This is a genomic window from Spongiactinospora rosea, assembly GCF_003315795.1.
Lineage (GTDB): Bacteria > Actinomycetota > Actinomycetes > Streptosporangiales > Streptosporangiaceae > Spongiactinospora > Spongiactinospora rosea.
Map to the genome: position 1 here is coordinate 1 of NZ_QMEY01000042.1, position 43,651 is coordinate 43,651.

42 protein-coding genes, 1 tRNA gene and 2 pseudogenes are annotated in these 43,651 nt (G+C 69.0%); 25 read left to right on the forward strand and 20 right to left on the reverse strand.

Going from position 1 to position 43,651, the window contains the following annotated elements; translation table 11 throughout:
• Positions 1–176 (reverse strand): transposase (locus tag DP939_RS43185; RefSeq protein ID WP_147268381.1); only part of this gene is annotated, 176 nt, incomplete at its 3' end.
• Positions 177–223: 47 nt separating this feature from the next.
• Here DP939_RS43185 and DP939_RS43190 point away from each other — a divergent pair.
• On the forward strand, positions 224–862 hold the full coding sequence (locus DP939_RS43190) for a cation:proton antiporter domain-containing protein (RefSeq protein ID WP_225878906.1): 639 nt from the start codon (positions 224–226) through the stop codon (positions 860–862).
• A gap of 47 nt (positions 863–909) precedes the next feature.
• Here the strand turns inward: DP939_RS43190 and DP939_RS43195 are convergent, their stop codons facing one another.
• Positions 910–2,235 carry a glycosyltransferase gene (locus DP939_RS43195; RefSeq protein ID WP_113986656.1) on the reverse strand — a complete coding sequence of 442 codons (1,326 nt, stop codon included), beginning with the start codon at positions 2,233–2,235 and terminating at the stop codon, positions 910–912.
• A 164-nt stretch (positions 2,236–2,399) separates the two neighbouring features.
• On the opposite strand from DP939_RS43195, the gene DP939_RS43200 reads away from it, so the two are divergent.
• From DP939_RS43200 to DP939_RS43210, 3 genes are all read left to right on the forward strand, one after another.
• Complete coding sequence (locus tag DP939_RS43200; protein WP_225878907.1) at positions 2,400–2,915, forward strand: GbsR/MarR family transcriptional regulator; 516 nt, start codon at positions 2,400–2,402, stop codon at positions 2,913–2,915.
• 271 nt (positions 2,916–3,186) lie between these two features.
• The gene (locus DP939_RS43205) at positions 3,187–4,245 is read left to right on the forward strand and encodes an ABC transporter ATP-binding protein (RefSeq protein ID WP_199565803.1); all 1,059 of its coding nucleotides are present in this window, start codon (positions 3,187–3,189) and stop codon (positions 4,243–4,245) included.
• Positions 4,238–5,020 (forward strand): ABC transporter permease, encoded by a 783-nt coding sequence (locus DP939_RS43210; protein WP_113986657.1) that lies wholly within the window; start codon positions 4,238–4,240, stop codon positions 5,018–5,020. The genes DP939_RS43205 and DP939_RS43210 overlap by 8 nt, the downstream gene beginning before the upstream one ends.
• A gap of 139 nt (positions 5,021–5,159) precedes the next feature.
• Here the strand turns inward: DP939_RS43210 and DP939_RS43215 are convergent, their stop codons facing one another.
• Positions 5,160–5,846 carry a DUF998 domain-containing protein gene (locus DP939_RS43215; protein WP_158578991.1) on the reverse strand — a complete coding sequence of 229 codons (687 nt, stop codon included), beginning with the start codon at positions 5,844–5,846 and terminating at the stop codon, positions 5,160–5,162.
• Between the two features lie 70 nt (positions 5,847–5,916).
• On the opposite strand from DP939_RS43215, the gene DP939_RS43220 reads away from it, so the two are divergent.
• The 3 genes from DP939_RS43220 (at position 5,917) to DP939_RS49555 (ending at position 7,660) form a co-directional block, all read left to right on the forward strand.
• Positions 5,917–6,354 (forward strand): GbsR/MarR family transcriptional regulator, encoded by a 438-nt coding sequence (locus tag DP939_RS43220; protein ID WP_113986659.1) that lies wholly within the window; start codon positions 5,917–5,919, stop codon positions 6,352–6,354.
• Positions 6,351–6,941, forward strand: coding sequence for an FAD-dependent monooxygenase (locus DP939_RS48430; RefSeq protein WP_225878908.1), 591 nt, complete (start codon positions 6,351–6,353; stop codon positions 6,939–6,941). The genes DP939_RS43220 and DP939_RS48430 overlap by 4 nt, the downstream gene beginning before the upstream one ends.
• 272 nt (positions 6,942–7,213) lie before the next feature.
• Entirely contained in the window at positions 7,214–7,660 is a 447-nt protein-coding gene (locus DP939_RS49555; RefSeq protein WP_404828639.1) for a hypothetical protein, read from the forward strand.
• Between the two features lie 227 nt (positions 7,661–7,887).
• On the opposite strand, the gene DP939_RS43230 is transcribed toward DP939_RS49555, so the two are convergent.
• The 4 genes from DP939_RS43230 to DP939_RS43245 form a co-directional block, all read right to left on the reverse strand.
• Positions 7,888–8,280, reverse strand: coding sequence for a peptidase inhibitor family I36 protein (locus tag DP939_RS43230; RefSeq protein ID WP_113986660.1), 393 nt, complete (start codon positions 8,278–8,280; stop codon positions 7,888–7,890).
• A gap of 451 nt (positions 8,281–8,731) precedes the next feature.
• Positions 8,732–10,441, reverse strand: a complete 1,710-nt coding sequence (locus tag DP939_RS43235; protein WP_147268382.1) for a hypothetical protein — start codon at positions 10,439–10,441, stop codon at positions 8,732–8,734.
• 20 nt (positions 10,442–10,461) lie between these two features.
• Positions 10,462–11,418: a protein phosphatase 2C domain-containing protein gene (locus tag DP939_RS43240; protein WP_147268383.1), complete on the reverse strand. Its 957-nt coding sequence runs from the start codon at positions 11,416–11,418 to the stop codon at positions 10,462–10,464.
• Positions 11,419–11,429: 11 nt separating this feature from the next.
• Complete coding sequence (locus tag DP939_RS43245) at positions 11,430–12,110, reverse strand: vWA domain-containing protein (protein WP_113986663.1); 681 nt, start codon at positions 12,108–12,110, stop codon at positions 11,430–11,432.
• A 415-nt stretch (positions 12,111–12,525) separates the two neighbouring features.
• Between DP939_RS43245 and DP939_RS47410 the strand changes: the two genes are divergently transcribed.
• On the forward strand, positions 12,526–14,406 hold the full coding sequence (locus DP939_RS47410) for a DNA/RNA non-specific endonuclease (RefSeq protein WP_199565805.1): 1,881 nt from the start codon (positions 12,526–12,528) through the stop codon (positions 14,404–14,406).
• Between the two features lie 129 nt (positions 14,407–14,535).
• Here the strand turns inward: DP939_RS47410 and DP939_RS49560 are convergent.
• Positions 14,536–14,733 (reverse strand): annotated as a pseudogene (locus tag DP939_RS49560) (transposase); the annotation flags it as partial.
• Positions 14,734–15,960: 1,227 nt separating this feature from the next.
• On the opposite strand from DP939_RS49560, the gene DP939_RS43260 reads away from it, so the two are divergent.
• The 4 genes from DP939_RS43260 to DP939_RS43275 all read left to right on the forward strand — a co-directional run bounded on the left by DP939_RS43260 (position 15,961) and on the right by DP939_RS43275 (position 20,465).
• Positions 15,961–16,290 (forward strand): hypothetical protein, encoded by a 330-nt coding sequence (locus DP939_RS43260; protein WP_147268385.1) that lies wholly within the window; start codon positions 15,961–15,963, stop codon positions 16,288–16,290.
• Between the two features lie 134 nt (positions 16,291–16,424).
• On the forward strand, positions 16,425–19,820 hold the full coding sequence (locus tag DP939_RS43265; protein WP_158578992.1) for a hypothetical protein: 3,396 nt from the start codon (positions 16,425–16,427) through the stop codon (positions 19,818–19,820).
• A 76-nt stretch (positions 19,821–19,896) separates the two neighbouring features.
• Positions 19,897–20,247 (forward strand): glycosyltransferase, encoded by a 351-nt coding sequence (locus DP939_RS49565; RefSeq protein WP_404828640.1) that lies wholly within the window; start codon positions 19,897–19,899, stop codon positions 20,245–20,247.
• 38 nt (positions 20,248–20,285) lie between these two features.
• Positions 20,286–20,465 carry a hypothetical protein gene (locus DP939_RS43275; RefSeq protein ID WP_113986668.1) on the forward strand — a complete coding sequence of 60 codons (180 nt, stop codon included), beginning with the start codon at positions 20,286–20,288 and terminating at the stop codon, positions 20,463–20,465.
• A gap of 114 nt (positions 20,466–20,579) precedes the next feature.
• Here DP939_RS43275 and DP939_RS43280 read toward each other — a convergent pair whose 3' ends face one another.
• Complete coding sequence (locus DP939_RS43280) at positions 20,580–21,875, reverse strand: DUF6236 family protein (protein WP_113986669.1); 1,296 nt, start codon at positions 21,873–21,875, stop codon at positions 20,580–20,582.
• A 29-nt stretch (positions 21,876–21,904) separates the two neighbouring features.
• On the opposite strand from DP939_RS43280, the gene DP939_RS43285 reads away from it, so the two are divergent.
• The 4 genes and pseudogenes from DP939_RS43285 (at position 21,905) to DP939_RS43300 (ending at position 26,737) form a co-directional block, all read left to right on the forward strand.
• Complete coding sequence (locus DP939_RS43285; protein ID WP_147268386.1) at positions 21,905–22,348, forward strand: WD40 repeat domain-containing protein; 444 nt, start codon at positions 21,905–21,907, stop codon at positions 22,346–22,348.
• 254 nt (positions 22,349–22,602) lie between these two features.
• The gene (locus DP939_RS43290) at positions 22,603–25,467 is read left to right on the forward strand and encodes a hypothetical protein (protein ID WP_147268387.1); all 2,865 of its coding nucleotides are present in this window, start codon (positions 22,603–22,605) and stop codon (positions 25,465–25,467) included.
• Positions 25,468–25,830: 363 nt separating this feature from the next.
• A pseudogene (locus tag DP939_RS43295) lies at positions 25,831–26,073 on the forward strand (transposase family protein); the annotation flags it as partial.
• Between the two features lie 112 nt (positions 26,074–26,185).
• Positions 26,186–26,737 (forward strand): hypothetical protein, encoded by a 552-nt coding sequence (locus DP939_RS43300; RefSeq protein WP_113986673.1) that lies wholly within the window; start codon positions 26,186–26,188, stop codon positions 26,735–26,737.
• 91 nt (positions 26,738–26,828) lie between these two features.
• Here DP939_RS43300 and DP939_RS43305 read toward each other — a convergent pair whose 3' ends face one another.
• Both DP939_RS43305 and DP939_RS45775 read right to left on the reverse strand, forming a co-directional pair.
• Entirely contained in the window at positions 26,829–27,236 is a 408-nt protein-coding gene (locus DP939_RS43305) for an Imm10 family immunity protein (RefSeq protein ID WP_113986692.1), read from the reverse strand.
• A gap of 158 nt (positions 27,237–27,394) precedes the next feature.
• Complete coding sequence (locus DP939_RS45775) at positions 27,395–27,787, reverse strand: hypothetical protein (protein ID WP_147268388.1); 393 nt, start codon at positions 27,785–27,787, stop codon at positions 27,395–27,397.
• Between the two features lie 203 nt (positions 27,788–27,990).
• Here DP939_RS45775 and DP939_RS43310 point away from each other — a divergent pair, with 203 nt between their 5' ends.
• Entirely contained in the window at positions 27,991–28,512 is a 522-nt protein-coding gene (locus DP939_RS43310) for a hypothetical protein (RefSeq protein WP_113986674.1), read from the forward strand.
• 277 nt (positions 28,513–28,789) lie between these two features.
• Here the strand turns inward: DP939_RS43310 and DP939_RS43315 are convergent, their stop codons facing one another.
• Positions 28,790–29,098 carry a helix-turn-helix domain-containing protein gene (locus tag DP939_RS43315; protein ID WP_113986675.1) on the reverse strand — a complete coding sequence of 103 codons (309 nt, stop codon included), beginning with the start codon at positions 29,096–29,098 and terminating at the stop codon, positions 28,790–28,792.
• 72 nt (positions 29,099–29,170) lie between these two features.
• On the opposite strand from DP939_RS43315, the gene DP939_RS43320 reads away from it, so the two are divergent.
• A complete protein-coding gene (locus tag DP939_RS43320) occupies positions 29,171–30,094 on the forward strand; it encodes a hypothetical protein (protein ID WP_199565806.1) in 924 nt (307 codons plus the stop codon).
• 101 nt (positions 30,095–30,195) lie between these two features.
• Complete coding sequence (locus DP939_RS43325; RefSeq protein WP_113986677.1) at positions 30,196–31,884, forward strand: hypothetical protein; 1,689 nt, start codon at positions 30,196–30,198, stop codon at positions 31,882–31,884.
• A gap of 246 nt (positions 31,885–32,130) precedes the next feature.
• Here DP939_RS43325 and DP939_RS43330 read toward each other — a convergent pair.
• The 7 genes from DP939_RS43330 to galU form a co-directional block, all read right to left on the reverse strand.
• A tRNA-Ala gene (locus tag DP939_RS43330) sits at positions 32,131–32,204 on the reverse strand.
• A 72-nt stretch (positions 32,205–32,276) separates the two neighbouring features.
• The gene (gene sepX, locus DP939_RS43335; RefSeq protein ID WP_147268389.1) at positions 32,277–32,912 is read right to left on the reverse strand and encodes a divisome protein SepX/GlpR; all 636 of its coding nucleotides are present in this window, start codon (positions 32,910–32,912) and stop codon (positions 32,277–32,279) included.
• 124 nt (positions 32,913–33,036) lie between these two features.
• On the reverse strand, positions 33,037–33,681 hold the full coding sequence (locus DP939_RS43340; RefSeq protein ID WP_113986679.1) for a GNAT family N-acetyltransferase: 645 nt from the start codon (positions 33,679–33,681) through the stop codon (positions 33,037–33,039).
• A gap of 41 nt (positions 33,682–33,722) precedes the next feature.
• A complete protein-coding gene (locus tag DP939_RS43345) occupies positions 33,723–34,223 on the reverse strand; it encodes a MogA/MoaB family molybdenum cofactor biosynthesis protein (RefSeq protein WP_199565807.1) in 501 nt (166 codons plus the stop codon).
• On the reverse strand, positions 34,220–34,690 hold the full coding sequence (moaC, locus tag DP939_RS43350) for a cyclic pyranopterin monophosphate synthase MoaC (RefSeq protein WP_113986693.1): 471 nt from the start codon (positions 34,688–34,690) through the stop codon (positions 34,220–34,222). Before moaC ends, DP939_RS43345 begins: the two co-directional genes overlap by 4 nt.
• 5 nt (positions 34,691–34,695) lie before the next feature.
• On the reverse strand, positions 34,696–35,904 hold the full coding sequence (gene glp / locus DP939_RS43355) for a molybdotransferase-like divisome protein Glp (protein ID WP_113986681.1): 1,209 nt from the start codon (positions 35,902–35,904) through the stop codon (positions 34,696–34,698).
• A gap of 25 nt (positions 35,905–35,929) precedes the next feature.
• Positions 35,930–36,916: a UTP--glucose-1-phosphate uridylyltransferase GalU gene (gene galU, locus DP939_RS43360; RefSeq protein WP_113986682.1), complete on the reverse strand. Its 987-nt coding sequence runs from the start codon at positions 36,914–36,916 to the stop codon at positions 35,930–35,932.
• A 37-nt stretch (positions 36,917–36,953) separates the two neighbouring features.
• Here galU and DP939_RS43365 point away from each other — a divergent pair, with 37 nt between their 5' ends.
• From DP939_RS43365 to mscL, 6 genes are all read left to right on the forward strand, one after another.
• Positions 36,954–37,511: a 5-formyltetrahydrofolate cyclo-ligase gene (locus DP939_RS43365; protein WP_225878910.1), complete on the forward strand. Its 558-nt coding sequence runs from the start codon at positions 36,954–36,956 to the stop codon at positions 37,509–37,511.
• A gap of 67 nt (positions 37,512–37,578) precedes the next feature.
• A complete protein-coding gene (locus DP939_RS43370; RefSeq protein WP_113986684.1) occupies positions 37,579–39,087 on the forward strand; it encodes a potassium/proton antiporter in 1,509 nt (502 codons plus the stop codon).
• A 114-nt stretch (positions 39,088–39,201) separates the two neighbouring features.
• Positions 39,202–39,567 carry an FmdB family zinc ribbon protein gene (locus DP939_RS43375; protein ID WP_404828638.1) on the forward strand — a complete coding sequence of 122 codons (366 nt, stop codon included), beginning with the start codon at positions 39,202–39,204 and terminating at the stop codon, positions 39,565–39,567.
• 444 nt (positions 39,568–40,011) lie between these two features.
• Positions 40,012–40,824: an S-methyl-5'-thioadenosine phosphorylase gene (locus DP939_RS43380; RefSeq protein WP_113986685.1), complete on the forward strand. Its 813-nt coding sequence runs from the start codon at positions 40,012–40,014 to the stop codon at positions 40,822–40,824.
• A gap of 40 nt (positions 40,825–40,864) precedes the next feature.
• Positions 40,865–41,509, forward strand: coding sequence for a Flp pilus assembly protein CpaB (cpaB, locus tag DP939_RS43385; protein ID WP_113986686.1), 645 nt, complete (start codon positions 40,865–40,867; stop codon positions 41,507–41,509).
• Positions 41,510–41,580: 71 nt separating this feature from the next.
• Positions 41,581–41,982 carry a large conductance mechanosensitive channel protein MscL gene (gene mscL, locus DP939_RS43390; protein WP_113986687.1) on the forward strand — a complete coding sequence of 134 codons (402 nt, stop codon included), beginning with the start codon at positions 41,581–41,583 and terminating at the stop codon, positions 41,980–41,982.
• 17 nt (positions 41,983–41,999) lie between these two features.
• On the opposite strand, the gene DP939_RS43395 is transcribed toward mscL, so the two are convergent.
• Positions 42,000–43,181 (reverse strand): D-alanyl-D-alanine carboxypeptidase family protein, encoded by a 1,182-nt coding sequence (locus tag DP939_RS43395; RefSeq protein ID WP_113986688.1) that lies wholly within the window; start codon positions 43,179–43,181, stop codon positions 42,000–42,002.
• Positions 43,182–43,651 lie beyond the last annotated feature (470 nt).

Consider the following 43,651-nt stretch of genomic DNA (forward strand, 5'->3'; position numbering starts at 1 on the left):
GGCGGTCTACCCGGTGCCTCACCGCGCTGAGCACGCGCTCGTACCACCCACTCGCGCAGGCTGCCCCTACTCACTGCCAGGTCGGCGGCGATGCCCTTGTAGGTCGCCCCGGGTGTGGACTCGTACAAGGCCACGGCATCGGCCCTGAACTCGTCGCTGTAGTCCTTCAACGCCATCGGCGGTCTTCTCGCTTCCTCTGGATCAAGCAAGATCCAGTATCAGCGTGTCCACCACTTGGGGGGAGTTCCCGACGCGCTGGTTTGCCGCCTCCACGCAGTATGAGCCGCTCAACGCGCTGGCGATCGGCCTGTTGGTGCTGGCCCTGGGTAAGGTAACCCACGGCAATCTGTTCCTGGCCGCGTTCGCCGCGGGCATCACGGTGGCCACTTTCGGCCCGCGGCAGCGTGAATCCTTCGAGCATTTCGGCGAGTTGCTCGCCGAGCTGTTCAAGCTGGGCGCGCTGCTGGTCTTCGGCGCGCTCATCACGCCCGCCCTGCTCGGTTCGGTCGGCTGGACCGGCTGGCTGTTCGCCCTGCTGGCGCTGGTGCTGGCCCGGCCGGTGGCGATCTGGATCAGCTTCCTCGGCTCCGGCCTGAGCGTGCGCGAGCAGGCCGCGGTGGCCTGGTTCGGCCCGAAGGGTTTCGCCTCGGTGGTCTACGCCCTGATCGTGCTCGGCTCCGGCATCGCCGCCGCCGAGCAGATCTTCCATCTGGTCGCGGTCACCATCGCGCTGTCGATCGTGCTGCATTCCTCCACCGACGTGGTGGTGGCCCGCGGCTTCGACGATGAGCGGGATGTGCCCGCGTGGTTTGGCATCGCCCGCCGCATCCGGGGCCACAAAGACGGGCAGGCTCCCACCTGAGATGCCTCGTGTGAGGGGCAGGCGGGCGATCGGCTTCCGGCTGGCTCTCAACCGGCGCGCAGCGCGCTCTCCAAGATCTTCACCGCCTGGTCGGCGCCGCGTTCGCCGCGGATCACCTGGCCCTGGTGCTGTGCGGCTTTGATCAGCGAGGGGTCGGCTACGGCACGCCCGATCGCCGCGGCGAGCCCGTCGGCGCTCAGCCGCTGCTGCGGCCGAGGCTCGGGAGCGACGCCGGCGGCCGCCATGCGGGCCGCCCAGAACGGCTGGTCGGCGACGAAGGGGCAGAGCACCTGCGGCCGCCCGGAGGCCAGCGCGGCGGCGGTGGTGCCGCTGCCGCCGTGGTGCACGATGGCGGCCATCTGCGGAAACAGCCAGTCATGCGGGGCCTGTTCCAGGACGAACACCTCCTCGCGCACGCCGCCGGGCGGGTGGTGGGGCAGGTCGTCGACTTGCAGGCCGCCCCAGCCGGAGGCGAGCACCGCCCGCACCCCGGCCCGGCCGATGGCTTCGGTGACGACGTGGCCGATCCGGGCCGGGTCGGTGCCGGCCATGCTGCCGAAGCCGACGTAGACCGGTGGCGGCCCGCCGGCCAGGAAGCCAGTCAGCGCCGCCGGAGGCTGCCAGGTGGGCGGCGCGGGCAGGAACCAGAAGCCGGTGGTGTGCACGTGCGCCGGGTAGTCGAGCGGCTCCGGTAGCAGGTGGCGGCTGAAGGCCTGCAGCACGGTGGCCGCTCGGCCGTCGGGGCGGCGCAGGATGTCGTGGCGGCCGCGCCGGCGCGGCAGGTTCAGCCGCTCCTTGCGCAGCCGGTCGGCGATGCCGCCGAAGGAACGCAGCAGCAGCTTGATCGGCAGATACGAGGCCCGGTTCAACGCCCTCGGCAGCCGGAGGGGAAGCACGGGGTTGCGGAAGGCCGCGGTGGGCACCCAGACGGGCTGCAGCGCGGCCGGGACCGCGGGCACGCCGAGGAACTCGGCGAAGTGCTGGGCGGGGATACCGGGCGCGTGCACCACCACATCCACCCCCGCGCCCGGTCCTGTGGTGGATGCGGCGAGCGTTTCGGCGACGGCTGCCATGTCGTCCAAGACGTGCGCCATGAGCGGCTTGCTGGCGCGCATGACCCGCAGGGCGACCTGCATGCCGCGCGGGCCGCGGTAGTTGGTCTCGATCGCCTGGCGGATCTGCGGGTCGTCGATCAGCGTGTTCGGGCCGTCGTGCACCGGGGCGAAGGCGATGCCGTACGGCTCGGCGAGCGAGGCCATCGCCGCCGGGGCGGCCAGCACCGCCTCATGGCCGGCGCGTTGCAGCGCGAGCGCCAGCGCGGCGAACGGCTGCACGTCACCGCGGGTGCCGTGAGTGTAGATGAGGACCTTCATCGGCGTACCTTCCCTTCAGGAGAGGAGGTTGATTGCGTTCGCCGACCAGGCTTCCCGGCACACCGTCGACCCCGAGAACGAGTCGAATACCTGCAATATAGCCAAAGTTCTGAAATTTCTGAAGAGTCGATAGTGTGGCTATGATGAGCTCAGGAGGTGGGCCGGTGAGCCAGCAGGACACCCCGCAGCAGGCCGCGGCGGAGCGGTGGGAGGCCGCCGAACGGCTGGCGCTGGTGCTGACCGAGGGCGGCCTGCAGCGCATGTCGGCCCGCACGCTGGCGGTCTTCCTGTTCACTGACTCCGAAGCGGTCACCATGGGCGACATCGCCGAGCGGCTCGCCGTCAGCGCGGGCTCGGTATCCGGCGCGGTCAGGGCCCTGGCCTCGACCGGGCTGATCGAGCGGCTGCCCGCGCCGGGCAGCCGCCGCGAGCACTACCGGCTGCGCCAGGACGCCTGGCCCACCCTGTTCTCCACGCAGAACACCGTCGTGCGGGTCATGCTGCAGGCCGCCGAGACCGGCATCGCCGCCACCGCATCCGGCGATCCGGCCCACGCCCGGCTGACCCAGATGCGCGACTTCTATCAGTTCCTGCTCGGCGAGCTGCCCGGCCTGCTGGAGCGCTGGAAGCAAGCGCAAGCGCCGCACCAGCCACCACGCCGTGCCGAGCGGGCGCAGTAACCAACCGGGGCGCGCACGACGAGCGCCGCTGGACCGCCTCCGCGACGCCAGCGATTTTCGGCCCGCCCTGGCGCGCTGGCCGGTGCGTGCCGGTCGGCGTACGCTGAGGCCAGGTGAGCCGGGAAGCCTGGTCGGCACGACCCTTTGGCATCGAGCGAAGGATGTGCCCGTGCGGCCCCGATCTGCGCATTCCCCCGGCGGTCCGGCTGAGCCTGCCGCTGCCGGATCCCTTTCCCTGCCCGGCCCTGCTGGCGTATCTGCCGCACCGGCTGTGCAGCCGGCCATCGAGATCACCCACGTCAGCAAGCGCTACGGCCAGGTGCGGGCGGTCGAGGCGGTCACCTTGGCTGTGCAGCCGGGACAGATCTATGCCCTGCTCGGGCTCAACGGCGCCGGCAAGACCACCCTGATCCGGATGCTGCTGGGCATGATCGCCCCCACCGCCGGGACGGTGCGCGTGCTGGGCGCCGACGTCACCGGCGGCGACCGCTGCGCCTGGGCGAAGGTGGGCTATCTGGTAGAGGCGGCCACCGCCTATCCGGAGCTGACGGTGCGCGAGAATCTGGAGGTGGTCCGCCGCCTGCGCCGCCTGCCCGGGACCGGCGGCAGAGGCACCGGCGGGGGCGACGGCCGGGTCGATGACATCATCGAGCGCCTGGCCCTGACCCCCTACGCCGATCGCCGCGCTCGTGCCCTGTCGCTGGGCAACCTGCAGCGCCTGGCGCTGGCCAAGGCCTTGCTGGACGCTCCCGCCCTGCTCGTCCTGGACGAACCGGTCAACGGTCTGGACCCCGCCGGTGTCGCCGAGATCCGCACCCTGCTCACCGAACTGGCCCGCCAGCACGGCACCACCGTGTTCCTGTCCAGCCATCTGCTGGCCGAGGTCGCCCGGCTGGCGGGCCGGATCGGCATCCTGCACCACGGCCGCCTCCTCGGCGAGCACGACGCCGCCCAGCTGGAGGGCCTGCGCCGCCGCCGGCTGCGGCTGAGCACACGCGACGATGACGCTGCGGCGGCGGTGCTGCGCGCGCACGGCTACCACCCCGAACCCGCCGCCCCCGGCACCACCGGCGTGGTGGGCACCAGCGGGGGTGGGCTGCTGCTGGCCGACGAGCGTGCCCTGGCCGGGCCGGAGCAGGTCGCCACCGTGCTGGTGCACAGCGGCACGCCGCCCACCTGGCTGCTCCTGGAGGAGGAAGACCTGGAGGCCTACTTCCTGCGCACGATCGGCCAGGGCACCTCCGTCTCGCAGTCTGCCCCACCGCCTTTCCAGGCCGAACGGGCCGGCCAGGATGGTCACGCCCGTGCGGGGGAGGCCCAGGATGCCTGAGGCGCTGTGGGCCGAACTGCTCAAGGCACGGCGCAGCCGCCTGCCCGCCATTACCGCGCTGGCCTTCGCCATCGCCGCGCTGGTGTGCGGCATGTTCATGTTCATCCTCACCGACCCGCCCCGCGCCCGCGCGCTCGGGCTGCTCGGCGGCAAGGCCCAGCTGTCGGGCGCCAGCGCCGACTGGCCCGGCTTCCTGGCCCTGCTCGCCCAGGCCCGCGCGGTCGGCGATGGTGGTGTGTTCGGGCTCATCGTCATCTGGCTGTTCGGCCGGGAGTTCAGCGACCGCACCGCCACCGACCTGCTGGCCCTGCCCACCACCCGCACCGCGATCGTGACCGCGAAATTCGCCGCCGCCGCCTGGGCGCTGCTACTGGCCGCCTGGCTGGCCGGACTCGGCCTGGCCGTCGGCGCGGTGCTCGGCCTGCCCGGCTGGTCGGGCGCGACGGCCGCCGCCGGGGTGGGCCGTCTCCTGGCCATGGCCGCGCTGGCCGCGCTGGCCGCGCTGGCCAGCGCCCCTTTGGCGCTGGCCGCCGGCATCGGCCGCGGCTACCTGGCCGCCGTCGGCGTCCTGTTCGCCCTCATCTTCTGCGCCCAGGTGATCGCCGCGCTCGGCTACGGCGCGTACTTCCCGTGGTCGGTGCCCGGCCTGTATGCCGGCATCGCCGGAGCCGGCCAGGCGCCCGGGATGCCCGGCGTGCTGCTGGTGGTGGCGACCGGCGGGGCCGCGGCCGTGGCGACCGCGCGATGGTGGAACCGCGCCGACCACACCCACTGACCACACCCACTGACCACACCCACTGACCACACCCACTGACCACACCCACTGACCACGTTCACTCGAGCCCACCCATGACGCCCGTCGCCGGTACCGCGCCCCCGACGCACCCGGACGGATCAGACGGCCCTGACGGGATCTAGGACGGGTGCCGGGCCGAGTCGACGACGCGGTTCAGGCGCAGGCCGACCACCGTGATCCAGCAGAAGGCCACCAGCAGCGCCCCGTGTTCCAGCAGCCCGGCCGGGGCCTGGCGCAGCACGCCGGCCACCTCCAGCCGGTAGACCGATCCCGCCACCACGGCCAAGACGATCACCAGCAGGCCGCAGGCGCGGGAGAAGCGCCCCCAGGTACGGCTGCGCAGGCGCAGCCGCCGGGCCAGCACGAAAGCGGAGGCGCTCAGGCAGGCGAACAGCACCAGCCCAATCAGCCCGTGCACCCGCCCCGCCACGGTGACCACCGAGACCTGGCCGGGCGGGTAGCCCAGGGCCGGGTCCGTGGGGATCACGCCCGCCGCGATGAAGGACAGGCCGCAGACGGCCAGCAGGATCGGCACCCACCTGCCGTCCGCGCCCGGATGCAGCACGCGCCGCAGCCCGGCGGCGAAGGCAATCAGCAGCAGCCCGCCGAGCACGAACGTCGTGGTCAGGAGCCACCAGCGTGGCCCGGTGCCGAGCTGGCTGGCGCCGTGGTGCCACAGGCTGTAGCCCGGGCGGGTGACACCATCGGCCACGATGGCCGCCGGCATCCCAATCCCGGCGACGACCCCGGCAGCCAGCAGCAACCGGGTGGGCGCGAGGGTGACGAACCAGGCTCTTGCGGGCATGCGCGGCCTCCACGCCGACCAGGCTTCCCGGCACACCTCAGCAGTTTCAGCATGTACTAAACTACATGGAATGAGTGAGCGTGAGCAACTCCTGCCGTGGGTGGAGCAGGTGGCCATGTACCTGGCCCGCGACGGCGTGCCGCCGATCGCCGGCCGTACCCTGGGCTGGCTGATGGTGTGCGACCCGCCCGAGCAGTCGGCCGGGCAGATCACCGAGGCCATCGGCGCCAGCCGCGCCTCCCTGACCTCCAGTCTGCGCCTGCTGACCGGCATGGGCTTCCTGACCTGGCGGACCAGGCCCGGTGAGCGCACGATCTACTACCGGCTGGCCGACAACGCCTTCGCCCTCGTGGTGCGCCAGCAGATCGCCGGCATCGCGGCGTTCCTGCAGATCGCCCGCGCCGGCGAAGACCTGATCGGCCCCGACCCGCGCCTCAAGCAGGCCGAGGCCACCTTCGCGTGGATGGCCGCGGCCTTCGACAACGCCCCGCCGCTGGAGGAGCGGTGAACGGCACGGCGGTCGTCATCGGCGGCGGCATCGGCGGGCTGGCCGCCGCGCTGGCGCTGCACCGCATCGGCTGGCAGGCCATCGTGCTGGAACGCTCACCCGAACTCGGCGAGATCGGCGCGGGCATGTCCCAATCGCCCAACGCCCTGCGCGCGCTGGACGAACTCGGCGTCGGCCGGCAGGCCCGCGCCGCAGGAGTCCCGACCTACGCCACCGGCAACCTGCGCACCCCCGGCGGCCGCTACCTGCAGCGCTCCCGGCCGGGCGATGCGACGCCGCTGCTCGCCTTCCGCCGCGCCGACCTCCATCGGATGCTGCTGGAGGCGCTTCCACCCGGATGGGTCCGGACCGGCTGCGAGGTCGCTGGCATCGACACCGGCAGCCACACGGGCAGCCACACGGGCGCCGGTGCTGCGACGGTGCGGTTCGGCGGGAGCGAGCTCAGCGCCGAGGTGATCGTGTGGCTGCCGACGGCATCGGCAGCACGTCACGCCGGCTGCTGTGGCCCGACGCGCTGCCCCCGCGCTTCCTCGGCCGGACGGCCTGGCTCGGCATTGCCGAGGTCGACGGCCTGCCGGGCAGCATGACGCTGGGACGAGGCGGCTATTTCCTCATCCACCCCGTGGGCGGCGGGCGGGCGTACTGGGCGTATGTGACCGGCGCCGACCAGCCCGGCGTCCGGTACGCCGAGGAGAAGGCCGAGGCGGCGGCCCAGCTGGTCGGCTGGCACGACCCCATCCCGGCCCTGCCCGCCGCCACCCCGCCCGCCTCGGTGATCCACATCGACATCTGTGACCTGGACCCGCTGCCCACCTACACGCGTGGCCGGGTGGCGCTGCTCGGCGACGCCGCGCACGCCATGAGCCCCGACCGCGGCCAGGGTGCCGGCCAGTCAATCGAGGACGCCGTGGTCCTGGCCGCCGCGCCGGCCACCGAACCGGACCGGAAGGCAGCGCTGCGCCGCTACGACGCCCTGCGCCGGCCGCGCACTCAAGCCACTGCCGACGGCGCCCGCGCCGTCTCCCCCGCCGCCTACCGGCTCATGACGACGATGATCCGCCTGATGCCCGCCGCGCTGTGGCGCCCGACTGCGTCAAAGCCGCGGTCCGTGCCGTGCCGCGCGGCCAGTTCATTCCGCCGGTCGGGCTCGCCTCACGGCCGCGCCCCATCTGATCGACCGCGACGCCGCCCCGGACGGGTGATGGGAACGCCGTCTTCTCCAACGCCGGAATCGTCACCCAGCCCGACGACAGCGCCACCGACCCGAGAAGCGGACAACCGGCGTAGCTCCCGCATGCCGTCCTGAGCGCGGCGGGATCGGACGGTCCCTGCGTCGGCCCTCCCTCAGGTAGCCCCGGAGGCGTTGATACCCCCCGTCACGAACGTGACGGGGGATACGCCGTCAGGTCGCCGAGCGCCTGCCCATCCTGCTTCCCGGGTCGAGCCCTGCTCCGGGTTCGATACTGCGTCCTGGAGCCCGCGCCGCCCTCCTACAGGTCCTGCCGAGCGGGACCGGCACGGCCCCGCTTTTTGTCATACTCCGCATGTGCGCGCGTGCGAGGTGTACGAGGAGATCTTGTCGTTGGCGCGCTTGCCGACCCAATTGGTCCATTCCCCTGGCCCCAGGGCCACCACTGACCACTGGTAAGGCTTGAAGTTCGCATCCGGGAAGAAGCAAACAAATTTATCAGTGCGGTTCCAGATGGAGCTGGTGTGGTCGTTAATGAACTTGCCGACATTGGCACGCTTGGGTCCCGGCTGGTTGCTGTGGCGCCCTCTGCCGTTGGTGTCGCCATAAAGGCAGACATATCCCTTGGGGCAGTCGACCCAGGCCTGCGCCGCCGTCTGAGCCTGCGCCGCCGTCGCGCCGGTAAGGGTGGCCGCCGCGCATGCCGCGACCACAGCGGCGATCAGGGCCTTCTTCATGTACTGCCTTCTTTCTTCTCGGTCCGCCAGCCCTATGCCCGACACTTTTTGCCCGCACGAGCACAAAATTACGGCGGCATACCTTAAATGCCGCACCCGGGGATGAGGCGCTGCATTTTCTTTGTATGCAGGATTAGATGCCGGGAGATCCCTGCGGGTTCACGGCTCGACGTGTGATGCCGGTCACATCGCCACCTTGGGCAGGAAATGAGCAGAAAATGGATAGAGAAATGGACACTTTCTAACCCGGAGTCACCCAAGCGAGTCGGCTGGTCAGGTGCCGTAATCGGGCCCCAGGATCTCGCACGCCGAGGGCCCCAGGAGCCGCGCGAATGGCCGCCGCCGGCACTGACCTGGCGGCCGAGAACCAAGCGATCTAGCCTCCAACTTCGCCGGGGCGGTCCAAAGCTTAAGCGGAACAAGCTCTGCGGTTCGCTACATCGGTCCTCCGCTACCAATCGGGAAGGCCACGACGCTTCCAGATGACTTTCCCGCACACAAGCGCCGCACCGCTGTCAGGTTCCCAGGCGTCGTCGTCCCCACAGGCCTCGTCGGGAGCACTGGTGAGGTACACCTTGGTGAGCTGAACGGTGTACTGGTAGCGATCGGGGATACCAGCGTCACATGGAGTGATCGCGCTGAGACCGATCGAGAGTACCCGCTCGCTCTTGGCTCGAGCGAACATGCACTGGCCCTCCACGAAATTGCGATCCAGGCAGAGAATGGTGCGGGTGTAGTCGCTATTGCTGTGAAACCAGGGTATGCCGTCGGAAGCGCAGTCCACCTGCTGCTCAATCGCTGTTACACGGAAGTAGGCGTCAGTGGCCGAACAGTTGGTCATGCTGGGCGTAGAGGGAGTCCACTCCGTGTCCTCGTCAAGGTAGTTACTCAAGCAGTCATCGGTGGAAACGGCGCTGAACGCCTCGTCCTCAGCGCTGGGCGGAGTGGGGCTATCCCTTGCTGTTGCCTCACCATCGCCGCTGCCTTCGTAGCCGCGGTCATGTACGTAGCCGTCACTTGCGCTCTCAGACGAACCGTTGGTCTCCTCCTGCGAGATGGTGGGCTGCGGCGGACCCTCTGCTGCGGAGGTGGAGTCATTGTGCGACCGCATGGCCGCGAACACGATGATCGCGACCAGAGCGGCAGCGCCGACCAGTCCCTTGAACGTTGACCCCGGCCAGCGGGTTCTGGGCCGGCGGCTTGGCCGCGTGGGCGCGGCTCCCCCTGGGTGTCCTCCTGTGGGGCGGCGGGTCGAGGATGTATTGGATCGGCGGGGCGTGTGGGGCGCTGTGGCGGGGGCCGTTGATGCCGTGCTACCGGCCGCGGTGAGTGGCTTGACCCATATCCTCGGCATCGGCCTGAGGGCCGGATCGGAGTTGAGGCCGGCGCAGGCAAGATCGCCGAGTGCCGCGGCGACCGAGGCCAGCGGCGTGGGGTCGGTGGCAGTCTGATGGCGGGCGAAAAGCCGGATCGCGAGCAGGGCCAGTTTGTAGGCATCGCTCGCTGGGGTGGCCTTCTCCTCGTTGGCGGGGATCTGCCAGTCGGGGGTCTCAGTCTGCGGCAGGACGCTCGCACCGCGCAGACGCATGGCGTCGCAGTCGATGAGGAAGCACTCAGGCTTCGGGCTCGTGGTGAACAGCAGGTTCTTCGGGGACAAATCGCCGACCGTGATACCGATCCGGTGCAGGCGGGTCAGCGTTGCGGCCAAGTCGGCCAGCAGCACCAGACGGTCGCGTTCACTGACCGTCAGACCGATGCCGGCAACGTAGTCGTCCTCGTTGAGGAGGTACTCCAGGTTCGCCAGACGTCGGGTGCCCGAGGTGGTGTTCGCCAGGCTCCGGAAGGTGAACCGGAAGCGATCGGGCACGACCCGCATCAAAAACCCGCTGACGTGCCCCTGCTTTGCGACCAATGCGGCGGGCCAAGCGGTGCGCTCGCACAGCCACTGTCCCTCGGCCTTGCTCAGCCCGCCGAGCAGGGCGACGCTCGTGGCGAGCGCGGCGGCGTCGAGTTGCGACAGCACGGTCGTGTTGTACTCCTTGTAGACCACCTCCCAGCCGCCACCGTCAGCCTCGTTGATTTTCTTGTTGGTCACCTGATGGACCTCGCCCTGGCCACCTTGACCGAGCCGTTCGCCCAAGATGAGCGTGCTGTAGTCCACCACCGATACAGGAGCAGCCGTCATCGCCGCTCCGACGTCTGCGGCCAGATCGCCAGCAAGGTCCGATCGTCGTCGAAGGTCTCCCGAGAGAAGTCCAGTACGTGCGCGAACCATAACGGCGCGCAGGGCGCGGCCAGTTGCCCGGCGAACAGCGAGCCGACCTGGCCATCGCCGTCGCCGAGCGGGTCGGCGACGCCATCGGTACCGACCAGCAACACTTGGCGCTCCTGCAGGGGAACGCGGACCTGCTCCAGAGGATGGGGCACCTGAGGCAGCGAAACCACCTCGTTCGACACCAAGACGGCATCTGGCGCCGTCTTCGGGCGAAACAAAGAGGCGTAGTGCGCGCTCGTCGAATCGAGTACCCAGGCCGCGGAGTCCCCGATGCGGCACAACTCGACCATGGCAGGACCGTCCGAGGCGGGGCGCACTGCACCGGCGACGAGCGTCGTCGCGTGCTGGCCCGCCACGTCGGCGAGTTCGGGTTCCCTGCCTTCGAGCCGCCATCGCGTGATCTCCCACAGCCGTTGTGCCGCATGGTGGACGACGCCGGCCAGATCCAGTGGTTCCGCTGGTTCGGTGTTCGCGGACAGCAGGTGAAGCAGACGTTCCATGGCAGCCCGGCACGCCTCGACGGCCCCCAGTTCGGAGGCCACAGCGCTGGAGACGCCGTCCGCGACGGCGAACACAACGGCGCCGGTCGGCTGGTGTGCGGCGGCGCGAGCCGCGTCCTGGCGGGGCTGCCGGTAATAGCGGTGCTTTGCTCCGCGAACGGAGGCGAACCGCAAGGTCAGCGCGGACGTCGACCAGCCGTCGCATTCGGTGTCGGGGTGGTCGTAGGAATAGGGGCCGGGTGGCCGTGGCTCGAACTCCGGTCCCGGTGTGCCCACAGCAATCCGCGGCCAAGGCACGGTTCCGGACACTGGCATCGGCGGAGCCGGCACGGGCGCGGGCGTCGCCGCGTCGCCGCCCGTCATAGGCGCCTCCACTAGCCCACCTCGTCGATCGCCAAGGTGAACTGGTCAGGGCGGTTCACCACCAGCTCCGGACTGCCGGACCCCAGCGCCTGCCCCGAGGCGACCAGGCTGGCGGTGAGCGAGTGGAAGAATTCGGAAATCGCCCGGCCGATATCGGTGGCCGTCTTGGCGACAAAGGCGAACTCAGCGCGGGTCGCAACCGCCACCATGGTGTCGGCCTGAGCATCCCCGATGCCACACGCGATGATGTTCGGGGCCGTCGGCGTCCGGGACCTGTCGGTCAACCGGCTGTACGGCTGATGCCAAGCCCCCTCGTCTGTGGGCTGCCCATCGCTGAGGAAGAACACTACCGGCCGGTGCACCCTGTAGCCCTGGTCGCGGAGCCACTTGACGTCCGACGGGATGCGGCCCAGCAGATCCTCGAACACGGCCCCGTAGTCGGTCGCGCCGCGGATCACCAGCTTAGGCAGGGCCGTCTCGGCGCGCATGTCGGCGACGGCCAACCGGACCTGTACATCGTCGGAGAATCCCAGCACGGCCAGACGCAGCTTGGCCGCGATCATCGGCTCGGCGCGCAGTCCCTCGCACAATGACGACATGCCGTTCGACAGCTCCTGTTGATAAGGACTCATCGATGCTGATTCGTCGACCACCACATAGGCCGGCAGCAATACGCCCCTGGCTTCCGCCATGCTTCTGTCCCCCCGTTTCTAGTGCGGTGTTGCCGTGCCGGAATGTGCGGGGCGGGTGAACTCCTAGGAGTGCCCCCAGCAGTTGAAGTATGGTCCGCAGACGGGTGCACCGGCTAGCGATATGGAGTTTCTGGTGGCTGATCACTACTGGAGCGAAGAAACCAGCGAACCGAAGCTACCGACCTGGCAGCAAACCCCCCGTGCCGTGCCACCGCCCCAGGGGCGGCCCATGCCGCCGTCGCCCGCCCGATCCGGCGCAGGTGGAGGCTCCGCCCAGAGCGGATCGCCTCCGGCAGGTACGGGCGGCTCGACGTGGGCCGGTCCGGCTGCACCACAGCCCACGGCACCAGGCCCCGCATCGGCTTCGGGGCCGAAGCTCCTACCACCACATCGGCCCAGCCTCCGGACCGGCACCGTGGTGGCCACCGTGGTCACGCACCGCGTCGGCCGCTGGGTGACGCTCGTGGCGTTCGGGACGGCCGCCGCACTGGCCGCCGGACTGCTGATCCGGCACGACTCCGGGACGGTACCACCGGATCCGCGGACGCCGTTCGCCGCCGCCCTGGTGGACCTGGCCCTACAGCCTGGCGTGCGGTATCGCACGAGAACGGACGGCTCCAAATGGACGGATTCACAGGTCACCGCCACAGGCGCGGCGCTCGGCGAGGTGTCGTACGGCGGAAGTAGCCTCAAAACACTGACCGTGGACGGCACCACCTACGCCAAGATGCCCGACCCGTTGCCCGAAGGCATCGGTGGCTTGCACGGCCGGACGGACCTCGCGGGCACGTGGGTTGCCGGTGTCATAGGGACCGACACCGCGAGCGCTGCAACCCCCCAGGCTGGGATGAGCCCCGCAACACTCGCGAACCTGCTGCTCAAAGAGATCAACAGCGAGACGACGACCGTGCCGGCCCCGGGGTCGGCGCCGGTGACCGCCGACGGTGTGCCCGCACTCAGGGCGAGCACCGCACAGGGCGATCTGTACGTATCGCATGCACGTCCGTACCGGGTCCTGCAGTTCGTACCGCGCGCCTCGGCGGAGAGCGGACAAGGCGGTACGGGGTTCACCGCGGAAAAGGGCACAACTGGCAGATGGTTCGTTGGGGACCGTCTCACCACGATGGCTCAATGGGGGAGCGCGCCTGCGGTGGGCACTTTCAGCATAGCCGGGTTGTCCAGGCCGGAGGCCAGGACCCTACTGCGAAAGATCCTGGAGGACACCGCGCAACTGTCCGACGCCGTGGACGCTGGCGTCACGGCGCAAATCGAGGAAAAGTCGCAGGTGACCTGCTCCGCCACCGGCTGCGAGGTGGGCAGTCACATCATCGGCATCGTCCCCAGCCGCGAAGCCAGCAAGCGCATCAAGAGCAGGCAGGTGAGGGTCGAGCTGACCGCGACGGTAACGATCGAAGGCATACACGCCGGGACCTGCACCACGACCAAGGAACTGGCCTTGGAAGGCATCGGCGGTATTTCGTGCAGCAGCCCGGATGCCGGCCGGGTCTTCGCGGAACAGGAGGCGCGGAAGAAGCAGGAGGCGGAAGCCGAATCCCGGGCACAGGGCGGAACGGTGATCCCCTACAACATCCACTACGCCGCCGCCACCTACGTCCGTGTTCTGGCGCAGGTGAAGATGCCGGAACTGCAGGAGGCGCTGCGACAGGAGGAACAACTGGCCTGGGAAGCGCCGGCCCCGGCCGAAGTCGCCGAACGGGCGGAGCCGGATCGGGACGACAGAACCGGGGACTGCAACCGCTTCCGCCCACACCGTGCGGTTGACAACGGGGAGGGATGGATCCTCAACACCACCGGCGCTCACGCCCGTGCACAGACCGGTCAGGCCTGCCTGAAGAGGCCGCCCAGCAACAGCGGCGGCAAAATCTCGGTCTATCCGGTCGGCTATCCGCAAGCCGAGGCGAAAGTGCGCAGCCTCGGCCGTCTCCCTAGGCAGGATCTGGCGCGATGCCACATCATCGCGGCCCGTTTCGGAGGCTCCAACGACTTGGCAGCCAATCTCAGCCCCTGCGGACAGCGCATTACGAACCACGGAGCGCTCGGCATGTCGGCCTTTGAGCGCGAAATGGCCGAAGAACTCGCGCTGCAACCGTCAGGCAGCATTCTTTACCTGGTCGAGCCGTTTTTCAGATCGGATCAGAGCACCATCCCCAAAGGGTTCGTCATGATCGCCATCCGCTACACCCCCACCGGGGTCGCCGATTACGCCATCGCACGGTCGGTCCTGAACGTGGTAGAGCCGATTTCTGGCGACAGCCTGGTGAACATTGGAAACTAGCCAGGTATCCCCTACCGGGCTGAGCTTCGCCAGCATCAGATCCAAGATCTTGATTTCTTGCCCATGGCAGAGCAGGCAGTCTCGAAACCCGTGAAGCACGGTGAATTCGCAGCCTGCGTCCGCCAGCTCCAGGCCCTGCAGGAACTTCCAGTCGATTCGGGACCGCACCGCGTGCGCAGCCTGACGGTCGGTGAGGTTCTCGGCGAACTGCATCACCGACACCAGGGCCAGTTGCCCGGGTGGCATTCCAGGACGTCCGCGGCGTCCGAAGGCGAAGGCGAAATCCTCATCGGCGAAGAGCATCCTCAACTGATCGCGCACTCGCATCGCCAGGCAGCCCTTGGGAGAGAGTGCCTGCGCCAGGCCGCTGTCCGTTCGGGTGCCTGCGGCCACGGACGCGGCCGCATCGACACCACTCACCTGATCCTGCAGCGGGGACGGAGGAACGCCGCGATCAAGATCATCGACTTTCGAGATCAGCGGGAGATCCGCGAGGTGCCGCGCAATTGGGCAACAGGGTCATCGAGGGCTGGTACAACCTGCATCGTCTGAATACCAGTCTGAGTTACCGTGGCCCGTGCCACCTTCGAGGCCATCGCGGCCTGACCACCACATCGTTGGTGTCTGTCAAAGCGGAGCAAGCTCACGTTCCTTGAACGCCAACTCCGCGCCGACACAAGGCATAAGCTAACGTCCGGTCAGGTACTGCGACATGAGGTCGACTGAAGGCAGATCGATGCTGACGTGGATCGAGGCTGTGGCATCCGGGGCGGCCGGTGGACTGATCGCCGAAGCAGTCGTCACCTACGGACGTCTACGAAACTGGCAAGAGGCACGACATGCGGCGCTGGCCGCAGAGACACCGCTCCCACCGCTCGGCAGGTTCATCGATCCACTTGCGGACTCACTCGCCGCACTCATGCGCGTGGCGATGGGAGGTGCGGCCGTATGGCTGCTCCACACCGAGGTCACCGGCATCTACGCAGCCGTGACCGTGGGAGCCGCCGCCCCGGCACTACTGGCCCAGATCGGCCGCGCGGCCACACCGGCCGAGGCTCTCCGCGCACCCGGCGAAGCACCGCTGGAGACACCTCCGACCCCAGCGGATCACGGGGAAACGCCTCCCGTCCCCAGGAAGGCGTCGTCATGAGCATACGCTCGATCGTCCGGCGCTCCTGGCGCTCATTCATTGAGAGCGCGATCGCCCGCCGCCCCCTGACCGGGGCTCGCGCCCCCACGGGATACACACTGCGGCAACGGCTATGGGCCTCCTTCATCGGCGCCGACCTACCCTCTGCGACGCCTGCTGCCAAGCCTGGCTTCCTGAGGAAGCCAGGCCGGTACATGGTTCTGGCTTCCCCTGGTGCGCGGGATCGGTCACGTCCTCAGCCGCTCGGTCCGGGTTGGTTTCATCTCCCACAACTCCCGCGGGCCGGCGGCTTGGCCGCCGCAGGAAGTGACACCGTGCTGCTGGAGGCATCGTCCCCGGACGGCACCGCCCGGTTCCTCGTGCGCGGGCCCAGGGACTCTGTCCCTGGGTACAGCCTGGAACTCGTGGTGCACGGTATCGAGGGCGCCGCGCCGCTGGTGACGACGGTCAGGTACGCGGACGTGGCCGGTTCTGACCGAGTGCTACTCGTGCCTGTGGTGCGGAGGCGTTTTGGCCCAGCCGCCTCCTATGTCCGGCTCCCGGGTTACGCCGGGGAGGAGTGGACGGCATCCATGACGGCACCGGTGGCGCCGGATAGTACGTGGGACGCCGCGACGGTCACACTGTCGGTCGGCGCCTCGCTCAATGATGCGACCCGTGATGCCTGGCGCCAGGTGCGGGAGCTGATTGTGGACGACGGTCTTCGCCGCGTCATTGACCAGGCGCTGCGATGACCGGGGCAACGGGACCTGGGCATCGCGCGAGTACTCGATATGTAGTCCCCTCGAAGGCGGTGGCGACGCACCGAACGGGCCGACGCTGGCCCACGATCCGTGGCGGTCCTGCAGCTCGGGCAACGGTCGAGAACGTGCTGGAGCGGGCATCCGGCCCCCAGGCCGCAGTTCGGGAGATGCTGGGCGAGTCGGCGCTGTGGTGGAGCTGCTGCAGCGAGGCGGTTCGTGACGATCCGGCGTGGCTCGCCGGTCGCGGCTGCGAAGATCTGCACGCCTGGCTCGGGGCAACCGCGCCCGACCAAGAGCGCGCGGCTGTGATACGAGCCGATCATGCCCTCCTTCTGGCCAAAGCGCTCGTCGCGCCGAAGGGCGGTTCCGGGGAGCACGACGGCGCACTCATACGACTGCTCCAAGCGTGGGAGGACAGCGGACTACTGTGCTCCAAAGCCGCTCCTGGGCCTGCGGAGCCCTCCGGCAAGGGGCTCGCCGAACTCTCCCCCCGTCTCGCCGGCGGAATCGACACGCTCCTGCAACGGAGTCGGCAGTTGCGCCCTGCCGCGGCTTTGGACGGGTCGTCGCCGGCTGCCGAGGGACTGCTGGTGATTGCCGCGCTCATGATGGCGGGCGTCGCACCACGCGGGCGCCCTGTCGTGCGGGTTCCGGTGGTCTTCGGCCGCTCACCCGGGCGCAGCGGAGAGATCCCGGCCGTGGAGGGCGCCACCGGTGTTCTGGAACTGCGGGAGTTCGCGCCGGGACCGGCAGGGCTGTATCCCGACCCGCGGACGATGGATGGGGTGCGCAGCCCGAATGCCCGGTTCGCCTCCGCGCTGGCCACGGCTTGGCATCTGACCAATGCGCAGGCCAAAGGCCGCTGCGTGGTGTGGCGGATCATTCTGTCCGACGAGCCCTCCGCCCCGGAACGGATCGAGGGCCCCTCCCTCGGCGTTGCCTTCGCGCTCGGGCTTCGCGCCCTGCTGCGGAGCCGGCCCGCTGTGGGCCGGCTGCGAGACATCTTCTTCGGACCGCGCCCGCGCACCGTGGTGACCGGCGCCCTCGACATGGACGGTCGCCTGCTTCGGGTCGCGGACTTGGACGCGAAGCTGCTTGCCGCGCGCCGCAAGGGCTTCCGACTGGTGGCACCCGAGCCTAACCGGCTCGGAGTCTCGGCGGCCGCTCCCCGTTCCGGTGATGTGAGGTTTGCTGCCACCCTGCGCGATGCTGACCGGTATGCCCGGCAGTTGCGAGCTGGTCGCATCGTCGTCACAGCGCTCGTCCTCGCCGCCGTGACGACAGGGGCGTTCGCCCTCCACCAGCGTGATCTCGCCCGGACCCAGCAACAGATCGCGCTGATCAGCCAGGTTACGGCACGAGCGGACCAGCTACGCGCCACCGATCCTTCACTCGCGGCCAGGGTCGACATCGAGGCATATCGACTAAACCCTGCCGGAGACAGCTACACACGTCTGATCGAAGACGCGAACAAGCCGCTGCCCACCGTCCTGGACGGCTTTTCCCATAGTGTCCACAAGGTGGCATTCAGCCCTGATGGCCGTATGCTCGCCGCCGCCGGCCACGACGACGCCGAAGACACAGGTATCGTGCGGTTCTGGGACATGACCAACCCGGCACATCCCGTCCCGCTCGGCGAGCCCCTTCGGGTTCCTGGCGCACCCTCGATGGTCTTCAGCCCCGCTGGAGACATACTCGTTACATTCTCCGGCCCGCTCGGCGGCGCGGAAGTACGACTATGGGACATCACGGACCCGGCCCGTCCCCGCGCGCTCGGCACCGCCCTCCCAAATACCGCCGGCGCCACCCCGCTGGCGTTCAGCCCTGACGGGCACACGCTGGCCACCGGCACTAACAGCTACATGGAGGAACAACTGTGGGACGTGAGAGACCCCGCCCGCCCGGTCCCGCTGGGCCGACCCCTCAAGCACGCGTCCGCAGTCAACGTCGTCACGTTCAGCCCTGACAGCCGGTTCCTCGTCACCTCCTCCGTGGAGGATGGGGCACGGATGTGGAACGTCATGGACCCCGCACACCCTGTCCTGCTAGGCAAGATCTGGGGCGCTCTCAGCGTCGCGATGTTCACTCCGGACGGCCACACCCTCGCCGTCAGCGGGGGCGCTACCGTCCAGTTGCTGAATGTGACTGACCCGACGCGTGCGGTCGCCTTGGGCGGTCCTCTGACGAGCATCCTGCGTAACACCCGCGCGATGGCGTTGAGTGCGGACGGCCGCATACTCGCCATCCCCGGCGAAGAGCGGACGTTCCGGCTATGGAACATCACCGACCCTGCTCATCCGTCGTCCATCGCTCCGCCCATGCCCGGCTACGACATGGCTGTCATGTCGTTTGCGCGTGACGGTCGCACAATCGCTACCACCAGCCGTGACCACCGCAGGGTGCATCTGTGGCACCTGCCCACCGCACTGGTGACCGGCCACACAAAGGTCGTCACCTCGACTGTGCCCGCTCCCAATGCCCGCATCCTCGCCTCCGCCTCCGCCGACAACACCGTGCGACTGTGGAACACCTCCGACCCAGCGCACCCCACCCCCCTCAGCATGATCACAGGCTTCCGCAACACCGTCATTTCTTTGGCGTTCAGCCCCGACAGCCGCACCCTGGCCACCCTCCCCAATGGCGAGAGACGCGTGATCCTCTGGAACCTTGATGAACCGACCAAGCCTGCCGTCCTCTCACAAATCAACTTCCCCCTGGGTGCTGGAACCGGCGTATCGTCGGTGGGGTTCAGTCCCGACGGACAGACCCTCGCCACCGCCATCAGCACCGTCGTCGTCGACGGCGAACACAGCGTGCGTCTCTGGGACGTGTCGGACCCCGTCCACCCCCGGCCACGCGGCAAACCGATCCTCACTGATGCCGACAGCACCAGCAGCTGGATGCAGACCAGCTTCGTCTTCAGCTCCGATGGGCACACCCTGGTCATCGCTGGTCGCTATACATCCAACACGGTGCAGTTGTGGGACGTGACCGATCCGGACCACCCGATCCGCTCCGGGCCGCCCATCACCGGCGGCGCACGGTTGATGGCACTCAGCCCGGACGGGAACACCCTAGCCACGGTCAGCGCAACCTTGATCATTAACGGCCCGGGAGCCGGCGATATCAAGCTGTGGGACATCTCCGACCACAACCACCCCATGCTCCTCGGGCCGCCGCTGACCGGCTACACCAGCGATGTCACCGCCCTGGCCTTCAGTCCCGACGGGCACACCCTCGCCACCAGCGGAGACGGTGTGCGCCTCTGGAACGTCACGGACCCGGCCCACCCTTCGGCGATCGGCCACCCCCTCGCCATCAGCACTGCCGAACTCACCTCACTGGCATACGTCCCCAACAGCCAGACCCTCGCCATCGGCGGACGGGACAGCACGGTTCGATTGTGGCCGACAGCAGTGGACGTGAGCGTCCGACAGATCTGCGCCAACACCGACACCCCGACCCGCCCGCAGTGGCAGCGCTACCTGCCCGCGCTCCCCTACCACTCCAAATGCGGGTGAGGGGGAATGAGGTTGCGCGGGTGTTCACCCCGCCGAGGCCGCACGCCGGCTGGGCATCGACAAGCACGTCTACCTGATCGGCTGGCGCAGCCACGACGAGCTGCCCGCAGGACTGGCCCGCGTCGACCTCATGGCCGCCCCAGCGATCAACGAAAGCTTCGGCATGGTCTACATCGAGGCGACGGCGTGCGGCGTGCCGCCGATCGCCACCAGCACCGGCGGGCCCGCCACCCTCATCACCGGCCATGGCGCCCACGCAGACGGCTGGCTCATACCCCCCACGACGTCGGAGCGCCCGCTGGGCGGCCAAGGGGTTGCAGCACGTGCGCCACCACCATGCCTGGCCGAGGGCTACAGATTCCTCAGGAGCAGGCCGGGCATGGTGGTCAGGGGTCTCGGCGATGGTGCGGAGCCCTCTCCCGGATGAGCTGACGCTAGCCGCCCGCGGCTCCTTGTGACAAAGTCATGGATCTAGGCATTGAACAGCAGCTCCTCGCCCACCACGCGTTCCAGGACGCGGATGGCCTTGACCACCGGGGGGATCGCGACCCAGGAAACCTCCCGCGTCTCGCCCTGGGACTGGTGGTTGCCGTCGCTGTCGCGGGCGGTCTTGAAGATCTGGCCGTGGATCAGGTGCCGGCCTGATCCCGATTCCGAGCAGGCGCCGTTGCGCAGGGCCAGGACTACTGCCGGGAGGGGACATTTAACCGTGCGCTATTCGCCCTCGGGATGTCGATATGGCCTGCGCAACGACGTGGGTCAACTGGAGGCAGTACCCGTGATGCGATGCACCTGGCGAAGGGAGCGTTGCAGCAGGCTTCGCGGCCGTAGCGCGTCGCCTGTGTGGAGAAGGTAGCTTGCGGCTGGTTCGGCCTGGAGGATGGCATCCCGCTTGTCCTGGACACTGCGGCGCAAGCCGATAAGGCCAATTGCTGCGGACGTAGTTGCCGCGATAACGGGGTGTCCGGCAAGAAGCGCACCACCGCCGAGCACCGCAACACCGGCGGGGATCTCGGTCTTCACATTGATAGCCATGGTCGCCGCATCCAGTCCCAGGGTTTTCATCTGCTTGCGCAGGTCGGCCAATGGCCGGGCGAATCGGTTGGCCACGGTGCTCTCCAGATAACTGGTGAGCATGACTGTGTCGCGGATCTCCGTAAGGTCTCCAAGTTCGGCGGCGACCTGATCCACCTGCATGCCGAAGGCGATGAACTCGTTTCCGTAGCGGCGGCGGAGTTCGACGATTTTCTCGACTGGTACCGCCGAGAGGCCCCGTGGTATGACCAGGTTAAGTGCGAGGTAGGCGATGGTCTGGGCGATCTCTCTCCGCTCTGCGGGACCATGTGCGGGCGGAGGGCTGGTCAGAGCGGCTTCTATATGATCCGCGTCCCAGTTTCCGGACGCGACGTAGGCGCCTGATATATCGGTAATCGGCTGCAGCTTGTTGGCCCGGGCGAACTCGTGGGCCAGCATGCTCTTGTAGACCCTGACAAGACGTGAATCCAAGATGGCCCAGCGGTGCCACCCCAAGTCCCAGGTGTCCGCTGTGGGCCCCTCCACCCGCTGATGCAAGGGCAGCTCGCGTGCGGCCGGCGTAGTAAATGACGCACCGAGTCCATAGGCAAAGCCCTGCTCCGACAGCAGAGTCCGCAGCCGTGGTGCGACCTCGTCCCTGTGGAGAGGGGCGGCTACTGTGGACGGGTCTATTGCTGTTCCTGCCCGGAACAGTCGCAGTGGTGCCAACGACGGCCGCGACAGGGCATCCTCGAAGGAACGAGCCACAGCCTGCACCGAAGCCCCTGGAGGAACTCGTTCGACGACGCCGAGTTCCTCTGTGAGCACTCGCATGGTGTAGGCGACATCCCTGGTGAGTGCGTGCACTGGCACCGTCGGATGGCTGCGCGGGCGGGCCATGTAGTCAGCGAGGTCATCGCTCGCAGGCACCAGACGCACGATCTTGGGCCAGTACAAGGCCATCGCTTTCAGCCAGCTGTCATCACGCATGCGGAAGAAGGGGTAGTAGAGGCCATGTGCCGGGATCGCTCCGCCCGTCATGGCACGACGATACGGTCATCGACAATCTGGTGCACGGCAGATACAAGCGGCCGCGCGTCCGCGGCGGGCCGTCCGCGCTGGCGTTCCGGCCCGACGGCAAGGAACTGGCGGTCGGTGGCGGAAGTGGAAGGGTGCAGTTGTGGGATGTCACCGACCCGCATCGGCCCATCTGGCGCGCGGAGACACCTGCGGCCAATCTGACCGACATCACCTTGTTGCCCTATGACTCCGGCGGCCGGACGCTGTACCTCGCCGACAACGCGTACGTCGTTCGATGGGACACCGGATCGGCCACCGTGCCGATGACCATGGGGACGGTGTTCCGGCAGTACGTCTGGCGGATCGCCGTCAGCCGGTCGAGCGCGACCATGGCACGTGTCGCACCGCGTGCCGGACCCCTGGATCGTACGCGTGTGCCATCGCGGGCGGCGGGCTCGATGAGGACTCCTGGACGTCGTTCGTGCCGACGATGACCTACCGGAGGACGTGCCCATGAATGCCGGCACCTGTTCATGTCAGAGATCGTCCCCGCGCCATGAGGTCTGCCACACCATCTCAGATGCAGATTCAGCCCGATAAGGGTTGCCAATATTGTCCATCTACTGGACTCCGGCGGGCTGACACCTACCCTGGAGAAGGCCTAGCGCATTCCCTTTTGAGCATCTCAGAGGTGCCGATGCCCGTTTCCCGCCGGCGGCCGCGCATACCGGCCGTGGTAAGTGTCTTTATGCTCGTCCTCTCCATTGGGGTGGCACAGGGGTATCCGGCGATGCCTGTGATGGCGGCTGAAGGGGAGATCTGCCGTCTGGCCGTCACGGTGACCGTCGGCCATGACGGGATTCACAACGACTCCACCGAGTTCATTCAGTTGGCCGGGCAGCAGTTGCTGTTCGAGGACTCCAACGGTGATGGCGAGATCGATGAAGAACCGCTGCGGCCCTACCATCGTGGCGGCACAGGCGATGAGCGGCACGCCGTCTTCAGCTGGAATCTCATCGCGCGCCCATGTATCCCGCAGGAGCGTTCCCGCGACGGGTTCGTCTTGATCCATGACCCCCAAGCCGCTGACTTCGAGGCGGACAACTGGAATTTGGCCGGCCTGAGGATCGTGGAACGAGACACCGATGTCGTCTTGTACGACCACTTCGTGCCCGACCCCGATGGCAACGGCGGCCTGACCCGGTTTAAGAAGAACGAGCAGCAGACCTGGAGCACCCTCGACGGCGACGTGGACGGCGACGGCATAACCGACCGTGTCGAGCGCTTCGGGATCGTCCGGGCCGACGGCGTCGATGCCTGGTTGCCGGCCAACGGCGCTGACCCCTGCCGCAAGACGATCGCGGTGGAGGTGGACTGGCTGCAGGACAGGGTCATGCCCATCTCCCATCAGCCCAGCCCGGGAGTGATGCAAGAAGCTCGGCAAATGTTCGCGCGCGCACCCGTGCAACCCATCTCGTTCTGCCCCTACATCGACACCTTGCCCCCCGGGGGCGTACAACTGCTCGTTCACGAGGACGACGGCATCGAGGTCGATCGGACCGACCGGGTGGCGGCTTTGTACCCACGCTCCGGCGACCGGCCCTTTGACCGGTACCGTCAGCAGTTCTTCACCCCGGGAAGAAGCGGCGTGTTCCACTACAACCTGTGGGGGTTCCAGATCGACGCTGCTGCCAGCGGACTGTGCTGCGTGGGGCTACGCACGGAGGACTTCCTGGTGGCCATGGGCCCGGAGGTCGACCCACCGGTACGCCTGCAAAGCGCGGTCTTCGCCCACGAACTGGGCCATGCCCTGGGCCTGGGGCACGGCGGCGCCGACCAGGTCCACTACAAGCCGAACTACCTGTCGATCATGAACTACCGCTACGGCCATGTGGGAATACCGGACTTCAGCGACTGGAAGGCAGCGGTGGCCACCATCGGCGAGGCCGCCTCGTCCTCGCAGCTGCGGGAGGCCCTGAGAGTGGTGAGCACGCTCGACTATTCCCATGAGGAGTTGCCGACCTTGGATCGCCACGCCCTGATCGAGAGAGAGGGTGTGGGCGCCAGGAGGGACGTCATCGCGGCCTGGTGGGACAACGACGCGGTCCTGCGCGTGGGAGACGCCTCCGGGTCCTTGGACTGGAAGGCCAACGGATCGATCGACGCGAACACGGTCGCCGTCGACATCAACGGGCAGGCACATCGCTGCATCACCGGGCAGGATCCCGACCCCGGTCGCGGGATGAACGACCTGGAATCGACCCGGATGGGTGACGACGTCATTCTGAACACCGCGATCTACGCTGGTCTCAACGCCTACTGCGACTCCACTGCGGCCGCCACCGACACCGCATCCCAGACGCGCGACTACAGCAACGACGTTGCCGCTGGATTGCTCGGGGCCGACGACTGGCACCGGGCGAAGATCCACATCTCGGGTACGGCGGGGCCGAACACAGGTCCCGGCGATCCCATGGGGTTGATCATCGAGCCGAGCGCGGCAGAACTGCTGGCCCGGACGGATGAACTGATGGAGGCGATGGTCGCCGCCACCGGCCCGACGCCGTCCACACCCCGCTGGGGGTATGTCTACATGAACCGCGCGACGCCCGCCGAGGCGCCGCTCGGCGTACCCACCTTGCTGGACAACGCCTTCCAGTGGAGCACCGCCGCCACCGGGTCTGGTTGGGCCGGTGTCGTCACCCACCTCGCGACCGGCGAGTACGAGGTGCGCCTCCCCGGCCTCGGCGGCGCAGGAGGCATCACGCACGTCACCCCGTTCCGCACCAACAACACCGGCCGGGTCTGCGCCGTGCGGCAGTACCGGAGGGACGGCGCCGACCAGGTCATCCGGGTGGGCTGCGCCGACCGGAACGGCGCACCGGCCGACTGGTGGTTCACCCTCTTCTACGCCGCACCCGCCACCGGGCAGGGACCGTACGCCACGCTGCGCTACGAGGCGCCGGGCGGCACCGCGAGCCTGCCCATGGTGGTCAACGACGGGACCTACAACTCCGCCGGACGGGTCAACCGGGTGATCCGCGAGGGCGTCGGCCGCTACCGCGCCGTACTGACCGGCACGGCCTTCGCGGCCGATGACGGACACGTGCAGGTCAGCCAATACGGCTCGGGTGCCCCGGCGCACTGCAACGCGCATGCGCGCACGCCCGTGGGCGACGGCTTGGATGTGAGCATCACCTGTCATGCGGTCACCTCCTCGGCCACACCGCAACCGGTGGACACGCCCTGGCTGTTGTCGTACGTGGCCAGGGCCGGACTGCATGGCGATCGGACGATTCCCGCCGCGTACGCGCAGATCACCGGGGATCCCGCCCATCTGGTGGACAGCTCCCGCTCCTGGTCGAGCACCGGGCAAAGCCCGGCAGCCGTCCGCCTCGGAACGGGCAACTATCGGGTCAGCTGGGAGACTGTCGGCAAGTACGGCGGTAGCGTCCAGATCACCGGCACCGGCAGTGACGGCTCCTCCTGTCACCTGGGCAACATCGGCGATTACGCGGCCCCACCGCGCGTGGCCATCGACATCTGGTGCTACAACGCGGCCGGCCTGCCAGCAGACGCCCCGTTCGCGGTCGCCTACGTACGCCGTCCCTGAAATCTGCCGTCCCTGAAATCTAAGGAAGGACCTGCGAGCCCATCGCCCACCCGCACAGGCTACTCAGCGGCCGGAGTCCTCCTCCGGGAGAAGACCTCGAAGGCACCGCTCCTCAATCCACCGGCCGGGCCGGGCACACCTTCCGCTCCGGGCAATGACAGCGATGCGCAGAGCGCAGACGAGAACGCGGCCGGGGAGCACGGCCGATCACCGGCCGGGCCGCCTCCGGCACCGCAGGCGGCCGAGCGAGGCATTGATCATGCCCTCGTTCGGCTGGCCGTCTGCCGGGTAGGGACTGTACGGTTTTTCGGCTCTGTCGCAGATTCGGTGGTGACGTATGGCGCTGTCGACTCACGCTGGGGCATGGCCACTGCCAATGAGCTCGTACAGACCGTATTCGCAGGATTATCACCGCTGGTGGTGGAAGACGTCACGGACGAGGGCGAGCAGATCCGGGTACACGCGCGAACCCCGAACGGCTACGCCGCCTGCCCCGACTGCGGGACCGAGACAACCCGCGTGCACGGCTACCACCAGCGCACCGTGACCGACGTCCCCCTCGATGCCCGCCGCGTGCTGATCGTGGTGCGGATCCGCCGCCTGCTCTGGGGCGTTCACGAGTGGTCCTGGCCTGCTGATGAACCAAGGGGTAGCTGATCGCTTCCCAGGATAAATGTGATCGTTTCCCGGCGATTGAAGAGGGCCGAGAGCCGTTACGATGCTCACCGTGGTGCACCCGGATCCCCTGCTCGAGCTCATCCACCGCACTCCAGCGGCCGCCGAGCTGCTGACATGGCCGTTCGACTTCGACGTCTCCCGCACCGATCACGTCGAGGTGGTGAAGCCGGCGTCCGGTGATGCGCTTGAAGCAGTTGCCGGTGATGGCTCGGGCGGGACGTTCTTTCTCTGCGGGGACGCAGCCGGACAACGGCCCGTGCTGTATGCCGACTCCGAAGGGCAGGCCGGACTGATCGGCCGCGATCTGGCCACCGCGGTCCAGCTGATCGTGAGAGTCCCGTACTGGAGGGACTGCCTAGCACGCGTCTCCGGTGGTCTGGAGGCGATGTGCTCAGTGGTTCCGGAGCTGGAGCAGGAGTACGGCGACAACGGTATCGCTCTTGAGGCGTGCCGTACCTCGGTGGCCGAGTTGCTCGCATTGCCTCTTCCGCCGACGGCGGACGTGCTGGCCGATCTCCTGGAGACGGTGACGCTTCCCGGCTTCGTCCTGCTCACCGAATGGGGCGATGCTTACGAATCGATCAGCAGATGACCTGTCGGGCTCCGCTGGTGACCGATCGGCCGGACGCTGCATCGGTAAGTTCGGCCGTCTTCTACAATCGGCAGGGCCTGGCGTTGACGCGTCAAAGGTGAACAACGCTCGGGCGCGCGTCGGCGCGGCCATAGGCGAGGATGCGCCGCATCGCGCTCCGAAACTCCTCGATCGCTTCATCGTCTACCTCGATGATCGCCTCGATTTCGGGATCGGGCAGGCCCAGCGCCCCCAGATCGTCCGGATCGAGCACGATGCGTAGCACGTTGCCGTGCAGGGTGAGTTCGTTGACGGCGCCGTAGGCGGTGCCTTGGCTCGCGGTGACCACGCAATGGGTGTCCCAGCCCAGGGCAATGTCTTGCTCGTCGGGCTCGTACAAGGAGCACTGGAAGTCGAACATCATGCCGTCGCCGTCCTCGGTCTCGGCGATACCGGCCGACAGGCAATCGTCGGCCCCATCCTCGACTCCGACCACTCGGGCGATGAACCTGATCGTCATATCGCGGGAGAGTAGCGGCATATCGGTCCGGCAGATGAAGTGGGCAGGCTGCAGGCCGACAACGCGGCTGATGCACTGATCAGGAGGCTGTCCGGCTTTTGCGTCTGGGACGTTGCAGTTTCATCTGCCGCGCTTTCTCATCACTATCTACAGTTACGCTACGTAGGCATATGCGCCTGTTTGCGGTTGCAGATCATTCGTCGAGCCGGATATCGAGATCGGGAGGCGGGTATGACATCGCTGGACGCGACCTCGGGAGTTGATCCGAGGTAGTCCTGCTCCAGGAGCATGGTGGCGGGACCGCACCAATCGACGAGCACGGGATAGCCGGTGTCGTAGGGGAGCATGACGGTACGGGGTAGTGCCGGCTCGTGGAGCTGGTGTGGCGTGTCCCCGCCGAGCCGGGCGGCGATCTGGTCCAGACTGAATGCTCGTCCGCTGTCCGGGACCACTACCGTCCAGCACATGGCCACGTCCAGCCATAAGTGGCTGGAGTGGAGTTGCCGGCAGTGCTCATGCAGTTCGGATGTGGGCGGCTGTCCGGTTCTCACTTATCGCTCCCTGCTCGGCGGGAACAGATTTTCGAGATTCTCGCAGAGCCGGCGTGGGGCTGGTTGGCTGTCTGCGCCGCTGCTCAGGCCCTGAAGGGATCTTGCGGTATTTGGGGTCAGCGATGCCATCGCCGCCTACAGTGTGGAGTTGCAGCTATGCATTGGGTGATGACAGTGGTCGGGGGACGGCCGAGAGGGGGGCGATGGTGACGTCGCTGCTGGCGAAACTGGGGCGGGCCGAGGAGTCCGCGCGGCAGGAATGCGCTGAGCTGGCCAGGCAAATGGAGCAGTTGCACGAGCGGATGGCCGTGGCACGGCGTCGCCTGGAACGACTGTCCATCGCACGTGAGGAGCTGACCGCGCTGGAGGCGGACGGCGAGCCGGTCGGCCCGGAGGCCGGCAAGCCCGCCGGAAGCGGCCAGGATGGCCGCGGCAGCGGCTCGGAGACCGCCGGGCAGGCGGAGGTTCATCAGGAGCGTCCGGTCCTGCGGGGGTTGCGCAAGGACGCGGTGGTCTTGCTGGCCAGTTCCGAGGAGCCGTTGCGGGCGCGGGACGTGGTGCGGGCGCTGGGGCAGCGGGACGTCCGCGGTCAGGTGGAGGGGATGCGCGCGCGGCTCAAGCGGCTGGTGGCCGATGGCTGGCTCATCGAGCGGGAGCAGGGGTTGTTCGCGGTCGCGTCCGGGGTGAACGGGTTCGCCGGCGAAGGGGGCGCCGCTACGAGCTGAGCAGTGCTGCCGGTCGGGTGGCCGGATGAAGAGTGGTGCCGCCGAGTTCACAGCCCGACGGCACCGGGTTGCGTGAGCGCCCAGAACACCTAACTGTTTGAAGGCTCGCGCTTTCCGAGCGTAACGCGATAGGCGGCCGCTTGGAGGGCGTCGAGCCAAATGACGGCTGCTTCCTGCCCGGATGTCCGGGTTTCGGGGCGGCGGAAAGAAGGGCTCGGCCATGCCGTCGAGGTCATCACGGCGTTCGTTTCGGGGTTCGGCACGAGGCTCGGTGTCGTCATCGGTGGGCCGGGGTGCCCTCCGGCCACAGCCGGACCGCGAGCGCGGCCTCCAAGAGCGCGATGGTGGCCACGTCCGGCCAGGACCTTCCGGCCAGCAGGTCGGCGATGGACTGACGGTTGACGCCGGAGGTGGCGGCCAGGCCGCGCAGGCTCAGGCGGCGTTCGGCCAGGATGCCGGCCAAAGTGGCGGCGATCTTCTGGACGACGGCGGCGGCGGGATGACCGGTCAGTTCCGCGTGGGGCCAGTCCTGCGGGTCTTCGGCCAGGTCCCGGGGGGCGGCCGATCGCGCGCGTCCTCCGACCATGACAAAACACTCCTTTCGGTGGATGTCGTCGCGCTCCGTAACGGCTGCTTGTCCTGCCGCTATGGATGGGGTGTGACCCTTGACCCCGCGACCTCGGCGAAGATCACCGGCTACCGGCCGCGGCACGCGCCACCGGAATGGGACCTTCTCGCCGACCGGGTCCGGATGCTGGTCGCCGCCAGCGCTCACCGCAGCCCCTACGGGGCCGAGCGGCTGCTGCACGCCACCGCCCGGCTGGCCCTGTGGTGTCACCGCACCGGCCTGCCGGATGACCCGGAAGTCTGGTTGCGGCACGAGACCATCGACGCCTTCGTCCTCACCGGCTGCACCGACCTTGCTCCCCGCTCGGCACAGACCTACCGGGCCTGGCTGCGGCACATGCGCGCCACCCTGGCCTGGCTGGAACGCGGCGAACAGCAACCCCCGCCGATGAAAGCCCCGGCCGGCGTGTCGGCCCCGTACTCGCCGGGGCATCTGGCCGCCCTGCGCGCCTGGGCCGAACAACTGACCGGTCAAACCCGTGCCGACGCACTGACGTTCATGGCGTTGGCCGGCGGTTGTGGGCTGTCCCCCGGCGAGCTGGCCGCCGCCCGCGGCCACCACCTGCGCCGCCTGCCCTCCGGCGCGGTCGTCATCGCGGTTCCCGCCGCGGACCGCCTGGTCGTCGCTCGCGCCGCCTGGGAGCAGCACCTGGCCGAGGCCGCCCAGACCGCGGGCGAAGCGTTCCTGTTCCGGCCCCACCGCACTACGCCCGCGGCCAAGAACCTGCTCAACGCCTGGACCGCCCGGCATCGACCCACCGGTGGCCTGCCCGCTCTTTCGGCCCGCAGGCTGCGCGCCTGCTGGATCGTCGACCTGCTCAGCGCGCGGATCGACGCCGGCCTGGTCGCCGCCGCGGCCGGGCTCAGCCCATCTGCGCTGGCCCGCTACCAGCATTTCGTCCCCGCCCTCGATGAGCAGGCCGCCATCGCGCTGCTGCGCGGCCAAGCGCAGTGAGTACACCGCGCCTCCCTACTCGGCGCGCCCGTCGCACAGCCTGGCGCCCGCGCACCGGCCGGGCAAGGTCGGCCCGGCCCAAGCCACCCGCCCGGCAGGCGGTGCGCATCCCGGACGCGGTCGCCGACCACTACGCGCGCCTGCTGGACGACTCCGGCATCTTTCCGCTCATCGACACCGAACTCGGCGTCCGGCCGGGCCCAGCGGGGCTGCCCATCCGCGCAGCCCTGACCTGCCTGCTTTTGTTGATCCACTACACCGGCAAGGCCGTCCTCGGCGACGCCTGGCAGATCGCCGCCTTCTCCCTCTCCCCTGCCGCCCGCCGCCATCTCGGAATGGACCCGGCCGACATCGACGCCGATGATCCGCACGCCTGCCTGGCCGCCTCCCGGCGCTTCTATCGCGCGTTCGACCGGCTCACCACCATCCTGGATCCCGCCCGCCACGACCGGCGCGCCCGCCTGCCCAAGCACCAGGCCGACCACCTCGCCACGGCCTGGGAGGACGACGATGTCGGCCACGCCCGCAAGCGCCAGGTGCTGCAGCAGATCGTCACCGCGCTCGTCCTTACCCCTGTCCGCCGGGCCAAAGGCCGCGGCTACCTGCGCGGCTTCGCCGGAGACATCGGCATCGACACCACCGCGGCGCCGACCCTGGCCCGTCCGCCCTGCCTGAACAAGGGCCTGGCATCCACCGAGATCACCGCCGGCTGGCACTACTCGGCCGGAGAGGGCCCTCCGCAGTTCGGCCACAGCGCCACCCTCACCGTCGCCGCCCGCCCCCGCGCCCTTACCGCCGCCTTCCCCCAGCTCGCACTCGGCCTGGTGGTCGACACCCCGCACAAACGCATCGGCGCCAACGCCATCACCACCCTTACCTCGCTGGCCGGCCTCGGCCTGCCGTCCCGGTTCGCCGCGGTGGACCGCGCCTACACCGACCAAGCCGCCGATCACTTCGCCCGTCCCGCCCGCGCCCTGGGCTACCAACTCGTCCTGGACTACAAGCAAGACCAGCGCGGCATCCAGGGCAGCGCCCACGGCGCCCTGCTCATCGACGGCACCCTGGCCTGCCCACTGATTCCCGACCGGCTCGCACAAGCCACCACAGGCCTGAACGACGCAGCCGCCCGCAGCCTCGACGACGAGCTGAGCGCCCTGATCGCCGCGCGCCAGCCCTACTTTCTCCACCACAAGCAAGGCCCCAACGCCCAGCAGGCGATCCGGCTCCAATGCCCGGCCGCAGGCACCTCGCCCTCGATCACCTGCCCTCGCTTCGAACGGCTCCACCACCGCCAAGGCGGCCGACCCGCCCCGATCGATCTGGCCGACGCCCGCCGGCGGGCCGCCCACCCCTCGGCCAAGCCCCGCACCCTGCCCCCACTCCGCGACCAGCGTCCTGAAGATCAGCCCAAGGTCTGCCGCCAGCAGTCCATCACCCTGCACCCCGGCGATCTCGGCCACCTGGACAAGTTCCGCCAGGACCTGCCCTACCTGACCCCGGCCTGGGCCGGAACCTACCGCGCGGTCCGCGCCAATACCGAAGGGATCAACGGGCGGCTCAAAAGCTTCGATCTCGACCTGGGCGAGCCCAAGAACCGGCCTGCACACGGCCGCGTCGCCCAGACGCTGCTCATCGCGCTCATCGTCACCGTCGCCAACGACAACTTTCTCGACGCCTGGCGGCACACCCATCAACCCGAACCCGCTCCAAGCGACATCACAACCGAACTCGGCGGCCAAGAGGTCGCCGACCCGCCGATCCCGGCAGGGAAACCGCCACCCGGACCTTAGGCAACAAATCGGAAAGTCAGCACACAGCATCTCGCCAGCCGCAGGCTTCGCCATGCCCAGCGGCGCGATTCTCCTGCTCCTCCAGCGGCCTGACACCACCCGAGCCCTCCGCGGCACCCACCACACCGGCCCCAAAGACGCCCGAACGCGACTCGGAACCCTCTGAACGACGAGATCCCGCCCGATCAGCAAGATCAGACGGGATCCCGTCAACTTCAACTCGGCCATTTCAAGAACGGCCCTGGGTGGAGCTGAGGGGATTTGAACCCCTGACCCCCTCGATGCGAACGAGGTGCGCTACCGGACTGCGCTACAGCCCCAAGGACTCGACTAGATTAGCAAACACTTGGGGTTTCTCGCGCCATCGGGCCGATGATGCATGGGGAGGCGGGTCAGTCGCCGACCGCGCGGCGGGGTGGGTCGGCGTACTGGTCGAAGATCTCGTCGGGCTGGTGGGCCGTGAGGTCGATGATCTCGGCCTGGGGTTGCTGGGCGGCGAGTTCGAGGGCGCGGCGGCGGGCGCGGGCGCGTCTGGCGCGGGCCTCGGCGGCGTGGCGGGCGTGTTCTCTGTCCAGGCGTACGGCGGTGCGGAGTACGGACAGGTAGCCGAGCGTGAGCAGGGCGGACGGGGCGACCCCCCACCATGGGATGACCCGGACCGCCGCGGTGATCACCGAGGCGAGGATGAGGAGGGCGCACCAGAACAGCCGCCGACGGCGGGTGGCGACCACGATGGCGCGGCGGCGCTGGGCGGCGCGGCGCAGGTCGGCGGACGGCGGCGGCTCGACGGCGGTGTCCGCTTCGGACAGCACCTCGGGCGATTCTGCGGAGTCCGGCTCCGGGGACTCGGACGACTCGGGAGCGGCGGTCGCGGTCATGATCGGGCCGGTGTACTCCTCGCCGCCCCCGTCGTGAATGCCCAGCTCACGCGGCTCCACCAGGTCGCCCTTGTCGCGACGCAGCCACATCGGGATCAGTACGCCCAGCCACATGAGCACGATGGCGACATAAAGAAGGGCGCTGCTCACGACCACCCCCGGGCAGCATGAAGACACCTGGTGACTCTTGGCGTCTTCGATGTGCTCACGTCACGCACCGTAAGACCGCGTGTCACTAATTGACGAGCATTCGGTGCGGTGTGTCGCGAGATCGTCAAACCTCTTCATGGGGAGGGCCACCATGCGCGGCCGACTCCCTGGCTCTCCTCCACTGGACCAGAAGCCCCCTGGGGGCGTCCTCCACGGTGATCGCGTAGCAGATGTGATCCCGCCAGGCGCCGTCGATGTGGAGCTGACGGCGGCGAATCCCCTCCTCCCGGAATCCGAGCTTTTCCACGACCCGGCGACTGGCCTGGTTCTCCGGACGGATGTTGGCCTCCAGCCGGTGCAGGCCCGAGGTGAAGAAGCAGTGATCGACGGCCATCGCCAGCGCCGTGGGAATGATCCCGCGCCCGGCGAGTGCCCCGTCGATCCAGTAACCGACCTGGGCAGAACGCGCCGAACCCCACACGATCGCCCCGATCGTGAGTTGTCCGGCGAACGCCCCCCGATAGGTCACCACCCACGGCATCGCCAGGGCCTGCCTGGCCTCCCTGCGCAACGTGGAGGTCATCGAGATGTACGGCCCCAGACCGGTGCGGAACAGCGGCGTCTCCGGGTTGCTCGGCTCCCAGGGACGCAGCCAGTCGGCATTGCGCAAGCGCGTCTCCCGCCAGGCCCGTACGTCGCGCAGGCGCAACGGCCGAAGCCCCACCGGCCCTTCGGTCAGGACTGCCGGCCAGCCGCGAAGTCGATCCACATCACCATCATCCCCCTACTGGCACGAAGCCGCATCCCCGGTCATGCCGGACCAGTCACCCCATGTCGCGGGTGGTCGCCGCCGTGCATCTGCTCGACGGCGTGCCGCAGGATCGGGGCGAGAACGGCCATGCCGTCCCGTACGCCTCCCGACGAACCAGGAAGATTCACCACAAGAGTGCGCCCGGCCTGCCCGGCGAGCCCGCGCGAGAGCACGGACGTGGGCACCTTGTCGCGGTTGGCCTGCCGTACGGCCTCCGCGATGCCCGGGACCTCGCGGTCGAGGACGCGCCTGGTCATCTCGGGCGTGCGGTCCGTCGGCGTGAGGCCGGTGCCCCCGGTGGTGACGATCACGTCGTAGCCCTCCGCCAGGCCCGCCCGCAGGGCGGCCTCGACGGGCTCTCCGTCGGGGACCACGCGCGGGCCGTCGACCACGTCGCAGCCGGCGTCGCCCGTGAGCAGGGACGCCAGCAGCGGGCCGGACTTATCCGGATAAACCCCGGCGGCGGCCCGGTTGGAGACGGTGATCACCAGAGCCTTCACGGGCGGGTCCAGACGCCGGTCTTGCCGCCGGTCTTCTCCTCCACCCGGACGTCACTGATCACCGCGGCCGGATCGACGGCCTTGACCATGTCGATCAGCGCCAGCGCGGCCACCGAGACGGCGGTGAGCGCCTCCATCTCGACCCCGGTGCGGTCGGCGGTCTTGACGGTCGCGACGATCTCCACACCCTCGTCGACCACGGTGAGCGAGACATCGACCCCGTGGACGGCGATCGGGTGGCAGAGCGGAATGAGGTCGGGCGTCCGTTTCACCCCCATGATCCCGGCGATCCTGGCCACGCCGAGCGCGTCGCCCTTGGGCACCTCGCCCGCCCGCAGGATCGCGACGGCCTCGGCGGACAGCAGTACGCGTCCGGAGGCGCGCGCCGTACGGGCGCTGATGTCCTTCGCCGAGACGTCGACCATGCGGGCCGCGCCCGAATCATCCAGATGCGTCAGCTTGCTCACGTCGCTCACAGCGGGATCACCTCCACAGCGGCCCCCTCGGGAAGGTCGGTGACGTCTTCTGGGACCACCACGAGCGCGTCGGCGGCGGCGAGGGCGGCGAGCTGGTGGGAGCCCTGCCCGCGTACCGGAGAGACCACCGAGGCGCCGTCCGGGCCCCGGGAGAGCGTGGCGCGTAGGTACGAGCGCTTGCCCGGAGGCGACCGCAGGGCGGTCGCGGTGGTGGCCCGCACGGTCGCGATCTCCGGGGGCAGGCCCTGCATCTTGCGCAGCGCCGGGCGCACGAAAAGGATGAACGAGACGAACGACGAGACCGGATTGCCGGGCAACGCGAAGATCGGGACCTCGTCGTCACCGACCACCCCGAAGCCCTGCGGCATGCCCGGCTGCATCGCCACCCGCTGGAAGCGGACCGTGCCGAGCGGGCCCAGGGCCTCCTTGACCGGCTCGTACGCGCCCATCGAGACGCCACCGCTGGTGATCACCGCGTCGGCCCTGACGAGCTGCGCGTCGAGCTGGTCGAGGAACACCGCGGCGTCGTCGGGCACGACCCCGGCGCGGAAGCCCTCCGCGCCCGCCTCGCGGACGGCGGCGGTGAGCGTGAAACTGTTGGAGTCCCAGATCTGGCCCGCGCCGAGCATCGAACCGGGCTCCACCAGCTCGGCGCCGGTGGACAGCACGACGACCCGCGGACGCGGCCGTACCAGCGCCCTGCGCCGCCCCACGCCCGCCAGGATGCCGAGCTGGGCCGCGCCGATGGGCATGCCCGCGCGCAGCACCACCTCGCCCTTGGGGACGTCTTCGCCCGCCCGCCGGATCGCGTGCCCGGCGGGTGCGGAGCGGGTGATCGCGACCGCGGTCTTGCCGCCGTCGGTCCACTCCACCGGCACGACGGCGTCGGCGCCCGCGGGCATCGGGGCGCCGGTCATGATGCGCACGGCGTGGCCCGGTCCCACCGCGTAGAGCGCGCCGTCGCCCGCGGCCACGTCATCGACCACGGGCAACGTGACCGGGCTCCCCGGGGCGGCCCGCCGGACGTCCTCGGAGCGCACGGCGTAGCCGTCCATGGCGGAGTTGTCGAACGGCGGCAACTCCACCGGCGTCATGACATCTTCCGCCAAAGTGGTGCCGAGCGATCGCTCCAGCTCCAATTCGAGCGGCGCGAGGGTGCGTACGGTCGCCAAGATCTCGGCGAGGTGCTCGTCCACCGATCTCATGCCGGCCGCCCTTCCCCTTGATCGTTCAGCGGTTTCCGAGGAACTCACGAAGCCAGGGTACGAACTCTGGCGCGAGGTCGGGACGCTCAGCGGCGAACTGCACCACTGTGCGCAGATAGTCGAGTTTGTTCCCGGTGTCGTACCGCCGCCCCCTGAACAGGACGCCGTGCACGGGCCCGCCCTCCGACCTGTCGCGCCGGGCGAGTTCCTGGAGGGCGTCCGTGATCTGGATCTCTCCGCCGCGTCCCGGCGGGGTCTTCTCCAGAACCGGGAACACGGTGGGGTCGAGCACGTAACGCCCGATGATGATCCAGTTGGACGGGGCCTCGTCCACCGGCGGCTTCTCCACCAGGTCGGTGACCTTCACGACGTCGTCCTCGTCCGTGGGCTGGATGGAGACCACGCCGTACATGGACACCTGCTCCCTCGGCACCTCCATCAGCGCGATCACGCTGCCGCCGTACTCGGCGCGGACCTGGAGCATGCGCTCAAGCAGCTTGTCCCGCTCGTCGATCATGTCGTCGCCGAGCAGTACGGCGAACGGATGCTCGCCGACGTGCTGCTTCGCGCACAGGATGGCGTGCCCGAGCCCCAGGGCCGTCCCCTGGCGCACGTAGTGGATCGCCGCGAGGTCGTCGGACTCACGGATCAGCGCGAGCTTCTCCTTGTCGCCCTTGGCCTCCAGAGCCCCTTCCAGCTCGATCGCACGGTCGAAGTGGTCCTCCAGCGGACGCTTGGTACGGCCTGTCACCATGAGCACGTCGCTCAACCCTGCGGACACCGCTTCCTCGACGACATACTGGATCACTGGCTTGTCGACGATGGGCAGCAGTTCCTTGGGCGTGGCCTTGGTGGCCGGAAGGAACCTGGTTCCCAGGCCCGCCGCCGGGACGACGGCCCTCGTCACGACGTCGCGCGCGGCGTCGTGGTCGGACCTGCCCGCATTGGCGGCACTGTCAGCGGCAATGTCAGCGTTGGTGGCGATGTCAGCCTTGTCAGCGATGTCAGCCATGGAGCAAACCCTAGTGGAGGGAGCTGTGGACAAACGGATGCTGCGCCGCACTATCGTCGCGGCGCGTCGGTCCATGTCCGAAACCGGACGCCGTGCCGGTGCGGCGGCCGTCAGGGAGAGCCTGATGGACCGTCCGTGGGTGCAGATGGCCGGGCTGGTGGCCTGCTACTGGTCGACCGGCGAGGAGCCACAGACGCACGGGCTGGTGTTCGCGCTGTGGAAGCACGGCGCGACGGTGATCCTGCCGGTACTTCGCGCCGACCACGACCTCGACTGGGCGGTGTACGACGGGCCCGACTCCCTGGAGCCCGGCCCCTACGGGATCATGCAGCCGGTCGATGTGCGGCGAGGGGTGGACGCGATACGTACGGCCGCGCTCGTCATAGTGCCCGCCCTGGCGGTGGACGCGAAGACAGGTGTACGGCTGGGCAGAGGCGGGGGATCCTACGACAGGGCCCTCGCGCGGGTCGGACCCAACGTGCCCACCGTCGCGCTGCTGCACGACGGGGAGCTGATCGAGGGCGTGCCCACAGAGTCACACGATCAACGCGTACGGTACGCGGCCATGCCATCGGGGATCATCGCACTCAGGTGATTTCCTGCCTCATAGGGCACAATATTCCCACCAGCGAATAGGAGGCGCAGGCCGAGAGGGGAGCCAGGTGAAGCTCGATATCTGGCTGCTTCTCGGGGCCGGCGTGGTCATCGCGGCGATCGTCGCGGTACGCATCGTGCACCGCAGCGGCCTGCCGAGCCTCCTCATCTTCCTCGGCCTCGGCCTGCTGCTCGGAGAATCCGGCGTCCTCGGCATCCCGTTCGAGAACGCCGAACTCGCCCAGCAGGTCGGCCTGTCCGCGCTGGCGCTGATCCTGGCCGAGGGCGGGCTGACGACGTCCTGGAGCCACGTACGCCGTGCCGTGCCGCTGGCCGCGGTACTGGCGACCGTGGGCGTCGCGGTGAGCATCGTGGTGCTGGCGCTGGCCATCCGGGGGGTCCTGCACACCGACTGGCGTACGGCGCTGCTCCTGGGCGCCATCCTGGCCTCCACAGACGCCGCCGCGGTCTTCTCCGTACTCCGCCGCCTGCCGCTGCCGCCACGCCTGGCCGGGATCCTGGAGGCCGAGTCCGGCTTCAACGACGCGCCCTGCGTGATCGCGGTGGCACTCCTCAGCGTCGCCAAGGTGCCCACTCCGGGGCTGTGGGAGTTCATCGGGGAGGCGACCTACGAACTGGGCATCGGAGCCGCCGTGGGCCTGCTGGTCGGCCCTGTGGGGTCGTACGCCCTGCGGCGCATCGCCCTGCCCGCCTCCGGCCTCTACCCCATCGCGGTACTGGCCCTGGCCTTCGTCGCCTACAGCGGCGCGGCGCTCCTGCACGGCAGCGGATTCCTGGCCGTGTACCTGGCGGCGCTCATCCTCGGCAACACCCGTCTCCCGCACCGCTCGGCCACCCGCGGCTTCGCGGAGGGCGCGGCCTGGCTGGCCCAGATCGGCCTGTTCGTCATGCTCGGCCTGCTGGCCAGCCCGACCGCGATGCCTTCCGCGATCGTCCCCGGCCTGGTGGCCGGGGTGGCCCTGCTCCTGGTGGCCCGGCCGGTGTCGGTGGCGGTTTCGGCGGCTTTGGTACGTCTGGTCGGGATCGACCGGCTGAGCTGGCGCGAGCAGGCGTTCCTGTCCTGGGCGGGGTTGCGCGGGGCGGTGCCCATCGTGCTCGCGACCATCCCGTGGGCGCAGGCGGTGACCGAGGCCGAAGCGGTGTTCAACGAGGTCTTCGTCATCGTCGTCGTCCTGACGCTGGTCCAGGGGCCGACCCTGCCGCTGGTGGCCCGGCTGCTGAAGGTCGGCGCCCCCGCCGAGGCCCGCGACCTCGAAGTCGAGGCAGCCCCACTCGAAGAGCTCAACGCCGACCTGTTGCAGGTCAGGGTGCCGCCGACGTCGCTGCTGCGGGGCGTGGAGATCTTCGAGCTGCGCCTGCCGTCCGGGGCGGCGGTGACCCTGATCGTCCGGGAGGGACGCAGCTTCGTACCGTCCGCCACGACCCGCATCCGCCAGGACGACCAACTCCTCGTCGTCACCACCGCCGCCTGCCGGGACGCCGTCGAACGCCGCCTCCGCGCGGTCAACCGCCGTGGCAAACTCGCCGGCTGGTTCGGGGAAAGCGGTGCCTCCTGAGTCCCTGGTCACGGGGCGAAGTCGGTCAAGTCACCCGGAATTGCGCGCAGCCAAGTGGCGTTTAAGCTTGTCGGCTGCGTACCATTAGCAGTCGCATCGGCAGAGTGCCAACCGATGCGGATCACAGAGGAGGAGCGCGTGCCCACCTACCAGTACGCCTGCACCGCCTGCCAAGAGCAGTTCGAGGTCGTGCAGAAGTTCACCGACTCCGCACTCACCGAGTGCCCGACCTGCAACGGCGCACTGCGCAAGGTGTTCTCGGCGGTCGGCATCGTGTTCAAGGGCTCGGGGTTCTACCGCACCGACAGCCGCTCATCGAGCACCTCCAGCACGGCTCCCGCCTCGTCGTCGAAGTCGGGGTCCGAGAGCAAGAGTGAGGGCGGCTCCGGCTCGGACAAGTCGTCGTCCGACAGCGGCTCCAGCAAGAGCGCCGACACCCCCAAGCCCAGCACCCCGGTGACGGCCACCAGCTCCACCTGACGGCTTCCGTCAGGGAGCACCCGCCCCCGCCCTGCCACGCCGCCTCCCCGACCCCGAGGCGACGTATTCACGGCACGGCCGGGCGAGGCCGCCGTCCGCCACCACCCTGCCGCCTCCCAAGGCACCCGAGGCGGCACAGCACCCTGCTTGACCCTGCCCCGCCCTCGCCGCCTTCCGACAGGGCAAGGCGGCACAGCACCTCCAGCTCACCGCAGGGCGAACCCGCCGTGGCGGCAGCGCCGGCCCGGCCGCGCCGCACCCCGGCCGATCAGGTCTGCCTCTGGTGACAGCTCGTGCACAGCCCCGCCCATGGCGTACCGGCCCCTGCCTCCCTTCCCAGCATCGGCAAGTTATCCACAGGCCACTGACCCGGCCGGCTTCCCGTTATCCACAGAACGGCGTTCGGCCCGCTGAGGCCGCAAGCCGGCGGGCTAATGTCGCCGCATGGTCAATCGCGCACACATCGGCGTAATCGGCGGCTCCGGGTTCTACTCGCTCTTTGAGCGTGGCGACGCGGAAGAAGTCGAGGTGGCGACCCCCTACGGCGCACCGAGCGACGTCGTGACCGTCGGCAGGATCGGTTCCCACACGGTCGCCTTCCTGCCCCGCCACGGCCGCGGTCACCGCTTCCCGCCGCACCGCATCCCCTACCGTGCCAACCTCTGGGCGCTGCGCTCCCTAGGCGTCCGCCAGATCGTGGCCCCCAGCGCCGTCGGCTCGCTCTGCGCCGAGCACGGCCCAGGCGTCGTGGTCATCCCCGACCAGCTCGTGGATCGCACGACCTCCCGCGAGCAGACCTACTACGACACCGGAGGCGCCGTCCACGTCCCCTTCGCCGACCCCTACTGCCCCACCGGCCGCTCGGCCGCCGTCGCCGCCGCCAAAACCTCCGGCTGGGATGCCGTCGACAGAGGCACCCTCGTCGTCGTCGAAGGCCCCCGGTTCTCCACCCGCGCCGAGTCCCGGTGGTTCGCCGCCAACGGCTGGACCATCGTCGGCATGACCGGCCACCCCGAGGCCATCCTCGCCCGCGAGCTGGCCCTCTGCTACACCTCGATCTCGCTCGTCACCGACCATGACGCCGGGGTGCAGACCGGTGAGGGCGTCACCCAGGCAGAGGTCTTCGCCGTCTTCGCCGCCAACATCGCCCGCATGCGCTCCCTGGTCGCCGACACCGTTCGCGCCCTCCCCGAGGACCGTGCCTGCCCATGCGGCCACGCCCTCGACGGCATCAAGCTCCCCTTCGAGCTTCCCTGAATCCCTCCCCCACCCCACCCACCGCCTGGAGAGTCCTCCGATGCCCCCCGTGATCCGCGCGCTCATACGACGCCGGCGCCTCGTGGCCAGTTCCCTGGTCGCCGTGGCGGTGACCTGCGCCCTCACCGTGCTCGCCCCCGCGCCTCCGGAGACCGTGCGCATCCTCGCCGCCGCCCGCGACCTGCGAAGCGGCCCTCTCGCTCCAGGCGACCTGACCCCGCTCGCCCTCCCCGCCGAAGCCGTCCCCGCGGGGGCCATCCGCCCTCCCGCCTCCGCGACCGGCAAGATCCTCGCCTCTCCCATGCGCAGGGGCGAGCCGCTGACCGACGTCCGCCTGGTCGGCCCCGCTCTCGTGGCCGCCCACCCACCGGGCATCGTCGCGGCTCCGGTCCGCATCGCCGACTCCGACGCGGCGGGCCTGCTGGCCCCCGGCGACACGATCGACGTCCTCGCAGCCGGCCCCGGTTGGGGACATGACACCGCGGCCACCGCCTTACCGGCCCAGACGGTCGCCGACGACGTCCGCGTGATCACCACCCACAAGCCACCCGCCGGCTCATCCGCCGGTGGGAGCGGCGGAGCGCTGATCGTGCTCGCCACCACCTCGGCACAAGCCGCCGACCTCGCGGCGGCCCAGGCCGGCGGGCATCTCTCCATCACGATCGGGCCACGGCGACACCCATGAGTCGATCATGCAAATACGGAGAGTAATATACTGCGCCCCGCCCGACCAACAGTCAGTCAACCGGAGGCCACATGAGCGGGTTCAAGAAGTTCCTGATGCGCGGCAACGTCATCGAACTCGCCGTCGCCGTAGTGATCGGCGCCGCTTTCACCTCGATCGTCAACTCGTTCGTCGAAGACCTGCTCACCCCGCTGATCTCCGCCTTCGGCGGCCTGCCCGACTTCAAGGGGCTCACCCTCACGGTCGGCGAGTCCGTCTTCCGCTACGGCGAGTTCATCAACGCCCTGATCTCGTTCATCATCGTCGCCACGGTCGTCTACTTCCTGGTCGTCTCACCGTACGAACGCCTCAGCGCCCGCTTCCGCCGCGCCGAGGTCATCACCACCCGCGAATGCCCCGAATGCCGTTCGGAGGTCCCCAAGGCCGCCACCCGCTGCGCCTTCTGCACGATCCAGCTCACCCCGGCCGACTGACCGGCCCCGACCGCCCGCTACAGCACCGACCCGATCTTGGGGTCGTACTCCCAGTGCCACGGCTCGAACGGATTGCTGTACGCCCACTTAGGGTGAATCCAGCCATACCGCTTCCCGTTCGCCTCCAGCCACCTGAACTGCGCCGACCCCGAGATCTGCACCCCACCGCACAGGTCCACCGCCAGTCCCAGGCCGTGATTGCTGCGCCCCGGCACGGCCGCGAACCCGGGCCGCCGATAGTAGATCGACTGCTGCTCGGCCAGATTCCGGTAACTGTCCGTGACACAGATCGGCTTGCCGAACTGCCTGCGGTACGCCTCACTGAGACTGACGAACGCGATCGCCGCGTCCGCCCGGAGCTCCTCCCCCTTCTGCTGCAACGGGCAGAGGTACGCGGCCGGAATCAGCCCGTTGGGAAAGTCATCCGTGGACGTGATCTTCGTCGGGTCACAGGCCAGCGCCGCCCGCCCCACCTTGTCGATCTTGATGCCCAGTTTCACCAGCGCCTGCGTCAGCGACTTCACGACCTTGTCGGACCGCTTGCGCAGTACGTCGATCTCCACCGCCATCTGCGCCTCGCCGAGCAGCTTGTCCGACCGCAGTTCCTGCGCCTCGGCCGCCAGCCGCTGCCGCCCCTCAAGCAGCCGCCCCGTATCCGCGACCACCTGATCCCGTTGCGCCACAAGCTGCGACACGCTGGACATCGCACGCAGGCTGGCCTCATCCGACCGCCCGGTGATGAACGGCGCGATCTCCCCGCCGCTCGCCTGCTGGTAAAGGAGCTGCACCAGATCCGACAGCGGCTGCCGTACCTCCGCCAGCGCCCGATTTGCCTGATGCAACTCGCGCAGCTTCGCCGTCAGCCCCTTGTCCGCCTCCTTGACCTGCGTCCGCCGCGTCTCCAGCGCCTTGGTCGCCTCCTCCAGATCCCGCGCGGCCAGCTCCGCCTGCTTGCGCAACTCGGCGAGGTTCTTCGGATCGGGCCGTAACGCGGACCGCGGCACCGTACGGCCGGCAGGACCGGCCACCTCCACCTGCACCTGATCGCCGACCTTGATCGAGACCCCCGGCGTGGCATCCACCTCCGGAAGCGGTTCGTTCACCGCGGCCTCGGTCGCCCCAGGCAACAGCGAAACCAACAGCGCGAACACCACGATCAGGCCCGCCGATCGAGGAGATGGCACCTTCGACTCCTCCATTAGCGAACTTGTGACCTGAGCCAGGCACGCACGTTACTACAGCTCGACGGGTGCTCGGGGCGGAGTCGCCCCAGCGGTAATGCTCCGGAAAGATCCCCCTGCCGGATTCACGCGCTTTGCCCCACATCCCACACCCTCGCCCCGAACAGCACATCTATCCCAAATCCACCTCCTGCACACCCTCCAAACACTCCTCCCACATCCACGTATCCCGCCACTCCTCAGGACACCCCGCCCCTCCCTCAGCCCCCATCTCCCCCCCACCCAAACCACCTTCCTCATCCGCCCCCCGAACCTCCTCCTCCCCCGCCTCTCCCCCCGCCCTCCCCCGCACCACTGCCGACACCGCCCCCCGCACTCGCCGACGCCGATCAAGTGCCTCCTCCGGCCTTTTTTGCCCCTCCTGAACCTCCGGCGCCTTAGACACCACCACCCGCCCCGGCACCCGCCGCCCATAAACCAACTCCGCA

Coding starts and splice junctions, on each gene's coding strand:
- DP939_RS43195 (WP_113986656.1), bottom strand. CDS start 2,235: ATGAAGGTCCTCATCTACACTCACGGCACCCGCGGTGACGTGCAGCCG.
- DP939_RS43210 (WP_113986657.1), top strand. CDS start 4,238: ATGCCTGAGGCGCTGTGGGCCGAACTGCTCAAGGCACGGCGCAGCCGC.
- DP939_RS43215 (WP_158578991.1), bottom strand. CDS start 5,846: ATGCCCGCAAGAGCCTGGTTCGTCACCCTCGCGCCCACCCGGTTGCTG.
- DP939_RS43220 (WP_113986659.1), top strand. CDS start 5,917: ATGAGTGAGCGTGAGCAACTCCTGCCGTGGGTGGAGCAGGTGGCCATG.
- DP939_RS49555 (WP_404828639.1), top strand. CDS start 7,214: ATGAGCCCCGACCGCGGCCAGGGTGCCGGCCAGTCAATCGAGGACGCC.
- DP939_RS43230 (WP_113986660.1), bottom strand. CDS start 8,280: ATGAAGAAGGCCCTGATCGCCGCTGTGGTCGCGGCATGCGCGGCGGCC.
- DP939_RS43240 (WP_147268383.1), bottom strand. CDS start 11,418: ATGACGGGCGGCGACGCGGCGACGCCCGCGCCCGTGCCGGCTCCGCCG.
- DP939_RS43245 (WP_113986663.1), bottom strand. CDS start 12,110: ATGGCGGAAGCCAGGGGCGTATTGCTGCCGGCCTATGTGGTGGTCGAC.
- DP939_RS43275 (WP_113986668.1), top strand. CDS start 20,286: ATGGATCTAGGCATTGAACAGCAGCTCCTCGCCCACCACGCGTTCCAG.
- DP939_RS43280 (WP_113986669.1), bottom strand. CDS start 21,875: ATGACGGGCGGAGCGATCCCGGCACATGGCCTCTACTACCCCTTCTTC.
- DP939_RS43290 (WP_147268387.1), top strand. CDS start 22,603: ATGCTCGTCCTCTCCATTGGGGTGGCACAGGGGTATCCGGCGATGCCT.
- DP939_RS43300 (WP_113986673.1), top strand. CDS start 26,186: ATGCTCACCGTGGTGCACCCGGATCCCCTGCTCGAGCTCATCCACCGC.
- DP939_RS43305 (WP_113986692.1), bottom strand. CDS start 27,236: ATGACGATCAGGTTCATCGCCCGAGTGGTCGGAGTCGAGGATGGGGCC.
- DP939_RS43310 (WP_113986674.1), top strand. CDS start 27,991: ATGGTGACGTCGCTGCTGGCGAAACTGGGGCGGGCCGAGGAGTCCGCG.
- DP939_RS43315 (WP_113986675.1), bottom strand. CDS start 29,098: ATGGTCGGAGGACGCGCGCGATCGGCCGCCCCCCGGGACCTGGCCGAA.
- glp (WP_113986681.1), bottom strand. CDS start 35,904: ATGAGATCGGTGGACGAGCACCTCGCCGAGATCTTGGCGACCGTACGC.
- galU (WP_113986682.1), bottom strand. CDS start 36,916: ATGGCTGACATCGCTGACAAGGCTGACATCGCCACCAACGCTGACATT.
- DP939_RS43365 (WP_225878910.1), top strand. CDS start 36,954: ATGCTGCGCCGCACTATCGTCGCGGCGCGTCGGTCCATGTCCGAAACC.
- DP939_RS43375 (WP_404828638.1), top strand. CDS start 39,202: ATGCGGATCACAGAGGAGGAGCGCGTGCCCACCTACCAGTACGCCTGC.
- DP939_RS43380 (WP_113986685.1), top strand. CDS start 40,012: ATGGTCAATCGCGCACACATCGGCGTAATCGGCGGCTCCGGGTTCTAC.
- cpaB (WP_113986686.1), top strand. CDS start 40,865: ATGCCCCCCGTGATCCGCGCGCTCATACGACGCCGGCGCCTCGTGGCC.
- mscL (WP_113986687.1), top strand. CDS start 41,581: ATGAGCGGGTTCAAGAAGTTCCTGATGCGCGGCAACGTCATCGAACTC.
- DP939_RS43395 (WP_113986688.1), bottom strand. CDS start 43,181: ATGGAGGAGTCGAAGGTGCCATCTCCTCGATCGGCGGGCCTGATCGTG.